This window comes from Ruegeria arenilitoris (genome assembly GCF_013030265.1).
Taxonomy (GTDB): domain Bacteria; phylum Pseudomonadota; class Alphaproteobacteria; order Rhodobacterales; family Rhodobacteraceae; genus Ruegeria; species Ruegeria arenilitoris_E.
Genome location: NZ_WPZQ01000008.1, coordinates 167,269 through 222,804, shown reverse-complemented (window position 1 = coordinate 222,804; position 55,536 = coordinate 167,269). Strand labels below are relative to the sequence as shown.

55 protein-coding genes, 1 tRNA gene, 1 pseudogene and 2 riboswitches (2 of these 59 cut by a window edge) are annotated in these 55,536 nt (G+C 57.0%); of the genes and pseudogenes, 17 read left to right on the top strand and 40 right to left on the bottom strand.

The window, feature by feature from the left end:
- The 7 genes from mdoH to GOX61_RS15900 form a co-directional block, all read right to left on the bottom strand.
- Positions 1–1,542 carry the 5' portion of a glucans biosynthesis glucosyltransferase MdoH gene (mdoH, locus tag GOX61_RS15930; RefSeq protein WP_170335287.1) on the bottom strand. The gene continues 330 nt to the left of window position 1, outside the view, so only the first 1,542 of its 1,872 coding nucleotides appear in the window; its start codon is at positions 1,540–1,542; its stop codon lies beyond the left edge, outside the window.
- Positions 1,539–3,038, bottom strand: a complete 1,500-nt coding sequence (locus GOX61_RS15925) for a glucan biosynthesis protein (protein ID WP_170335286.1) — start codon at positions 3,036–3,038, stop codon at positions 1,539–1,541. Before GOX61_RS15925 ends, mdoH begins: the two co-directional genes overlap by 4 nt.
- Positions 3,035–4,252, bottom strand: coding sequence for an OpgC family protein (locus GOX61_RS15920; protein WP_170335285.1), 1,218 nt, complete (start codon positions 4,250–4,252; stop codon positions 3,035–3,037). Before GOX61_RS15920 ends, GOX61_RS15925 begins: the two co-directional genes overlap by 4 nt.
- A 36-nt stretch (positions 4,253–4,288) precedes the next feature.
- Entirely contained in the window at positions 4,289–5,659 is a 1,371-nt protein-coding gene (locus GOX61_RS15915; protein WP_170335284.1) for a tetratricopeptide repeat protein, read from the bottom strand.
- Between the two features lie 180 nt (positions 5,660–5,839).
- Positions 5,840–7,024, bottom strand: a complete 1,185-nt coding sequence (locus tag GOX61_RS15910; RefSeq protein WP_170335283.1) for a CaiB/BaiF CoA transferase family protein — start codon at positions 7,022–7,024, stop codon at positions 5,840–5,842.
- Positions 7,011–8,630, bottom strand: a complete 1,620-nt coding sequence (locus GOX61_RS15905) for a thiamine pyrophosphate-binding protein (RefSeq protein ID WP_170335282.1) — start codon at positions 8,628–8,630, stop codon at positions 7,011–7,013. The genes GOX61_RS15910 and GOX61_RS15905 overlap by 14 nt, the downstream gene beginning before the upstream one ends.
- A 79-nt stretch (positions 8,631–8,709) precedes the next feature.
- On the bottom strand, positions 8,710–9,174 hold the full coding sequence (locus GOX61_RS15900) for a DUF302 domain-containing protein (protein WP_170335280.1): 465 nt from the start codon (positions 9,172–9,174) through the stop codon (positions 8,710–8,712).
- A gap of 152 nt (positions 9,175–9,326) precedes the next feature.
- Between GOX61_RS15900 and GOX61_RS15895 the strand changes: the two genes are divergently transcribed.
- On the top strand, positions 9,327–9,671 hold the full coding sequence (locus GOX61_RS15895) for a DUF1636 family protein (protein WP_170335278.1): 345 nt from the start codon (positions 9,327–9,329) through the stop codon (positions 9,669–9,671).
- Here GOX61_RS15895 and GOX61_RS15890 read toward each other — a convergent pair.
- The 9 genes from GOX61_RS15890 to cbiE form a co-directional block, all read right to left on the bottom strand.
- On the bottom strand, positions 9,668–10,162 hold the full coding sequence (locus GOX61_RS15890) for a hypothetical protein (RefSeq protein WP_170335277.1): 495 nt from the start codon (positions 10,160–10,162) through the stop codon (positions 9,668–9,670). The two genes, GOX61_RS15895 and GOX61_RS15890, sit on opposite strands and share 4 nt — an antisense overlap.
- A gap of 64 nt (positions 10,163–10,226) precedes the next feature.
- Positions 10,227–10,925, bottom strand: a complete 699-nt coding sequence (locus GOX61_RS15885) for a CbtA family protein (RefSeq protein ID WP_170335275.1) — start codon at positions 10,923–10,925, stop codon at positions 10,227–10,229.
- A gap of 4 nt (positions 10,926–10,929) precedes the next feature.
- Positions 10,930–11,100, bottom strand: a complete 171-nt coding sequence (locus tag GOX61_RS15880) for a CbtB domain-containing protein (protein ID WP_155151693.1) — start codon at positions 11,098–11,100, stop codon at positions 10,930–10,932.
- Between the two features lie 36 nt (positions 11,101–11,136).
- Positions 11,137–11,343: riboswitch (cobalamin riboswitch) on the bottom strand.
- 43 nt (positions 11,344–11,386) lie between these two features.
- Positions 11,387–12,130, bottom strand: a complete 744-nt coding sequence (gene cobF / locus GOX61_RS15875; RefSeq protein WP_170335273.1) for a precorrin-6A synthase (deacetylating) — start codon at positions 12,128–12,130, stop codon at positions 11,387–11,389.
- Positions 12,123–12,851, bottom strand: coding sequence for a uroporphyrinogen-III C-methyltransferase (gene cobA / locus GOX61_RS15870; protein WP_170335271.1), 729 nt, complete (start codon positions 12,849–12,851; stop codon positions 12,123–12,125). The genes cobF and cobA overlap by 8 nt, the downstream gene beginning before the upstream one ends.
- Positions 12,848–14,170: a cobyrinate a,c-diamide synthase gene (locus tag GOX61_RS15865; protein WP_437436576.1), complete on the bottom strand. Its 1,323-nt coding sequence runs from the start codon at positions 14,168–14,170 to the stop codon at positions 12,848–12,850. Before GOX61_RS15865 ends, cobA begins: the two co-directional genes overlap by 4 nt.
- Positions 14,157–14,951, bottom strand: a complete 795-nt coding sequence (gene cobM, locus GOX61_RS15860) for a precorrin-4 C(11)-methyltransferase (protein WP_170335267.1) — start codon at positions 14,949–14,951, stop codon at positions 14,157–14,159. The genes GOX61_RS15865 and cobM overlap by 14 nt, the downstream gene beginning before the upstream one ends.
- Positions 14,948–15,316 carry a cobalamin biosynthesis protein gene (locus GOX61_RS15855; RefSeq protein ID WP_170335348.1) on the bottom strand — a complete coding sequence of 123 codons (369 nt, stop codon included), beginning with the start codon at positions 15,314–15,316 and terminating at the stop codon, positions 14,948–14,950. Before GOX61_RS15855 ends, cobM begins: the two co-directional genes overlap by 4 nt.
- Complete coding sequence (cbiE, locus tag GOX61_RS15850; RefSeq protein WP_170335265.1) at positions 15,313–16,512, bottom strand: precorrin-6y C5,15-methyltransferase (decarboxylating) subunit CbiE; 1,200 nt, start codon at positions 16,510–16,512, stop codon at positions 15,313–15,315. The genes GOX61_RS15855 and cbiE overlap by 4 nt, the downstream gene beginning before the upstream one ends.
- Here cbiE and GOX61_RS15845 point away from each other — a divergent pair.
- Positions 16,511–17,260, top strand: a complete 750-nt coding sequence (locus tag GOX61_RS15845) for a cobalt-precorrin-6A reductase (protein WP_170335263.1) — start codon at positions 16,511–16,513, stop codon at positions 17,258–17,260. The genes cbiE and GOX61_RS15845 overlap by 2 nt on opposite strands.
- Here the strand turns inward: GOX61_RS15845 and cobJ are convergent.
- The 8 genes from cobJ to GOX61_RS15805 all read right to left on the bottom strand — a co-directional run bounded on the left by cobJ (position 17,233) and on the right by GOX61_RS15805 (position 26,447).
- Positions 17,233–17,985 carry a precorrin-3B C(17)-methyltransferase gene (gene cobJ, locus GOX61_RS15840; protein WP_170335261.1) on the bottom strand — a complete coding sequence of 251 codons (753 nt, stop codon included), beginning with the start codon at positions 17,983–17,985 and terminating at the stop codon, positions 17,233–17,235. The genes GOX61_RS15845 and cobJ overlap by 28 nt on opposite strands.
- The gene (locus tag GOX61_RS15835; RefSeq protein WP_170335259.1) at positions 17,982–18,710 is read right to left on the bottom strand and encodes a precorrin-2 C(20)-methyltransferase; all 729 of its coding nucleotides are present in this window, start codon (positions 18,708–18,710) and stop codon (positions 17,982–17,984) included. The genes cobJ and GOX61_RS15835 overlap by 4 nt, the downstream gene beginning before the upstream one ends.
- Positions 18,707–19,336 (bottom strand): precorrin-8X methylmutase, encoded by a 630-nt coding sequence (locus tag GOX61_RS15830; RefSeq protein WP_170335258.1) that lies wholly within the window; start codon positions 19,334–19,336, stop codon positions 18,707–18,709. Before GOX61_RS15830 ends, GOX61_RS15835 begins: the two co-directional genes overlap by 4 nt.
- Positions 19,336–20,475, bottom strand: a complete 1,140-nt coding sequence (cobG, locus tag GOX61_RS15825) for a precorrin-3B synthase (protein WP_170335256.1) — start codon at positions 20,473–20,475, stop codon at positions 19,336–19,338. The genes GOX61_RS15830 and cobG overlap by 1 nt, the downstream gene beginning before the upstream one ends.
- Entirely contained in the window at positions 20,472–23,765 is a 3,294-nt protein-coding gene (gene cobN / locus GOX61_RS15820) for a cobaltochelatase subunit CobN (RefSeq protein ID WP_170335254.1), read from the bottom strand. Before cobN ends, cobG begins: the two co-directional genes overlap by 4 nt.
- A gap of 3 nt (positions 23,766–23,768) precedes the next feature.
- Entirely contained in the window at positions 23,769–24,824 is a 1,056-nt protein-coding gene (cobW, locus tag GOX61_RS15815; RefSeq protein ID WP_170335252.1) for a cobalamin biosynthesis protein CobW, read from the bottom strand.
- Positions 24,821–25,210, bottom strand: a complete 390-nt coding sequence (locus tag GOX61_RS15810; RefSeq protein WP_170335250.1) for a DUF1636 family protein — start codon at positions 25,208–25,210, stop codon at positions 24,821–24,823. Before GOX61_RS15810 ends, cobW begins: the two co-directional genes overlap by 4 nt.
- Before the next feature lie 70 nt (positions 25,211–25,280).
- Positions 25,281–25,490: riboswitch (cobalamin riboswitch) on the bottom strand.
- A gap of 72 nt (positions 25,491–25,562) precedes the next feature.
- A complete protein-coding gene (locus GOX61_RS15805) occupies positions 25,563–26,447 on the bottom strand; it encodes a LysR substrate-binding domain-containing protein (protein WP_170335248.1) in 885 nt (294 codons plus the stop codon).
- 116 nt (positions 26,448–26,563) lie between these two features.
- Here GOX61_RS15805 and GOX61_RS15800 point away from each other — a divergent pair, with 116 nt between their 5' ends.
- Positions 26,564–27,511 (top strand): NAD(P)-dependent oxidoreductase, encoded by a 948-nt coding sequence (locus tag GOX61_RS15800; protein ID WP_170335246.1) that lies wholly within the window; start codon positions 26,564–26,566, stop codon positions 27,509–27,511.
- 72 nt (positions 27,512–27,583) lie between these two features.
- Here the strand turns inward: GOX61_RS15800 and GOX61_RS15795 are convergent, their stop codons facing one another.
- Positions 27,584–28,123: a GNAT family N-acetyltransferase gene (locus GOX61_RS15795; RefSeq protein WP_170335244.1), complete on the bottom strand. Its 540-nt coding sequence runs from the start codon at positions 28,121–28,123 to the stop codon at positions 27,584–27,586.
- 134 nt (positions 28,124–28,257) lie between these two features.
- Between GOX61_RS15795 and GOX61_RS15790 the strand changes: the two genes are divergently transcribed.
- Both GOX61_RS15790 and GOX61_RS15785 read left to right on the top strand, forming a co-directional pair.
- Positions 28,258–29,736 (top strand): Y-family DNA polymerase, encoded by a 1,479-nt coding sequence (locus GOX61_RS15790; protein WP_170335243.1) that lies wholly within the window; start codon positions 28,258–28,260, stop codon positions 29,734–29,736.
- Positions 29,733–33,116, top strand: a complete 3,384-nt coding sequence (locus GOX61_RS15785; protein ID WP_170335241.1) for an error-prone DNA polymerase — start codon at positions 29,733–29,735, stop codon at positions 33,114–33,116. Before GOX61_RS15790 ends, GOX61_RS15785 begins: the two co-directional genes overlap by 4 nt.
- A 230-nt stretch (positions 33,117–33,346) precedes the next feature.
- Here GOX61_RS15785 and GOX61_RS15780 read toward each other — a convergent pair.
- Positions 33,347–33,420 (bottom strand) — tRNA-Cys (locus tag GOX61_RS15780).
- Between the two features lie 228 nt (positions 33,421–33,648).
- Between GOX61_RS15780 and GOX61_RS15775 the strand changes: the two genes are divergently transcribed.
- The 3 genes from GOX61_RS15775 to GOX61_RS15765 all read left to right on the top strand — a co-directional run bounded on the left by GOX61_RS15775 (position 33,649) and on the right by GOX61_RS15765 (position 36,754).
- The gene (locus GOX61_RS15775) at positions 33,649–34,302 is read left to right on the top strand and encodes a protein-L-isoaspartate O-methyltransferase family protein (protein WP_155151950.1); all 654 of its coding nucleotides are present in this window, start codon (positions 33,649–33,651) and stop codon (positions 34,300–34,302) included.
- Positions 34,303–34,397: 95 nt separating this feature from the next.
- Positions 34,398–35,816: a TolC family outer membrane protein gene (locus tag GOX61_RS15770; RefSeq protein ID WP_155151647.1), complete on the top strand. Its 1,419-nt coding sequence runs from the start codon at positions 34,398–34,400 to the stop codon at positions 35,814–35,816.
- A 74-nt stretch (positions 35,817–35,890) separates the two neighbouring features.
- Complete coding sequence (locus GOX61_RS15765; protein WP_170335239.1) at positions 35,891–36,754, top strand: hypothetical protein; 864 nt, start codon at positions 35,891–35,893, stop codon at positions 36,752–36,754.
- Positions 36,755–36,757: 3 nt separating this feature from the next.
- On the opposite strand, the gene GOX61_RS15760 is transcribed toward GOX61_RS15765, so the two are convergent.
- Positions 36,758–38,215, bottom strand: a complete 1,458-nt coding sequence (locus GOX61_RS15760) for a cobyric acid synthase (RefSeq protein WP_170335237.1) — start codon at positions 38,213–38,215, stop codon at positions 36,758–36,760.
- A 163-nt stretch (positions 38,216–38,378) separates the two neighbouring features.
- Positions 38,379–38,699: a DUF6280 family protein gene (locus GOX61_RS15755; RefSeq protein ID WP_155151640.1), complete on the bottom strand. Its 321-nt coding sequence runs from the start codon at positions 38,697–38,699 to the stop codon at positions 38,379–38,381.
- A gap of 218 nt (positions 38,700–38,917) precedes the next feature.
- Here GOX61_RS15755 and efp point away from each other — a divergent pair, with 218 nt between their 5' ends.
- Complete coding sequence (gene efp, locus GOX61_RS15750) at positions 38,918–39,481, top strand: elongation factor P (RefSeq protein WP_155151636.1); 564 nt, start codon at positions 38,918–38,920, stop codon at positions 39,479–39,481.
- Between the two features lie 60 nt (positions 39,482–39,541).
- Here the strand turns inward: efp and GOX61_RS15745 are convergent, their stop codons facing one another.
- Both GOX61_RS15745 and ygfZ read right to left on the bottom strand, forming a co-directional pair.
- A complete protein-coding gene (locus GOX61_RS15745; RefSeq protein ID WP_170335235.1) occupies positions 39,542–40,486 on the bottom strand; it encodes an ABC transporter transmembrane domain-containing protein in 945 nt (314 codons plus the stop codon).
- A 113-nt stretch (positions 40,487–40,599) separates the two neighbouring features.
- The gene (gene ygfZ, locus GOX61_RS15740; protein ID WP_170335234.1) at positions 40,600–41,337 is read right to left on the bottom strand and encodes a CAF17-like 4Fe-4S cluster assembly/insertion protein YgfZ; all 738 of its coding nucleotides are present in this window, start codon (positions 41,335–41,337) and stop codon (positions 40,600–40,602) included.
- 73 nt (positions 41,338–41,410) lie between these two features.
- On the opposite strand from ygfZ, the gene GOX61_RS15735 reads away from it, so the two are divergent.
- On the top strand, positions 41,411–42,085 hold the full coding sequence (locus GOX61_RS15735; protein ID WP_170335231.1) for a TIGR04283 family arsenosugar biosynthesis glycosyltransferase: 675 nt from the start codon (positions 41,411–41,413) through the stop codon (positions 42,083–42,085).
- Positions 42,086–42,092: 7 nt separating this feature from the next.
- Here GOX61_RS15735 and GOX61_RS15730 read toward each other — a convergent pair.
- Positions 42,093–42,848, bottom strand: a pseudogene (locus GOX61_RS15730) (hypothetical protein); the annotation flags it as partial.
- Positions 42,849–42,950: 102 nt separating this feature from the next.
- On the opposite strand from GOX61_RS15730, the gene GOX61_RS15725 reads away from it, so the two are divergent.
- Complete coding sequence (locus GOX61_RS15725) at positions 42,951–43,721, top strand: alpha/beta hydrolase (protein ID WP_170335229.1); 771 nt, start codon at positions 42,951–42,953, stop codon at positions 43,719–43,721.
- Positions 43,722–43,742: 21 nt separating this feature from the next.
- Here GOX61_RS15725 and GOX61_RS15720 read toward each other — a convergent pair whose 3' ends face one another.
- The 3 genes from GOX61_RS15720 to parE all read right to left on the bottom strand — a co-directional run bounded on the left by GOX61_RS15720 (position 43,743) and on the right by parE (position 47,030).
- Positions 43,743–44,024, bottom strand: a complete 282-nt coding sequence (locus GOX61_RS15720; protein ID WP_155151624.1) for a hypothetical protein — start codon at positions 44,022–44,024, stop codon at positions 43,743–43,745.
- Between the two features lie 254 nt (positions 44,025–44,278).
- A complete protein-coding gene (locus tag GOX61_RS15715; RefSeq protein ID WP_170335227.1) occupies positions 44,279–45,079 on the bottom strand; it encodes a hypothetical protein in 801 nt (266 codons plus the stop codon).
- Positions 45,072–47,030 carry a DNA topoisomerase IV subunit B gene (gene parE / locus GOX61_RS15710; RefSeq protein ID WP_170335225.1) on the bottom strand — a complete coding sequence of 653 codons (1,959 nt, stop codon included), beginning with the start codon at positions 47,028–47,030 and terminating at the stop codon, positions 45,072–45,074. Before parE ends, GOX61_RS15715 begins: the two co-directional genes overlap by 8 nt.
- 160 nt (positions 47,031–47,190) lie before the next feature.
- On the opposite strand from parE, the gene GOX61_RS15705 reads away from it, so the two are divergent.
- Positions 47,191–47,799 (top strand): carboxymuconolactone decarboxylase family protein, encoded by a 609-nt coding sequence (locus tag GOX61_RS15705; RefSeq protein ID WP_155151618.1) that lies wholly within the window; start codon positions 47,191–47,193, stop codon positions 47,797–47,799.
- Between the two features lie 10 nt (positions 47,800–47,809).
- Here the strand turns inward: GOX61_RS15705 and GOX61_RS15700 are convergent, their stop codons facing one another.
- Positions 47,810–48,688, bottom strand: coding sequence for an alpha/beta fold hydrolase (locus GOX61_RS15700; RefSeq protein WP_170335223.1), 879 nt, complete (start codon positions 48,686–48,688; stop codon positions 47,810–47,812).
- A gap of 134 nt (positions 48,689–48,822) precedes the next feature.
- Between GOX61_RS15700 and ppk2 the strand changes: the two genes are divergently transcribed.
- Entirely contained in the window at positions 48,823–49,752 is a 930-nt protein-coding gene (ppk2, locus tag GOX61_RS15695; protein WP_170335221.1) for a polyphosphate kinase 2, read from the top strand.
- Between the two features lie 4 nt (positions 49,753–49,756).
- Here ppk2 and GOX61_RS15690 read toward each other — a convergent pair whose 3' ends face one another.
- Positions 49,757–50,398 (bottom strand): TIGR02453 family protein, encoded by a 642-nt coding sequence (locus tag GOX61_RS15690; RefSeq protein ID WP_170335219.1) that lies wholly within the window; start codon positions 50,396–50,398, stop codon positions 49,757–49,759.
- Between the two features lie 103 nt (positions 50,399–50,501).
- On the opposite strand from GOX61_RS15690, the gene GOX61_RS15685 reads away from it, so the two are divergent.
- Positions 50,502–51,866, top strand: a complete 1,365-nt coding sequence (locus GOX61_RS15685; protein ID WP_170335217.1) for an MATE family efflux transporter — start codon at positions 50,502–50,504, stop codon at positions 51,864–51,866.
- An 11-nt stretch (positions 51,867–51,877) separates the two neighbouring features.
- On the opposite strand, the gene GOX61_RS15680 is transcribed toward GOX61_RS15685, so the two are convergent.
- Entirely contained in the window at positions 51,878–52,279 is a 402-nt protein-coding gene (locus tag GOX61_RS15680; protein WP_170335215.1) for a hypothetical protein, read from the bottom strand.
- 14 nt (positions 52,280–52,293) lie between these two features.
- A complete protein-coding gene (locus GOX61_RS15675) occupies positions 52,294–53,496 on the bottom strand; it encodes a pyridoxal phosphate-dependent aminotransferase (protein WP_170335213.1) in 1,203 nt (400 codons plus the stop codon).
- A gap of 91 nt (positions 53,497–53,587) precedes the next feature.
- On the opposite strand from GOX61_RS15675, the gene GOX61_RS15670 reads away from it, so the two are divergent.
- The 3 genes from GOX61_RS15670 (at position 53,588) to GOX61_RS15660 (ending at position 54,809) form a co-directional block, all read left to right on the top strand.
- Positions 53,588–53,980 (top strand): helix-turn-helix domain-containing protein, encoded by a 393-nt coding sequence (locus GOX61_RS15670; protein WP_155151597.1) that lies wholly within the window; start codon positions 53,588–53,590, stop codon positions 53,978–53,980.
- Complete coding sequence (locus GOX61_RS15665) at positions 53,977–54,234, top strand: succinate dehydrogenase assembly factor 2 (protein ID WP_367646972.1); 258 nt, start codon at positions 53,977–53,979, stop codon at positions 54,232–54,234. The genes GOX61_RS15670 and GOX61_RS15665 overlap by 4 nt, the downstream gene beginning before the upstream one ends.
- A 77-nt stretch (positions 54,235–54,311) precedes the next feature.
- Complete coding sequence (locus GOX61_RS15660; protein WP_209016443.1) at positions 54,312–54,809, top strand: MarR family winged helix-turn-helix transcriptional regulator; 498 nt, start codon at positions 54,312–54,314, stop codon at positions 54,807–54,809.
- Here GOX61_RS15660 and GOX61_RS15655 read toward each other — a convergent pair whose 3' ends face one another.
- Together GOX61_RS15655 and GOX61_RS15650 are read right to left on the bottom strand one after the other, a co-directional pair.
- Positions 54,810–55,532: a DUF1194 domain-containing protein gene (locus GOX61_RS15655; RefSeq protein WP_170335211.1), complete on the bottom strand. Its 723-nt coding sequence runs from the start codon at positions 55,530–55,532 to the stop codon at positions 54,810–54,812.
- A protein-coding gene (locus tag GOX61_RS15650) for a DUF1194 domain-containing protein (RefSeq protein WP_170335346.1) crosses the window boundary here: on the bottom strand, positions 55,529–55,536 show its 3' portion. It continues 703 nt past the right edge of the window; 8 of the gene's 711 nt are visible here — the last part of the coding sequence; its start codon lies off the right edge, out of view; it ends in the stop codon at positions 55,529–55,531. Before GOX61_RS15650 ends, GOX61_RS15655 begins: the two co-directional genes overlap by 4 nt.

Sequence of the window (55,536 nt, the reverse complement as noted above, 5' to 3'; positions counted from 1 at the left end):
TTGAATGCCTAAGGCAGTACGGAATACAGCGATCATCTGCTGTACCATCAGAATTGGCGCGTAGAGGATCGACAGGACCACTTCGGCAAGGAACGAGGTAAAGAAGCGTCGCCCGCCGCCGAAATCAGCATACCTCACGCCGCTGAGGGGCAGGGCGACGACGCCCAGTACCTTTGGAGCCAGCAGCATGGCGTACATGACCAGAATGATCAGGACATGACGCGTCTCGGTCATCTCCGGCCATTGCGGGAACAACGGATTGTCGGGGCTAAAATAATGCAGAACCGAAGCTTCTTTGCCCTGACCAATCAGCGCCCACATCACCAAAAGCGCAAACCACAGCGGGGACATGAGATAGCCGACCGCTCCGTGGAACATGTGAAAGCGGGACACTGCACGGAAACCGGCAGAGCCCAGCAATTTCAAATGCTGCAGATTGCCCTGACACCAGCGACGATCTCGCATCGCATGGTCGATAAGCGTTGGTGGCGTTTCTTCGTACGAGCCGCGAATGCGCGGCAGGAACCGCACACCCCAACCGGCGCGACGCATCAATCCTGCCTCGACAAAGTCATGGCTCATGATCAGCTTTTCCTGCCCGCTGAACGAGCGCAGCTTGGGCAGCCCCGCACAGTTGGCGAATGCCTTGGTCCGAATAATGGCGTTGTGGCCCCAATAGTTGCCTTCCTGACCGCACCAGCGGGCTAGACCTTCTGCAAATGCGATGCCGTAAACACCATTGGCGAATTGCTGCATCCGCGCAAAGACTGACTGGGCACCGATCAGCTGAGGATAACTTTGGATCAGCCCGGCACCGGGGTCGCGCGCAAGTGCATCAGTCAGGCGCGCAATGGCGCGCCCGGTCATCAGGCTGTCGGCGTCCAGAACCAGCATCGCGTCCCAGTCCGCACCCCAACGGCTGACCCAATCGGCGATGTTGCCAACCTTGCGATCGGTATTCTGTTCGCGACGGCGATAATAGAGTTCCAGATCCGGTGCCAGAGACGTACGCAGTGCTTCGATACTGGCCTGTTCCTGTGCGGCAATTTCAGGGTCGCGTGTATCGGACAGGATGAACATCGCGTATTGGTGCTGGCCACCGCGGGCGCGCAGTTCCTCAAGCATCGTTCGAGCATTGCCCAGCACAAACCAGGGGACTTCGTTGTAGACCGGCATCAGCAACGCAACTTTCAAGGGTTGCGAGCGTCCCTGCCGGACGGGTTGTTCCTGTCGGGACAGGGACACCATTCCCAGCAAAACTGTGCAGACCGTGAAGGAAATCCAGAAGAAATTGAATGAGATCAACGCGAGCAGGATCGCCTCGATTACATTTATTCCCTGGGCTCCGAACCAGTCGCTCATGACCCACAATAGGGCCAGCGTTGCCACCATGGCTGGTGAAAAAGCCAGTGCACGCCAGAACCCAGCAGACGCCTTTCCATGATTGGATGGTGCCTGTGCATCCCTAAAACCTGCACTGAAATTCTGTGCAGGCATCTGCAAGGGTGCCTCAGGTGGCATGATATGCAGGTCTTGGCTCATGAGGTCCATCTGTACAGCCAGACCTCTGAAGCCGGCTGTTTCCCAAGTCTCAGTTGTGCGCGTAGTTCCACATGATCCCGATCGCCGGGCTCGAATGAGAATGCCAGCCGCAGACCTCCGGTGTCTGGATTGCGTTGCAATACGCCATCAGACGTCTCGGCGTGTGGTGAATCGACGAAGATTGTCATCGCTTTGGGGTCTTCGAACAATTCGCTGGCCTCAAAGTCGATGACGGCAAGACGACCTTCGCCAAAGGTGTTCTCGCCCATCGCCGTATTGATGACCCTAGGCATCGCAGTGCGCTGGGGTTCTTCGCCCCAGATCAGGCGATAAGACATATCGACCTGCGAGCCAGCTGCATAGGGTTCTGCCGGACGCCAATAGGCAACGATATTGTCATAGATCTCTTGGTCTGCCGGAATTTCAACCAGTGTGACACTGCCCTTACCCCAATCACCCTTGGGCTCTACCCACAGGCTTGGGCGTTTGTGATAAAGCGCCTCAAGGTCGGCATAGTCCGAGAATTCGCGCTTGCGCTGCATCAGGCCAAACCCTTGCGGATTGGTATCGACAAAGGACGAAATCTGCAATCGTGTCGGGTTTGCCAGCGGACGCCAGATCACCTCACCTGCGCCATTGCTGATCAGCAATCCGTCGCTGTCGTGAACAGCAGGGCGAAAATCATCAAATCGGCTGTGGTTGGTCTGATCGTACAGAAACATTGACGTGCCGGGGGCAATTCCCACATGAGGCAGTTCCTCACGCGGAAACAAAGTGGCTTCGATATCCATAACGCAATCAGCACCGGCGGTGACGTCGAACCGATAGGCACCGGTTACGCTTGGGCTGTCCATCAGCGCATGTACAATCATGTTACGCTGCCCCGGTTCCGGGCGTTCCAGCCAAAAGCGAATGAATTCGGGGAATTCTTCACCGTCCGGGTCGCCGGTTTTCAGGGCCAGACCGCGGGCCGACAGCCCATAGACTTCGTGCAGGCCGATAGCGCGGAAGTAACTGGCACCTTGCCAGACGCAGAATTCGTCGGTTTTGCCAGGGCGGTGCATCTCGGTGCGCAGGCGCAGACCGGAAAAGCCCAGAGTCTCGTCCACCGGTAGTTGTGGTACATCTTCGGATTTGTCGAACATGGCCAGATCGAATTCGACCGGCTTAGTCATGCCGTTTTCAACGGTCGAAACCTGAACTGTACGCGGGAAGTACAGACCCGGCGTGAAGAAATCGATGTTGAATGGCGTTTCGGTTTCATACCACAGTGCCCTGTCCAGTCTGAACCGGATCGAGCGGTATTGCTGATAAGTCAGCTCCTGCCATTCTGTCGGTACCATAGCGCGTTCTTCGAACGGCCGGCTGGCAAGATCACGGGCCAGTGCGATGACATCATTGCGGTCAAAGGGCACCTCACCACCAGTTGCAAAGGTGGCCGGGGCAAGAAAAAGCGCCGAACTCGACGCGAGAAATGCGCGACGTGTTAAATTCATTTTTTAGTCTTCCAAGGATGTGACTTAAACCAAGCGGCCACATAGGCCACGCCGATGATCATGGCAAAGCCAATCATGTTGGCTGCGAAAACACTGGCAAAATCCCGCCCAGTCTGATCCAGGGCAACGCCGATAAGTCGTGCGGCTGCCATGGAAAATACGAAGACGGCAAGAGATTGCTGCCCGACTTTAGTGATCAGTTTCAGAACCAATTGCCAGACACGTGCGCCAGCGCTGTGACCCGTCGCGATCAGGCGATGTCCATGCTCGCCTGCTGCGACCCAGCCCAGATAGGCTAGTGACAGGAAGTGCATGTACCGGAACAGACCAAAATCCGTCTTATCGCGAAGCTCTGCTGTCAGGGGCCAGATTTTGCGGATCTCGGTAGCAAGATCAGGTGCGGCCGCCTGTACCCAAAGGAACACTTTCCATGACCCGAACGGGGCTGACAGGACCAGAAACAGGGCCGCTGCCCAGATCAGTGTTTTAGAAACCGGTGGGGCCGGGATCCAGCCGCGCATAAACGCAAAGCCTGTGAAAAACAGCAGTTGCCAACCGAATGGGTTAAAGAACCATTGGCGCTGGGACCAAGGTTCGGCAGGCAATGCCAACACACCTGTCTGCGCAACCAGCCAGATTGCGACTGATGTGACAGCGACAGCCCAGAAACCAATTCTCGACAGCCCCATGAACAACGGCATCATCGCCAGCACCACCAGATACATCGGCAGAATGTCAAAGTAGTTCGGGACGTAAGTGAGTGTGAAAATGCCCACCAGTTGCGGCATCGGGTCGTTGAAAAAATGCTGCAGATTCAAAGATGAAACATAGCTTTTTTCGAACACCCCCGAGAGGTCCAGTGCAGCCATTGACATGGCAACAAAGAAGAACAGGCCAATATGGGCCCAGTAGACTTGCCAGATACGGAAGGTTACGCGCGCAGTTCCCAGCCACCAGCCCTTGCGCAGGAAGGCGCCACCAAAGGCGATGGCAGATGCCATGCCCGAGCAAAAAACGAAGATTTCTGTTGCGTCAGAGAAACCAAAACGGGCTGGAATCCACCTGGCCCAGGGATCGTTGGGGATATGGGCGATCAGGATGATGAACATCGCGATACCGCGATAGAAATCCAGACGCGGATCGCGCGTGCGGGCAGGGGCTGCGGCCTGGGCCGCAACCGGTGCAAAATCAGAAGCGGGCGATGCTGTCGCCATACGGGTCTTCAGTCCTTCTTGGTCGTCTTGTTGTTATTATTCGGCTGGGACGCTTTGTGCGTCGCCGCTGTCACGCGCCGCATCAATCAGGGCGCGGCGTGCCAGTGCATAGTTGTCCTCGCCTCCGGCACGCTTGGCACGCCGGTCATCCAGAATGCGTTCAACCGCATCCAATTGGCCTGCTCGAAGACCGGAGTCGATAGTAATACGTTCAAATACATCGCGTTGGGCATGGCTTCCACCCGCCAGTTGCATCGAGCCGCGCGCGCTTGACAAAAAGTCGAACGCGGCTCCGTATTGCCCGTCGCCAAATGCTTCAAGACCCTTGGCGGCTGCGACACCCGGATCGGACATGCGAACGGGGGTATCCCCATGGTTGCGACCAGCGTCTTTCTGAATACGCTGCAGCATTTTTCCGGTCGCATCCGAGCGATTGTCCCCGGTCAGCGCCAGCAGGTAATGCAAATCGGCAAAGATCAGGCAACCATCTTCGGTCCGAGCGGCGCTGAGGTCGGCCAGTTCTTCCCAACGATCACCGACATTTACGCCCTCCAACTCAAGTCGGGACAGCAGCGATGTGGCATTTGAAATATCGCGATAATCGTCGGTTTTGTCTTTGCGGATGCTTTGATCGTAAAGTTCGATCACCCGATCAACCTGACCAAGATCCAGATGCATCAGCGCCTTGTGCCACCAGACGTGATAGCGGAAGTTGTTGCAGTGCGCCCAGGCGGCTTCACGTCCTGCCAGCCAGTCGAGGCCGAGTTGCGCATTTCCCGTCATCTCGTGCACATGCGCGACCGCGTGAAGGCCCCACGCATCATCTGAAACCATCCAAAGAGCCTGACGCCCGGCGATTTCGGCCTTTTCGTAGGCGCCTGTCTCTTCCAGTGCGAATGAGTGGCAGCCCAGCAGATAACCACGGCCCGCGTGGTCGGGTTCGTAGGTGGGCAGCACCCGCTCGATCGAGCGACGCATACCTTGCGAATCCCCCAGAACGAAACGGGTCGCATGGCTTAGTTTCATCGCAAGCGTATCTTGCGGATGTGACCTTAGTATCTCTTCGAATTTTTGCACGGCCTGCGAGGGAAGGTCGGCAAGATAAAGTGCCAAAGCCTCAACATACAGTTTTTCGCGGGCAGAAACGGGCTGACGCTCCATTGCGGTATTGGCGGCTGTAAGTGCGTCTGCCGCGACCGGCAGCATTTCGCGCCGACCCAGCAAGACCATGAACAGCCCCTTGATCGCGTGACCTAATGCGAAATCAGGTTCCAGCTCCAAAACTTTGCCCAAATGTTGGGGTGTGATTGCCGCATGCGCCATGAACCCAAGCAGAACACCATCCCAGGCTTCGACGCTCTCGGGCTTGGTCAGAGTGTTCATTTGTCCAAAAACGTCTTGTTTCATACTTGGGTCCAATCTGCTTGCGATATTTGACACTGTTCGATTTATCAGAGTCTGCGGGCGGGTCGTAACAGTATCGACCCTGCTCTCGAATTGGTGAAAAGCTGTGTGCGTAAAAAGCGAAAAAAACCGCCGATTCAAGGGCATGTTTCAGCAACATGCCGCCTAAATGATCAGAGTGTTTCAATCCTCAAATGGGTTTTCGGCATCCAGAACGGCCCGAGTATCGGCACCAAACACAGGTGGTGCAGTGCGATATGTTACAGGCGTGCGTGAGAGTTTGAGTGGATTTCCGATCAGTTGAACCTTACCCGGATCGGCCTGCATGGCGATCTGCATCTGTCTTGCAGCAACCTGTTCGGTGCCAAAAACCTGATCCAGCGACTGCACCGGTCCAACGGGAACTTTCAATTCCTCCAGCGCATTGATTGCCGAGCTCGTATCAACCTTTTGCATCGCCGGACGCAGCACGGCGTTAAGTGCGTCCCGGTTCTCCAGTCGTGCTGGATTGGTGGCGAAGCGAGGGTCGTCGGCCAGTTCCGGAAGCCCGATGTACCCACAAAAACGCCCGAACTGGCTGTCATTTCCGACTGCCAAAATCACGTGCCCATCTGCAGTTTCGTAAACGTCGTAAGGGACTATGTTCGGATGACCGTTCCCGCGTCGCTGCGGTACGCTTCCAGATGTCAGGTAGTTGACGCCTTCGTTGATGAGCCATGCAATCTGAGCATCGACAAGGGCCAGATCGATCTGTTGCCCTTCACCGGTCAGGTCGCGGTGGCGCAAGGCTGCCAGAATCCCAACACTGGCATACATCCCGCACATCACATCCGCGATGCCAACTCCTACTTTCATAGGTGCGCCTTCGGGCTCGCCGGTCAGTGACATGATGCCGCCGTAGCCCTGCGCCATGAGATCATACCCCGGCTTGGCCGAGTTGGGGCCGGTTTGTCCGTAGCCTGAGATCGAACAGTAGACGAGCCCCGGTAGATCTTTTGACAAGGTCTCGTAGTCCAGACCGTATTTTGCCAACCCGCCGGGTTTGAAATTCTCGATCAGGATATCGGCGTGCGAGGCCAATCGACGAATTTCCGATTGTCCCTCAGAGGTCGTGATGTCAATCGCGACGGATTTCTTGTTGCGGTTGGCGGCCATGAAATAGGCACTAAGGTCCGAACGATTACCGTCGGTATCCTCGACATAAGGCGGACCCCATTGGCGAGTGTCATCGCCGCCCGTGGCCGGGTTTTCAATTTTGATCACGCTGGCACCCAGATCACCCAGCAATTGTGTGCAGGTAGGACCGGCCAGAATGCGGGACAGGTCCAGAACCTTGACGCCCTTCAGTGGCCCCTCAGATCCGGCCATCATACCCTCCACGGTCAATCTCCGCCGCGATGACGGTGAAGCGATCGGCTTTCACAGCCGCATCCAATGCCATTCGCAGTTCCTCCCGGTTTCGGACCGTATGACCGTACCCGCCGAACGCGCGTCCCATGGCGGCAAAATCGTGACGGTCAAAATCTACTCCACGGTTGCCCATTTGACGCTGTCGTTGCTTCAATTCGATCAGCGCGAGGCTGGCGTCGACGAAAACCAGGAAGATGGGGTTTCCACCCATCTCAGCGGCTGTGGATAGCTCACCGGCCACCATCAGGAATCCCGCATCCCCTGAAAAGCTGATGACCGGGCGATCCGGCTCGGCCAGTTTGAGGCCAATTGCCATCGGAACGGCACAACCCATCGTGCACAAGGCCGACGATTGGATCAGCCCGCGCGCCTCGTGGCACTGCCACATCTGGCTGAGCAGGATACGGTGCGCACCGCTATCGGCGGTGGCAAGCGTTTCCTTGGGCAGTACATCCCTTGTCTCGGCTATTACCGCGGCAGGGCCCCATTCGTCGTCGCTTGGAAAAGCCTTGCTAAGCGCTTCTTTAACCTGCTCCGGCTCTCCATCAGGCCATGTCGCCCGTGCCGGGTTGCCTTTTGCGATGGCTTCGAGTGTGGCAGCGGTGTCAGCAACCAGGTTCAGACCCGCCTGATGCATGTAGTGATCATTCACCACCGCAGAGATATCAATCACGCGTTTGTCTACGGGATCCCAAATCTCGCGCCAGCCGGGGCGCATCTCGATTGGATCGTATCCCAAGCAGAGGATCAGGTCGGCTTGTTCAACCAGAGGCACCAGATGCTTGTCGGCCAACGGAGATAACCCTGCGCCCCCTAGGCATAGCGGGTTATCCTCAGGCACGATCCCCTTGGCCTTGTAAGTGGTCACAAACGGAATCCCGAAATGTTCCAGAAACGCGCATACGACACTGCGAGAGTCATCATACAGAACATCCAGACCGATGATGGCGAGGGGTCGTTCGGCATTGGCCACCCAACGGCGGGCTTTTTCCAGACAATCACCCTCCGGCGCAACGGCAGCGGGCTTTGCCAGGCGGCGGCGTTTGCTGTTGCTGATGCGGGTGTCAGCGACCGAGATCGGCACATCAATATGCACCGGGCCGGGCCGGGGTTGATTGGCCAGTGATACGGCTTTGTCTGCGATGATGTCAGCACCTTCTGCGGTCAGCAGAAAGGTCCCCTTGGTTATGGACCGGTAGACCTGACTGTGATCCATGACCTGATGCGTGTAGGTCAGCGCTTCATCTGCATCGACACAGCCGGTCAGTACAATCATCGGCACCCGGTCCTGCAGCGCATTCGCAACCACATTGATGCCGTTCATCGCCCCGGGACCAAGTGTTGCTACCAGAATGGCGGGTGCGCCATCGCGGTGATGCACGGCCTCGGCCATGAATCCCGCAGCGTTTTCGTGCTTGGTCAGATGGAAGGTGATTCCAGCCTGTTCGAGAGCATCGACCAGTGTCAGTACCTCACCGCCGGGCATACCAAATGCGTGGCGGCAACCGGCCTCATACAGCCTTTGGGCCAAAAGATCAGCAGCGCGGGGGGACAGGTCCTGCATCAGTCATGCTCCGAAATTCGTGTTACGCAGCAGATTGCGGAGGACGCCTCGGGACGCAAGGCGCATCACGTCAGTGTGACTATTTGACTGCGCTTTCAGCAATGGCCTGAAACTTATCGTCCAATTCTTCGGCAATGTCGGCCAAGGGCTCACCACCCTCATAGACATATGGGGCAAAAACAAAGCTGGGCGTTTTGTAGGACAGGGTGGCTGTGCCGTCGTCATTCTCGGTTACATAGAACCGGATCGGGGCTTCGATCATAGCCGCTGTCGAAGTCTCGAGAACGCGAACTGCATAGTCATTGTTGAAAACACCAATCACGCGATTTCCGGGGATCGTAATCCCCCGGGCAGCGGCCGCTTTGGTCGGTCCAGCCTGCGTTACCACGATGAGACCGTTTTCTTTCACGGCGCTTTTTGTATCGTGCACGAGCTGCTGATAACTCTTGTCGGTCGGATAGACAGCCCAGCCAGAAAGTGGTTCCGTATTCTCGGCCCATGCGGGCAGAGCGAACAGACAAAGCGCAGACCAAAGCGATTTCATCAAGCAACCTCCAAGGGTTTGAGTGTGAGATTGATGCCAGATATAACTTTCCGGTGCACTCACATTCTCGTGCGCTCATTGCGACCACGGACTTGTGTCACAGCGCTGAAAGCTTCAGAAACAGCGGAACTCAAGATTAAGGTGAAACGTATTTGGCGCAGACCCGGCTATTAATTTGCACCAGTTGTTCCGGCACGCGCGATCGTGATGCCGAACGGAAAGCCGTACAAGCGGCATTGACCGGCATTGACCTTGCGGCGGAGATCGAAATCGCAGAACACGCCTGTTTCAGTGGATGCAGCGAACCAACGTCGATCGCCCTGCAGGGCGAAGGCATGGCGTCATATGTTTTTTCGGGTATCGATATCGTTGCAGATGCGGATGATATTGCTGCAACTTGTCGGGCGTATCTGGACAGCCCTGCAGGCTGGATCGAAGACGCCCGACCGTGTGGGCGGCTTCGCTTGTGTTTGCGGGCGCGTATTCCGGCGCTCTAATCCACTTGTACAGTTACCGAAGCGCTGACTGGTATGTCTTCAACCATCAGCGGGCTGTGGCTGTTGGCATTCAGCGATACCTTAATCTCAACCTCACCCTTGGGCAGATCGGAGATGTGCATCCAATTGCCGTAAAGACGCGCGAGTTTCGTACCATTCACATAGACATGCGCATGACCTTCACCGGGATTGTCCGCAGCAGAGGCGTTTTCGGGCGCAAACCGAAAGTTCCGAGGCATGACATGCAGGTTCCATCCGGCCATTGGGTCCTGCGTTACCGCAATTTCCAGACCGGGCGCATCCTGACCGGCAGGCAGGTTGATGGCGGTCGAATGATCATGCGCCATGGCTTCGGCATGAGAACCGCCATGTTGATTGGGGTCCGCATGGTCGTGGCCGTCAAATGTGACGCCATTGGCCGCGGCGAGAACGAAACCAGCGCCTCCGCCAAAGACCAGACCAATTGCAAAGAGGGCAAGTGAGCGAGCCATTTCTGTTCCTTGAGCCAAAAAAGAACCCGCCGGGCGGGGCCCGGCGGGATGACATATTGGGGTATCAGGCTGCCGCTTCGGCGCGTTTGCCTTCGCTTTGCCAGAAGTAGCCGGCAAATGCGCCAACCAGAACCCATGCGACAAGGCCGATGCCAAAGGCACGTGCGGCAAACAGAGCACCGATTTCGGTTGGGACCGGTCCGGTGAAGACATCCGGTTCAGGTGCGCCGATCAGATGTGGAGCAACGAGCAACGCTGCCGCAATCACGTAGCTGATGATGTTGCCACCAAACGCAATCAGCCACATGGCAACCGCCGCAGCCGCGACAGTGGCGAACCACCAGATTTGCCGTGCGTAAACATCTGCAGCAGCAACGCCAGGAACTTCGGGTGCCAGGCTAAAGCCGGGAGCAAAGTGAACCGCGATAAAGCCCGCCAGACCCCACAGAACACCTGTGCGACCATCGATCTTGTGACCCTGACCTTCGGCCACAGACATAAGGGCAACCAGAACCAGTGCGTAACCAGTATAGGTGAGCATGGTGAAGATGACGCTCAGCGCGTCGCGTGTCAGCTCAGAGAACATGCCCGGTAGCTCGGGATGGGCCGTGACAGCTTCTCCGCCGAAATGCACCAGTTCACCGGACTCATAGAGCTCGGCGTGTAACAGAACGGGTTGCACAAATACAAGCTGCAGCAAGGCGGCAATCAGCCCCGCTGCAGCACCAGCGAACAACGCGCTGGTCAAAATGCGACTGAACATCTGCTTAGTGGCAGGGGAAACCGGTTGCGTGGCGCACGTCATGTGCCGCGTCATGCAAGCCAGATGCCTGAACATGGCCGGTCAGGGTGATGATACCCAGGCCCAGAACCACTGCGAACATTACCGGCAGAAAGCCTGTCTTTGCAGCAGATGCTGTTTGAGTTTGTGTCGTCATTTCTTGTCCTCCAGTGCCGTCGCACCCGACGGCTGGTGTTTCTACGTTCGCCTGGCAGGTCTCCTGGCTCGCGGGTCGGTGCCTCTGTTCGCCTTCCCCCCGAAATCGGGAGTGGCTGGTTGAACAGGGGCTCACCGCTTACAGTCGCGGGGGCGGCTTTGGCTTTGACCTCAGACGAAGTCGCACCACATTCCCTCTTAGCATCCGGATTTCTCCGGCAGGACCAGACCCGATCATTTAGCCGCGATGCGCAGGTTTGCGCAATCGCCATTTGCGACGTTTTCGGTCAAATCACGCGCTTTTTCAGAACGTAGATGTCCATGATCCAGCCATGATCGGTTCGTGCCTGTGCACGAGTTGAGAGAATCTCATCACAAACTTCGGACAAAGTTCCGTTGATCAGGATTTCTTCTTCCATACCGACGTAAGCGCCCCACCAGATGTCATAATTTGCCATATCAAGGCTCTGGAACGAACATTCGCCGTCCAGCATCACTGCGACGGTTGAAGCAGCCTCAGGCCAACCCTCGTCCCGGATACGGCGACCGGTTGTAACGACATAGGGTGCGCCGATATCGTTGATCGGAATCCCATGTGCTGCGGTCAGAGCCTGCAGGGCGGTGATACCGGGAATCACCCGTTTGATCGGTTGCGGTGAGAGGCGCGCAGCGATTCGCAGCGAACTGTCATAAAGTGAGGGGTCGCCCCAGATCAGTAGGGCCACGTTTTGTGCGTCAGGATGGGATGCGATCGCTTCCTGCCAGCGCAGTGCGATTGCATCATGCCATTCATCCACCCCACGCAGATAGCCATCATCGGCCCTACGCTTGGGGATGTCGAAATAGGCGATTTGCGGAGCCGCTTCAGTGACTTGAGAAATGATCTTCTCACGTAAGCCGGCAAGATCTGCCTTGTTCTCACCCTTGCGCGGGATCAGGATCAGATCAGCTGCACGAATTGCCTCCGCACCCTGAAATGTCAGGTGATCCGGATTGCCTGTACCGATCCCTATCAGGCTCAGTTCATACATCATCGAACTCCGCCAGCGGTCCATAGAGTATCAGTGCCGGGGCTGTTCCGATTTCAGACTGCAGCCGTTCCGACAACGCTCCGATGGTCGAGCGGTGCAGCGACTGATCGGGTGTCGAGACAGATTCTGCCATCAGCGCGGGCGTGTGCAAAGGCAAACCGTGTGCATGCAGCGCCTCGACAAGCAGCGGGAAAGTGCGTTTGCCCATGAAAACAACTGTGGTCGCCCCCGAATCCGCCAACGCCGACAGGTTCAGATCTTCGGGCAGCTTGCCGCTGACATCGTGGCCGGTGACAAATTGTACACGGCGTGCTGTCAGGCGGCGGGTCAGCGGAATGCCTGCGGCTGCCGCGGCGGCGACGGCAGATGGAATTCCGGGGATGATTTCATACTCGATCCCCGCCGCCTTCAGCGCGACCAGTTCTTCTTCAAGCCGCCCGAACATACCTCCGTCACCTGATTTCAGGCGAACGACATGGGCACCGGTTTGTGCATAGTCGACCAGCAGACGGCTCACATGATCCTGCTTGGGTGAGGGGCGACCAGCACGCTTTCCTACACCCACCAAATCTGCGTCCTCACGGGCGTGGGTAAGGATAGGTCCGCTACTGAGATCGTCGAACAAAACCGCATCGGCCTTTTGCATCCGGTCAACGGCCTTGAGCGTCAGCAGTTCCGGATCTCCGGGGCCTGAGCCGATGAACGAGACGAAACCGCTCATGCTGAGGCCTCTGCAATCAGATGAAAGAATGTGCCGGTGACGTTGCCCCGAACTGATCCTGTCTGCGGTCCTTCCGCACCTTCTGCGTCAAAGACTCGCGCAAGAGGGGCATCGGGCTGTTCGACAATAGACGAATAATGGAACTCGTGCCCGCGAAGCGCTGTACCAACCGCGAAACCGGGCATCTTTGCCAACAACTCGGCTTTGCGATACCCGAGGTTGAACTTGCGCTTCTCATAAGAGGTCACAAGACCGAGTAGTCCCGCCATTTTGTGTGGCGTACCTTCCTTGTCGATCAGCACGTCCCCCAAAGCCATGTATCCACCGCATTCACCATGCACTGGACGGTTTTCCGCGTGCTTGCGTAGACCGGCAAGGAAAGTGTCAGCCGCTGCCAGAGTGCCGGCATGCAATTCAGGATAACCTCCTGGAAGCCAGACAATATCTGCATCGTCGGCAGGCGCTTCATTGGCCAACGGCGAGAATGGCAGGATTTCAGCACCCGCAGCACGCCAACCTTTGAGAAGGTGCGGATAGGTAAAGGAAAATGCTTCGTCTCTGGCCAGCGCAATCCTTTGGGCCGGGGGGCGCGGCAGCGCGGTCGGAGATGACCCATTGGGGCCTGAGGAGGCAGCCTCCTTGATCGCATCCAGATCCACATGTTCACGCAGAAAGGCCGCGTATCCGGCAATCGCGCTTTCCAGATCAGGGTGCTCGACCGCTTGTATCAATCCAAGGTGCCGCTCTGGCAAAGTTAGATCACCCCGACGCGGCAATACACCCAACACCGGCAGACCCGCACGCTCCATACCTAGACGTGTCAGGCGTTCATGCCGCGGGCTCGCGCAACGGTTTAGGATCACCCCGGCGAAGGGCAGATCCGGATTGTACATCCGAAATCCTAGCGCCGTGGCGGCAGCCGATTGTGCCTGTCCGCCTACGTCCAGCACCAAAACCACGGGCCATCCCATCCGCAGGGCTGTTTCGGCGCTGGATCCGTGGCCCAGTTCTCCGGGCTTGGCGACCCCATCAAATAGTCCCATGGAACCTTCGGCCACGACAATATCTGCGCCCTCTGACTGCGCCGAGATCGCGTTAAGCAATGGCTCACCCATCGCCCAGCTATCCAGGTTGAACGAGTCCCGGCCAGCCGCCGCCCTGTGAAAAGCGGGATCGATGTAATCCGGGCCGCTTTTGAACGGTTGTACCGTCAGTCCATCTTCGGCCAGAGCACGCAAAAGACCCAGCATCACTGTGGTTTTTCCGGTGCCTGAGGATGGTGCCGAAATCAGAATTCCGGGAGGATTAGTCATCACCATGGCTCCAGCTTGACCACGGGCTTTCCGCGCTCTGCGGACGATAGCGGCGGTCATAGGTTTTGGAGTACAGGCAGCTTTCGTCAAAGCCCTCGCCAGCCAGCGCCGGCCCCACCATGATCAATGCTGTGCGAGAGATGCTCTCGTCCAGCGCATCTTTCAGGGTTGCCAGGGTGGCGCGGATAATCTGCTCATCCGGCCAACTGGCGCGATAGACAACAGCCACCGGACAGTCAGAGCCATAGGCAGGCACCAAATCTGAAATCACCTTGTCCAGATTGCCGATCGACAGGTGAATGGCCAATGTTGCGCCAGTGCGGGCAAAGTTTTCCAGCGTTTCGCCCTCGGGCATCGACGAAGCACGCCCGGGAGTGCGGGTCAGGACGACAGATTGAGCAAGCCCGGGAAGGGTTAGCTCGGTTCCAAGTGCTGCGGCAGCGGCGGCAAAAGATGGCACGCCTGGCGTTACGCTAACCGGAATGCCTTCGGCCTTGAGCCGACGGATCTGTTCACCCATGGCCGACCAGACCGACAAGTCGCCTGAATGCAACCTCGCCACGTCCTGTCCGTCTTCGTGAGCTGCTTTGATTTCGGCTACGATCTGATCCAGATCCATTGGCGCGGTGTTCACGATCTTTGCACCTTCTGGGCAATGGCCCAGAATTTCCTCTGGCACCAATGAGCCCGCATAAAGGCATACCGGGCAGGATGCGATGATATCGCGTCCGCGCAGGGTCAGCAGGTCGGCGGCACCTGGTCCGGCGCCGATGAAATGAACGGTCATATCTGTCCTCCGATAGCGATCGCGCATGTCGCAAGGCGATCGTCCGAAATCTGTCTGGGTGAGAGTAGCCGCGCACCGGGTCCGGCTGCGGCGAGAGCGGATGCTTCGGCCACGCTGCCAGTGCCATAGGTGGCACGACTGCGGTTCGAGCAGGTGAGAGTACGCTGACCCGCCAGTTCGGCAGCAGCTATGAAATGCAGGGGCAGGGCGGACGATTCTGCAAAGGCAGTCAGTGCTTCGTGCCCCTCTTTGTCCGCGACTGTTGCGAGAGCTTCCACAGCATGATCGGCAGTAGCGAGATTGAATGCCGTCTGCAGGCTCTCTGCGGTGGCGTTTGAGGAAAACCCAAGTCCTGCGACGATCATAACGTCACGCTCCACTGCACAACCGGGTAGGCTGATTTCCAACCACGCCGGGGGCCAAGCGCTGACGCCTGCGCCAGTTCGATGCGCAGCAATTCACCGCCAAGCTTGTCTTGCCACTTGGCCAGCAACGCCTCGCTTTCCAGTGTAACCGCATTGGCGACCAGCCGCGTGCCTATAGAGAGGTTGGACTGCAACCAGACCAGCAGCTCTTCGCTGAGACCGCCGCCGATGAAAACGACATCGGGCAGTGGCAGCCCTGACAGTCCGTCCGGTGCAGTACCATGCACGACGTTGAGACGATCCTGACCCAACGTATCGGCATTTCTGCGAATGCGTTCGGCGCGGTCTTCGCGCGGTTCAATCGAAGTTGCGGTCAGGGTAGCGTCGCACATCAGCCATTCGATGCTGATTGATCCGGTTCCTCCCCCGATATCCCAAAGATGCTCGCCCCGTTGTGGAGCCAAAGCCGAAAGGGTCAGGGCGCGTATTGGACGTTTGGTGATCTGACCGTCGGTTTCGAAGATATCATCCGGCTTTCCCGAAGCCTTGGGGAATGCACGGCCGGTGCCTGCAACTTCAAGGCCAACGCAGACGGGATGCTCAAACGATCCGAGCAGAGCTTCGGTCAACGAAATGCTCTGAGAGCGTTCGCGCGGCCCGCCAAGCGCTTCCATTACGTGAAGCGAAGTATCGGCAAATCCGGTTTCGTTCAGATATGTTGCAAGCTCGGCAACAGCAGCCCCGTTGCGAAGCAAAATAATCGCACGCAGACTGGGGGCCAGATGGGGTCGTAAACGGGTCAGAGGGGCGGCATGCAATCCAAATGTCAGCGTGCCTTCCAAAGGCCAGCCAAGCCGTGCGGCTGCCAGTGAAAAGGTCGATTGACCAGGAAGTGCCGTCCATTCTCCCGGCTCGAAGTGGCGCGCAATGACTGAGCCTGCACCGAACCAGAACGGATCGCCTGATGCCAAAACAATCGTCCTGCGCCCTGTCTGTTTGCTCAGTAACGGCAGGCCGTCAGAAAACGGAACCGGCCATTCGATGCGCTCAGCATTTGATTCAGGGATCAATGATAGATGCCGGGGTGGACCCATGATGACTTCGGCGCGTTCCAGCACTTGACGGCTTGCGGGCGACAGGCCATCCAGTCCATCTTCACCCAACCCCAGAACGGTCAGCCACGGAGTATCAGTCATGTCCCACCTCCTGATCCTTGGTGGCACCACCGAGGCCAATGCGTTGTCCACGGCGGTGGCTGAAAAAGGTATCACAGCAACCTATTCTTATGCGGGCAGGGTAGACAATCCGCGTCCGCAACCCCTGCCGGTTCGCGTTGGTGGATTTGGCGGTGCCGAGGGGTTGGTGCGCTATATACGTGATCATGGGATCAGCCATGTCGTTGACGCGACGCATCCCTTCGCAGCCCAGATGAGCCACAACGCCTTTAGGGCCTGCAGTGAAGCTGGTGTGAGCCTGGCCGCCCTGACGCGTGCAGCCTGGGCTGAGCAGGAGGGGGACCAATGGCAGCGCGTTGCCAGTATTGATGCTGCAGTCGCTGCACTGAACGGAGCTGCCAAGCGCGTGTTTTTGGCTGTTGGTCGCATGCACCTTGAGGACTTTGCCACCCAACCTCAGCATCATTACCTGCTGCGGTTGGTTGATGAGCCGAATGAATTGCCGCTGCCGAATTGCGAGGTTGTGGTGTCGCGTGGACCGTTTTCGCTGGACGATGACCTTGCGCTGATGAAGCGGCACGGAACTGAGCTGGTTGTGTCCAAGAACGCAGGCGGCACCGGTGCGCGCGCCAAGCTGGATGCCGCGCGAGCGCTGGGCGTGCCGGTGCTTATGATCGACCGTCCCGCCCTGCCGCAGCGGACGGAATTGTCGAGTGTCGCACAGGTTCTGGACTGGCTGTCTCATTCCGGGGTGAACCTCGGGGTGTAGACGATCGGGGTGCCATCCCTTTCGATGACGCGGGTGCGGGAGGAACCTACAATCACAACGGTCTGCATGTCAGCCATGTCAGGTGTTGCGTCGGCCAATGTCGAGATACGGATTGCCTCATCAGCACGAGAGACGGCGCGCGCAAACAGGATCAGCCGCTCCGGCTCGCATTCTTCGCGCAGGATTTCCAGCGTCTTTACAAAACCCTCTGGGCGGGACTTCGAGCGCGGGTTGTAGAACGCCATCGAGAAATCGGCCTGCGCTGCAAGGCGCAGACGCTTTTCGATCAGTGACCACGGCTTGAGGTTATCACTCAGATTGATCGCGCAGAAATCATGGCCCATCGGAGCACCGGCCCGGGCTGAGGCCGCGAGCATCGCGGTGATGCCGGGAAGGACATCAATTTGGATTTTACGCCATTCGTCCGGACCATTCTCCAGCGCTTCGAATACCGCCGCTGCCATCGCAAAAACACCCGGATCCCCCGAGGAGACCACAACGACGCGCTTACCTTCCGCAGCCATTTGCAAAGCGTGCTGAGACCGGTCAATCTCGACCCGGTTGTCACTTGCGTGCAGGGTCAGTCCTTCGCGTTCTGCCACACGCGCAACGTAAGGAATATAACCAACCACATCCGTAGCGTCGGCGAGCGCCGCAGAAACCTCTGGCGTCACAAGTGCCTCGTCACCCGGACCAAGGCCTGCGATCTTGACCCATCCGCTCATGGCCGTCGTCCCTGCCCATGCACAATGATGATCGAGAAATAGGGCGTGAGTCCTTCACAATTCTCTGAAAGTTTACAGACCCTTTGGTTTGGCATCTGCGCATATTCAACGATCCAGGCGCGGTCGTACAATCCAGAGGCCTGCAATGAGCGTTTGACCTTGTCGATGTTGCGGCCGATCTTCATCACCACCAGCGCGTCTGTCTGCGCCATACGACTGGTCAGCTCTTCCTCGGGCAGCGTGCCAACCAGAACGGTCAGCACATCATCTCCCCAGGTGATTGGATCTCCGGTTGCAGTCCATGCACCAGACATGCCGGTGATTGCAGGAACAACCTCGACCGGAGCTTGTTCGCGCAGACGGGAATAAAGATGCATGAACGAGCCGTAGAAGAATGGGTCGCCTTCGCACAGAACAACGACATCTTCACCCTGATCAGACAGAGCTTTCAGATGCGCAGTGCACGCTTCGTAAAACTCGGCAAGCAGTTCATTATAGCGAGGATCAGACAGAGGGATCTCGGTCGTGACCGGATATTCCATAGGAAATTCAATCGCATCGCCGGGGATCATCCCGTTTACGATATTGCGTGCCTGACCGCTGCGGCCCGGTTTGCGGAAGAACGCCACATGTTTGGCATTTCGCAACAGTCGATCGGCTCGGACACTCATCAGATCCGGATCGCCGGGGCCGAGACCCACGCCGTATATCTTGCCCACGTTCATTCGGCGCGGCTCGCGATGGCGTTGACTGCTGCAACAGTGATGGCGCTGCCTCCCAACCGGCCTTTGACGATGCACGAGGGAACAGGTTGTGCTTCCCACAGGGCGTCTTTGGATTCTACTGCGCCGACAAATCCCACCGGGCAACCGATGATGGCCGCCGGGCGAGGGCAGTCAGGGTCTTCAAGCATGTTCAGAAGATGGAACAACGCGGTTGGCGCGTTACCGATCGCGACCAGCGCACCTTCCAGTTTTGGACGCCAAAGCTCCAGCGCCGCAGCCGAGCGGGTGTTGCTCATCTCAGCAGCCAGCGGACGAACACGTTCATCATGCAGAGTGCAGACAACTTCGTTGTCAGCGGGCAGTCGGAACCGTGTCACGCCTTCGCTGACCATACGGGCGTCGCACAGGATCGGCGCGCCGTTTTCCAGCGCGGTGCGGGCAGTCGAGACGAAGTCAGGCGAAAAATGCACGAACTCTTCCAACCCGACCATGCCGGCCGCGTGGATCATGCGAACGGCAACCTGCTCCTCGTCGGCGTCAAACCGGGCCAGATCGGCTTCAGACCGGATGGTTGCAAAGCTCTCTTTGTAGATCGCCGCGCCATCGGTTTCGTATTCATAGGGCATCAGGTCAGGTCCATGGTCATAAGTGTTTCGGGGGTTAGCCCGCGCTGGATGGGCTCATCCCCCGCGCGGCCCTGTTTGACAAGATCAAATCGTCCTGCGCTACCAACCAGTGTGATATCCGCAGGTCCCATACGGGCACATCCTTTCGTGCAGCCCGAGACATGCAGGTTGCCGCTGACACGCTGCGCCAGCTCGCGTGCGATACCCCTGGTCTCAACTTCCGCCTGCGGGCAGAGTGGTGCGCCGGGGCAGGCGTCGGTAGTCATCAGCGGGTCAGTGCCGTCTGTAACGAAGTCGGGTGCAGATATCGTTGCTCCACCTTCCAGCAGGAACATCCGCCAAGGTGTAACGCGCATGGCAAGCGCACCAGATTTGCCGATCAGATCAGACAGCTGTTTCGCCGGCAATTGACCGAACGGCGCGCCATAGACGGGGCCAAGTAGATATGTGCCTGGCTCTAACGGCTCACCAATTGCGCAAGGATGATCACCAAGCCACTCAGTCGGCAGCTGCCGGGATGAGATCAGGCGTGCCATGCGGCGGGTCTCGGGAGTGAAATGCGTCGAGAACCACACAGCGAGTTCGATCAATCGGTCTATTGCCTCACCCTCGGTCACGGAACGGCCCGATTCGCAACCGTCAGCGCGCAGGATCAATCCGGCCTCTCCAAGCTCCAGTCGAATATCAGCCGAATCTCCGGCCAGCTGTCGCTTGGGCCCTGTATCGATGGCAAAGCCAAACTTTGCGGGCAGGGCGGGGAGTTCTCCCAGTCTTTCGATCAATTCGTGTGCCAATCGAGTGGTCAGATCGTCGGCTTGATAGAGCGGCGAGACCAGAATGTTGCGACGAACCTCAATTCCCGGCTCGGCATCCAACAGATCCAGCGCTGCTAGTTCGGCCAACAGTGATCGATGATCCGCCTCGGTGACGCCCCGAAGTTGCAGGTTGGCGCGATTAGTCAGGTCGATGGTGCCGTTGCCGAACCGCTCTGCCAATTCACAAAGTCCCAAGGTCTGGGCTGCGCTAAGCCGCGCCAGCCGGGGACGCACCCGCACCACCAGCCCGTCACCTGACATCATCGGTCGGTGTGCGCCAGGGCACCAACCCTGGACTACAGGTTTTGAGGAGCGGGCACTCATCCCAGCCCCTCCAGATCAGCGCGGATTGAGTTCCGGCGTGTATTCCAAAGCCCGGCCTCCAGCAGCGCACGGAAACGGTCCTGCATCGCCTGATGCGCCTGAGGGTTGGCCTCTTGCAGGAAGGCATCGACCTCGGCGTCGCCAAGAGTGGCGTCGTGGTACAGGTCGAACAGATGGGGCGCGACCGTGCCAGACAGATGCGCGAACGAGGCCATGTGATCCAGAGTCGCCGCAATCTCGGCTGCACCACGAAACCCGTGCCTTTGCATCCCCGCAATCCAGCCCGGGTTGGCAGCACGGGCATGGACCACACGGCTGATTTCCTCGGGCAGAGTGCGCGCACATGGCTTTTCGGGGTTGGTATTGTCCAGATGATACAGCTGCGCGGTGCCGCCGGTGATCTTCTTGGCAGCCGCAAACCCGGCCTCATGGGTGGCATAGTCATTGGCCAACAGAAGGTCGGTTTCAGTCAGGTCCTGCAGGTGGACGAAACTGTCAGCGTTGGCGACCCGCTGGGTAATTCCGTCTTTGTCCTGTGCGATATGCTCGCCTTCCAGCGCGAACGAACTGGCGTCCAGCCAAGCCTGCCCGGCCTGTTCGCGCGCCTCATCGGTGTAGGTTTCGGATAGATGAGTCATGTTCAGGCCATAGCTGCCCGGCGCTGGGCCATAGACTCGGGCTGCCGGAACCTGCCCCGCATAGGGGTTCCAGTCGGGCGCTTCGTCACGTTCGCACAAAGCGCGAACGGCCTGACCATAAAGCGCCGAGAGGGTTGGAAACACGTCACGGAACAGGCCCGAAACACGCAGAGTGACATCCAAACGCGGGCGGCTGAGATCGGTAATCGGCAGCACCTCGATGCCGGAAACCCGCTCGGATCCCTTGTCCCAGACCGGTTTCACGCCCAGCAGGTGCAGGGCCATGGCGAATTCCTCGCCAGCTGTGCGCATCGTGGCAGAACCCCACAGGTCGACGATCAACCCTTTGGGATAATCGCCTTCTTCCTGCAGATGCCGGCGCACCAGTTCCTCGGCCAGTTTCACGCCTTGGGTGTATGCGGCACGGGTCGGAACCGAACGCGGGTCAGTTGTGTAGAGGTTTCGCCCAGTGGGCAGCACATCCGAGCGTCCGCGATAGGGTGAGCCCGACGGTCCGGCTTCGATCCGTTTCCCGGCCAGTGCATCGATCAGGGCACTGCGTTCGGCATGGGCCGAGGGGGCAGGGTCAAAATTGCCCGTCACCTCAGGCACCCGGCCAAAGATGTGCAAACCGTCGCCAAACTGGCTTTCCTTGATGTCGCAGACAAATCGGTCGATGCGGGTGATTGCCTCGGCAGTGCAGGTAGCTTGATCCAGACCAAGGTCGCTTTCCAACCCAATGGCCTGAGCCTCGTCGCGGATATCTTCCTGCAAGCGGTCTCGGCGTTTAGGGTCAAGCCCGTCTGCGTTCGAGAACTCATCCAGCAGCGATTCAAGCCGAACCATCCGATCCGGCGTGCCACTTTCCTTCATCGGTGGTGGGATATGGCCCAGCGTGACCGCCCCGATCCGGCGCTTGGCCTGCGCGGCCTCGCCAGGGTCATTGACGATGAAGGGATAGATCACCGGAAGATCGCGGATCAGAACTTCTGGCCAGCACTCGTCGGAAAGGGCGACCGACTTGCCCGGAAGCCATTCCAGTGTGCCATGTGCGCCGATATGGATCAGCGCATCGGCACCAAGGCTTTTGCGCAGCCACAGATAGAATGCGACGTAGCTGTGGCGCGGGGTGCGCGACAGGTCATGGTAATCGTCATCGCGCAATTCAGGCGTGCCGCGTTCAGGCTGAAGCGCGACCAGCGCTTTGCCCCGGCGCACGGCAGTGAAGTGAAACGCGCCATCGGTGAATACCGGGTCATCTTCAGGGTTGCCCCAGACGGTTTTCAGATCTGAACGTAATTGCTCTGGCAACTGGGCAAGTGCGGTGCGGTAATCCTGCAGCGGCCACGATATGCGGGCGTCCAGCAGAGTTTCGGCAATCGGCTCTGCGGGTGCAGTGTCATAGCCTTCACCCTGCAAATCGGACAACATCGCCTCAGCCGAGGCCAGTGCATCAAGGCCCACCGCATGGGCCATCTGCCAGTCCTTACCGGGATATGTGGACAGCACCAGAGCGGGCACCTGATCTGCTTTGGGACGGTCGTGCAGGTTCAGCCAACCGGTCACACGGTCGATGATTGCTTCGATCCGTTCAGGTTCCGCCCGGTGGGCAAAGCGGGAATACTCAAGGTGCGGGTCGCGTTTGCCGGGCTCTTTGAAAGAAGCGATACCTGCCGAGATGCGCCCATCCACTTCGGGCAAAACCACATGCATGGCGAGGTCGGCGGGCGAAAGGCCGCGTTCCGCCTCAGCCCATGCTTTGCGGCGCGAGGTCGCCAGAGCAACCTGAAACACTGGCATATTAGCAGCGTCCAAGGGGGATGTCCCCGACGTGCCTTTGCCCGAGAATGAGGTGGCATTGATGATTGCGGATGGGTTCAGGGCAACAACTTGTTCACGTAGCCAATCGGCGGCTGCGGGCGCTTTCAAAGATGGCGCGAACAGCCCAACCGCGTCCAGACCACGGTCTCGTAAGCTGCGGATCAAGGCTGCGATCGGCGCAGTGTCCGCCGAGGTCAGATAGGCCCGATAGAAGCTCACAAGGATGCGCTTCGCGCCGCCTGAGAAGGCGTTGTCTGCCGGGATAACGCCGCGATCGGGGCACCAAGCTCCGCATTCTGGCAGGGTTTTTGCACCCATCACCGGCCCGGCATAAAGCCCCGCGGCCAGAGCCATCTGAGCCAAGGCAGCTTGCGCGGCAACTTCTCCACCAGTGTCGCACAGATGAGCCAGCCGCCGCAGGGTCGAAACAGGCAGGGTCGAATAGTCATCCAGCCGCGTGTCCTCGCGCCCGTCCGCGGGCAGAACGGCCAGTGCAATGCCTTTGTCCTGCGCCAGCGAAAGAACTTGCTGCAGGCCATAGGACCAGTAGGGCACACCGCCGATCAGACGGATCAGAATGCCTTTGGCCCCCTCAAGCGTCTGCTCGACATAGGTGTCGACGGACAGCGGGTGTTTCAACGCCGTCAGATTGGCCAGCCGCATCGTTGGCATTCGCCCTTCGGCACCGCCACCGCGATGCCATCCTGCCGCAAAAGCACCCAGGTCGCTGTCCGAGAAAGACAGCACCACCAGATCCGCCGGGCTCTGGCCCAGATCGGTTGGGGTTTCAGTTTCTTCTAACCCGTGGCTTTCGCGGAAGACGACGTGCATGGCTTACTCGGCAGCCTCGGCTACACCTACTAGGATATCGCGGATCGCAGCCTCTTTGATGTCGTCATGCTCGGCAATCACGACCAGACGCGAGCGGCGGTCTTCGCCGGGTTCCCACGGGCGGTCGTACTGGTGACGGACGCGGGCGCCTACTGCCTGCACCAGAAGGCGCATCGGTTTGCCCTGAACGGCGGCATAGCCTTTGACGCGCAGGATGTTCAGCTCAGTCGCCAGACGTTCGATTTTGGCAACCAGATCGGCTGGGTCGGTCTGTTCCGGCAGCTCAACAATGATGCTTTCGAAATCGTCATGCTCGTGATCGTGGTGTCCGTCGTGATGGCTTGGGCGGGCGTCCATGTCATCCTCGGCAGCGGCTTCGAGTCCCAGAACAACGCGCACGTCTACGGCGCCTTCGGCGACTTCTACCACAGGCAGCGGGCGCGGAGCTTCGGCGGCGATGATCTCTTTGGCTTTGGCAACACCCTCGGGACCGGCCAGATCGGGCTTGGTCAGCAGGATAATGTCGGCGCAGGAGATCTGGTCCTCGAACACCTCGGACAGAGGCGTTTCGTGGTCGATCGAGTCGTCAGCCAAGCGCTGTGCATCCACGGCTTCGACATTCGGAGCAAAGCGCCCTGCGGCCACGGCCTCGGCATCGGCCAGAGCGATTACGCCGTCAACGGTGATCTTGGAACGGATATCCGGCCAGTCGAATGCCTTCAGCAGCGGCTTGGGCAGCGCGAGTCCGGAGGTTTCAATCAGTATGTGATCGGGGCGCGGTTCCAGCGCCATCAGCGCTTCGATGGTCGGAATGAAATCGTCGGCCACGGTGCAGCAGATGCAGCCATTGGCCAGTTCCATGATGTTTTCCGCCGGGCAATCGGGAATGGCGCAGGATTTCAGGATGTCACCATCGACGCCAACGTCACCGAACTCGTTGACGACAACGGCCAGACGTTTGCCCTGCGGGTTCTGCATCAGGTGCTTGACCAGTGTGGTTTTGCCCGAGCCCAGAAAGCCGGTGATTACAGTAACGGGAAGTTTTTCGAGGTTGCTCATTTCAGGGCTCCAATCGGGGGAATGCGGGCCGCACAGTTTTTGCGGAAATGTTCAGGTCGCTCGCGCCATGTCACAAGGCCGTCTTCGGTTGCGAGATACTTGGTGACGCCTTCGACGATGGTCTCGACGTGGTCGGTTTCGTTGAGGTTCTCATACACAAAGGTCCAGCGGGACGGTCCGCCACGCAGTACGATCGAACACCCCTGATCGCAGTTCGAAAGGCACTCAACGGCCTTAAGGTCAATGCCATCTGGCAGCTCGGCCTCGGTCAGCGCTTTATGCAATAATGTGCCGGGGCGCTGGTCATCTTCCTCGATAGGAAGGCCACGCCGGCAGGTTGTGCAGACCAGCAGTTCAACTGGTGTCGTTTCGGTCACGTCTCTCATCCCCCCTTCACGGTTTTCGGGGGACGGGGTATGCGCGGGCCTTGGCCCGACACCGGAACACCCCGTCCGGTCTGGTCTTCGGGCGTTGGCAGGTCTCCCGGCTTGCGGATGTCAGAGGTATCCTCTGGCAGGTGTCCTGCCTTCCCGGCCTGCAGGCCAGTGGCTTTGGGCACCTTCTCCGGTCACGGTCGCGGGGGCGGCTGCATTTGACGGCATTCCATACCGCTGATGCATTCCCTTTTCATCTGCTTGCACAGACACCAACGAAAGGGACATGCGGCAAGCAAAGGGGCGTTGTCAAGCGAATGGAGGCGCTCTCAGATCGCCGAGATGGAAAAGCGACTTGCAGTGGTCAGTCAGCGGCATCCGCTTTGATCCGTTCTTGCAACCAGGTCTCAAAGAGGCGGGCAGAGGCCGTCGGGCGGGTCGCGCCGTCTGAGCGGATCAGGTAATGGGACTGAGCAAAGGGAATCGGTGGTCCGGCGATCTGCAGGGGCGCACCCTGCGCAATCGCATTCCGGGCAAAGCGTTCAAGGATTGTGGCGTAGCCAGCCCCCGCCATCACAAGTTGCAACGCGGTGACCGTTGTATCCGCCGAATATTGAGACTGAAGTTCAGGCTGGTGAATGCCATGCGCTTCAAAGTATCGTGCCCAGTTGTCTTCATATCCAAGGATATGGATCAGAGGACTTTCACGGAATTCTGCCTTGCTAGGCGCTGTGGTGCCGGATCTGCAAACCGGAACAAGGAATTCATCCGAAAGTTTCTCTGCCCTGAGCCCCGGCCAGTCGCCATAGCCCAGACGAATATCGATATCCACATCGCTGGAACCCATGGTGTCATTCCAGATGTGAGTCACCAATCGCACAGGGATGTCGGGATGTTGGCTGGTGAATTCAGGTAGTTCGGCAGCCAACCAATAAGTCATGGTTGAAATTGCCGCACGAACGGTCAGCGTCTGCTGAGACGCTGGGCCAAACAAACTGTTGGTCGAAAGGGTTATGTCAGACAGAGCGCGCCGAACAGTCAAAGCATAGGATTGGCCAAGCTCGGTCAATTCCAGTCGTCTTGCCTGTCGAGTGAAGAGAGGTTGGCCCAACTCGGCTTCCAATGAACGGATATGCAGGGATACCGCGGTTTGTGTCAGACCCAGCTCTTGCGCGGTTGCAGTGAAATTCAGATGCCGAGCGGCAGCTTCGAAACTACGCAGCCAGGAAGGGTTTGGTAGACGATCCATTTATCACCAAAAATTTTTGCCCATAAGCTCGATTATTATTCGTTTCATTTGCGGGTTATCAAGGTGAATACTCCGCGTGAAAACGGTTCGGGCATAGCCCATAGGGAGGATTCGCAATGAAGGTTGGATTTATCGGTCTTGGGAATGTGGGGGGTAAGCTCTCGGGTTCGTTGCTGCGCAACGGGGTTGATTTGACAGTTCATGATCTGAACCCGGATCTGGTTGCTGAATTTGTTGCGCAGGGTGCCAAGGCTGCTGAAGGTCCGGCGCAACTGATGCGGGATTGTGATGCGGTTATCACCTGCTTGCCATCCCCTGCGGCATCGGATGCCGTGATGCAGGAAATGCTGCCAAAGGTTGGTCCGGGCAAGATCTGGATGGAGATGTCCACCACTGATGAGGCCGAAGTGAAACGGTTGGGTGCCATGGTGATCGAACGCGGTGGCGCCGCAGTAGATTGCCCTGTTTCCGGGGGATGCCATCGCGCAGCTACGGGCAATATTTCGATTTTTGCCGGATGTGAACGCGCAACATTTGAACGGATTTTGCCCTTTCTGACAACCATGGGGCGCCGCATTCTGCATACCGGTGAACTGGGATCTGCTTCGGTTCTGAAGGTGCTGACCAACTATCTGGCCACCGCCAACCTGATCACCTGTGCCGAAGCCCTGGTCACTGCCAAGGCTGCAGGGATGGATCTGAATACGACCTATGAGGCGATCAAGATCTCATCAGGAACCTCATTTGTGCATGAAACCGAAAGTCAGGTCATCCTGAATGGATCACGTGATATCTCGTTTACAATGGATCTTGTGAAAAAGGATATCGGGCTGTTTCAGGAAGTCGCAGATCGTGCCGGGGTGCCGTTGGAGATGAACCCGGTGATGATCAAGATTTTCGAGGACGGAATTGCCCGGTATGGTGACCGCGAGCTGTCGCCCAATATCATCAGACGACTGGAAGATGCCACCGGACTGGATATTCGCGCATCGGGTTTCCCGACCGAAATGCTGGATGATGAGCCGGAAGAACCGGGGTACGAGGTGATCCCTCAGGGGCGCTAGAGCGCATAGATCAACATAGGTCTGAGCGCTTCGGCCTTACGATTTAGTGATCGGATGATAGTCGAGAGGGTTCTACCAATAAGCCGGGTTTTTGAACGCTTCGGCGCATTGTGATGGCCCTTTCAAAGGCGCAAGGTCCTGATCCGAAAGAGACTGTGCCAGCCACCCGTGGGGATATTGAAGCTTCATGGGTGGCTGGGCTTGCTGCTCGGTAATCTGTTCAAAACCAACTTTGGAATAGTAGTTCGGATCGCCATAGGTGATCACCACATCAACGCCGCGCCCGCGCAGATCGCTCAGCCCGAACGTCAGGAGCTTTTGTCCAACGCCTTTCCCTTGCTGGTCTGTTGCAACGGCCACAGGGGACAACATGAATACGGTGCGGTCATCCTGCTCATACTTGAGGCGGGTAAATATTATGCACCCGGTAAGAGTGCCACCATTTGTGGCAGTGAAGACATACATGTCACCAGGGTTGGTCTTTGCCAGAATGTCTTTCACCAGCCCTGCGATCAGTTGACCTTCCTCATCACCTTCGAAGGCTGCGAAAACAGCTCCGAAAAACTCGATAATTTCGTCGTGTCTGCCACTGGTATGGCGGGAGTAGTCCATGTCGCACCTCAATTCTGACGGTCAGTGGTTCAGCCGGAACCCTTGGTCATTTAGCTGGGTATTTCACCCATATGACTCGACATGGTAAAGGTGAAAGATTATTTAGAACAAATATAGAACATTTGGTGTCAGGTATGCTCAGAGGGGTGCAAAAACGCGTTGCTTCGCTATGGTTCTTCCGGTTGTCCAGCGACCGGGTTCTCAGGGCGAATCCGGTTCAGGGGCCGTTCGCCCTGACCCTCAAGCAGAACAATGCCAACCGCATATATTGTCTGAATGGCGAAGCCGAGCGTCAGGGCCTGCACAGCGGCATGCCTTATGCGGATGCCCGTGCGTTTTGTCCTGACCTGCAAAGCCAGCCTGCCGATCTGCAGGGCGATCTGCAGTTCCTGCATATCCTGCGGCGCTGGGCGACGCGCTATTGCCCTTGGGTGGGGCTGGAGGGTCGGGATGGGCTGGTTCTGGATGTGACCGGTTCCGCGCATCTGTTTGGCGGGGAACCCATGATGCTGGCGGATATGCGCAGGCGACTGGCACGGGTCGGGCTGTCGGTGCGGATCGGACTGGCCGATACGCGTGGCGCGGCTTGGGCATTGGCACATTACCAAGAGGGCGTGGCAGCCCGGGGTGATACCCTGAATGCGATAGGGACGTTGCCCGTGGCGGCATTGCGGCTGCAGGAGGATACGTCGGTTGCTTTGCAACGGCTGGGACTGCGCAGGATTTCGGATCTTGCAGCAACCTCACGTGCGCCGCTGGCCCGGCGTTTGGGGCCGGAACTGCTGATGCGTCTGGATCAGGCGCTTGGGGCGCAGCCTGAAGAGATTTCGCCATTGGCCGATCCACCACGGTATGGCGTGCGTCTGACCTTGCCGGAACCGATTGGACTGGTGTCGGATGTCAGGGCGGGTGTCGAGCGGTTGTTGGAACAGCTCTGTGCGAAACTTAAGGCACAGGAGGTCGGCGCGCGTCGGCTTTGCCTGACACTTGATCGTGTGGATCACGACAGCCAGACAGTCGAATTGCGTCTGGCCCGACCGTTGCGTGATCCGAACCGGATACTCCCACTTTTTGAACGCGGGATTGGAGAGGTCGATGCCGGTTTTGGTATCGACCGGATGCGGATTGAGGCCACGCAGGTCGAGGCGCAGCCGGTACAGCAGATCAGCCACGTCTCAGCGGGGCGTGTGGATCAGGTGTATGATCTGATTACCCGGATCGGAAACCGCATCGGGCTGGAGAATGTTCACCGGTACCTGCCTGCGGACAGTCATATACCCGAACGCAGCTCCATTCTGGCCCCGGCAGCCTATTCCGAGCCGGGCGGCGCATGGGTGGCTTTGCGCCCACGGCCTTTGCGTCTTTTCCCGCCCGAGCCGATTTCCGGAGCGGGATCACGTCCGCCGCAGAGGTTTCGCTGGCGGCGTATGGCGCTTTCAATCGAGCGTGCCACGGGACCGGAACGCATCGCCCCTGAATGGTGGCTGGAGGATGAGAACTGGCGTTCGGGAGTTCGTGATTACTGGCGGGTTCAGACACGGCAGGGATGGCGGCTCTGGCTGTTTTATACCCCGCAAAATCCGGGCTGGTTTGTGCAGGGAGAGTTCGCATGACCGAGGTGAACCGCACACATCGCCCGGTTGAGGCGTTTCATCAGGACATGCTCAGTCCTCACACGGATCGTTTGGGATATGCCGAACTTTGCGTGACGACCAACTTCACCTTTTTGACCGGTGCTTCGCACCCCGAAGAACTGGTTACGCGCGCTGCGACGCTGGGTTTGGCTGCACTCGCTATCACCGACCGGAATTCTCTGGCTGGCGTAGTGCGGGCCTGGACTGCTCTGAAAGAACTGAAGCGTGAGGCGGAAGAAGCGATCAAAATCCGGTCCCAACACCGGGTCGATTCCTGTTCAAGACAGGAGGTCGGCAATCCGCAGCCCATTGCCAATCCCGGGACGGTTCATGTCCCGCGACTGATCATCGGTTGCCGTCTGGTTCTGCAGGACAGTTCGGTCGATTGGATTGCGCTGCCGCGTGATCGGGCAGCGTATCAGCGACTGACCCGTCTGCTGACATTGGGTAAACGGCGCGCCCAAAAAGGGGAGTGTCATCTGGATCTCAGGGATATGCTTGAGGCCTGCAAAGGCATGATCCTGATTGCTTTGCCGCAAGGTGAGTTAATGGATGCCACCCGGGACATCCAAAAAGTACGACGACGGTTTCCCAACCACGTCTTTCTGGGGGCCGCACCACGTTATGACGGCAGTGATCAGGCCTATATTGCTGCCTGTGCGCGGCTGGCTCAGCGGACCTCGGCCCCCATGGTCGCGGTGGGCGACGTGCTTATGCACAATGCCAGCCGCAAGCAACTGGCAGATGTTCTGACCTGTATGCGCGAAGGCATCACCATTGACGATATAGGCACACGTGCCCTGCCTAACGCCGAACGGCGGCTGAAAGGGGCAGCTGATATGGCGCGCCTTTTTCGCGACCATCCCGGTACCCTGCGTCGCACGCTGGAGATCGCCGACAAGTGCAGTTTTGATCTGGGTGAATTGTCCTATGAATATCCCGACGAGATCGGTCTGGGTGAGGAACCGCAGGAGCGGCTGGAACGGCTGGCTCATGATGGGTTGAAACGGCGCTATCCCGGTGGCGCGCCGGATAAGGCCCTGAACCTCATGAAAAAGGAGTTGGAACTGGTCCGCGATCTGGGCTTTCCGGCTTACTTCCTGACCGTGCATGACATTGTACAGTTCGCCCGATCAGAGGGCATCCTGTGTCAGGGGAGAGGTTCCGCCGCCAACTCGATCCTCTGTTACCTCCTGGGTATCACTGATGTCAGCCCCGATCAGATCACCATGGTGTTTGAACGCTTTGTGTCAAAATACCGGGGAGAGCCGCCGGATATCGACGTGGATTTTGAACATGAACGGCGCGAAGAGGTGATCCAGTGGATATATGAAAAATATGGCCGCCACCGGGCGGGTTTGTGTGCCACGGTCATCCATTTCCGTTCCCGGGCGGCCATTCGCGAAGTGGGTAAAGTGATGGGGTTGTCTCAGGACGTGACGGCTGGTTTGTCTGGTCAGATCTGGGGCATGACCAATGGAGGGGTCGATCCCGAACGGATACGCGAACTGGGCCTTGATCCCGGTGACCGGCGCCTGATGCAAACCATTCGCCTGATCGGTGAAGTCATCGGGTTCCCCCGTCACCTGTCACAGCATGTCGGCGGTTTTGTTATCACCAAGGGACGGTTGGACGAGATGTGCCCCATCGAGAACGCGGCGATGGAGGACCGTACGGTCATCGAATGGGACAAGGATGACATCGACGCGCTTGGCATCCTCAAGGTCGATGTGCTCGGCTTGGGAATGCTCAGTTGCGTGAGGAAGGCATTCGGTCTGCTGCAGCAGCACGAGGGGCAATCATTTACCATCGCTTCGGTTCCACAAGGGGATGAAGCCACCTATGACATGCTTTGTCGGGCTGATGCCATCGGTGTGTTTCAGGTGGAAAGTCGGGCGCAGATGAATTTTCTGCCCCGAATGCGCCCACGTATCTTTTACGATCTGGTGATTGAAGTCGCTATCGTTCGACCCGGCCCGATTCAGGGGGGGATGGTGCAGCCCTACATCAAGCGTCGCCAGGGATTGGAAGAGGTCAGCTATCCCTCGGAAGAACTGCGGGAAGTTATGGCCAAAACTCTTGGCGTGCCGTTGTTTCAGGAACAGGCGATGCAGATCGCAGTGGTCGCCGCAGGATTTACGCCAGAGGAAGCAGACCGTCTGCGCCGGTCTCTCGCCTCTTTTCGCAGAATGGGAACCATAGGTACGTTTCGGGATAAGTTCATCGCAGGAATGCTTGCTAACGGCTACGATATGGATTTTGCCGGGCGCTGTTTTTCACAGATTGAAGGCTTTGCCGATTATGGTTTTCCGGAAAGCCATGCCGCTGCCTTTGCAATGCTGGCCTATGTTTCGGCCTGGCTGAAATGTCACCATCCGGCGGTATTTGCCTGTGCTCTGCTGAACTCCCAACCGATGGGGTTTTATGCGCCGGCCCAGATTGTGCGCGATGCGCGCGAACATGGGGTCGAAGTGCGTCCGATCTGCGTCAACAGCAGTCAGTGGGACAACATTTTGGAGCGCCGTGCGGATGGAGGGTTGGCGTTGCGCTTGGGGTTCCGCCAGATCAAAGGGTTCAAAGAAGAGGAGGCCGGCTGGATCGTGGCAGCCCGGGGCAACGGATACCACGACCCGCAAAGCCTCTGGCTGCGGGCAGGGCTGATCCCTGCGACTCTGGCGCGCTTGGCCGAAGCCGATACGTTCGCTGATATGGGGCTGACCCGGCGCGAGGCGCTCTGGCATGTCAAATCCATCCGGAGCCAGCAACCACTGCCGCTGTTTAACGACCCGATTGACGGAGAAAGTATCTCAGAAGCTGATGTGAATTTACCGATGATGCATTTGGGGGAAGAGGTCGTCGAAGATTACGTCTCGACTCGCCTGACCCTGCGTGCGCATCCAATGGAACTTCTGCGTCCATCCATGCCGGGGCTTATCGCCCACAACTCTCTGCACAAGATACCGCTCGGGCGTTATAGCGTGTGCGGACTGGTCATCACCCGCCAGCGACCCGGTACGGCCTCGGGCGTGATCTTTCTGACACTTGAGGATGAAACCGGCGTCAGCAATGTGGTGGTCTGGCCCAAGGTGTATGAGCAGTTTCGCCGCATCGTTATGGGGGGACGGCTTTTGCAGGTGACCGGATATCTGCAGCGTGAAGGCATTGTTGTACACCTGATCGCGCAGGATATCAGGGACATGTCGCACAAGCTGTCAGAACTGGGGCATCCGATGGACGATGCGATTGGTATAACTCAACCTCATGCCGATGATGCACCGCGTGCCAATCGTGCGCCACCACGGGCACGTCACCCCCGTGAACAGGCCAAGCGTCTCTTCCCAAGTCGGGATTTCCATTAGGGCGAGCGCTTAAATTACTGCAGGCGCCAAGAATTCTGGCTTACCATATCTAAAGCGCACGATTTCCTCTAACGCATTCAAGTTCGAACATAGAGTGCTTGCCGAAGACAAAATGAAAGCGATGCGGCCTGAATCAATCTGGAACCACCTGCAGCTCGCAACCAAAAAGGGAAGCTCAAATCAAGTAGCCGAAACACCCATGCTAATGCGTTGAGTTTCTTGAGGTTAAGTGGAGGCGAGTACCGGAATCGAACCGGTGTACACGGATTTGCAATCCGCTGCGTCACCACTCCGCCAACTCGCCTTTTCAAGTAAAATCAAATACTTGCCGTGGTGTGACAGGCGTTCTAACAGCTTTCGATACAGACGTCCAGTGGGTCGGCGCAAAATAGACGGACGTTTGGCAAATTCGGGGCCGGGAGCAGCGTCGGCCGTTGAAAGTTGCTTTTGAAATTTCAGTACTTGAGACGTTGCCGGAGGGTGACGAATGTGGCACAAGCCGATCAATCAGGGAAAAAGAATGAGCGATCACATGACAGATTTCGCAGCCCGACGTCTTACAATGGTTGATACACAGATTCGACCTTCGGATGTTACAAAGTTTCCCATTATCGATGCGATGCTGGCCGTTGAGCGTGAGAAGTTCGTTCCGGGCTCACATCGGGAAGCAGCTTATGTCGGCGATTTGATTGAACTGGGCGATGGGAGTTGTCTGCTGGAACCGCGTACCCTGGCCAAAATGCTGGACGCGCTGAACATTTCCAACGATGAGGTGGTGTTGGATATCGCCCCTGCGCTTGGATATTCAACTGCCGTCGCGGCCCGGATGGCTCAACTGGTTGTCGGTGTCGAAGAGGATGAGACCCGCGCCACGGAAGCGCAAAGCAACCTGATGGAAGCTGAAGCTGACAATGCGATTATTCATACCGGTCCGCTCGAGCAGGGAGCTGCAGAACACGGGCCATATGATGTCATTATCATTCAGGGCGGTGTCGAGCGCTTGCCGGATGCGCTGCTTGATCAGCTGAAGGATAATGGCCGCATCGCATGCGTGTTCATGGAAGGCCAGTTAGGTACCGTGAGGATTGGTCGGAAGACAGCTGACCGGGTAACCTGGCGAGACGCCTTCAATGCAAGTGCGCCGGTATTACCGGCATTTTCCGCCGAGAGTGCATTTTCGCTATAGTCATTCAGCAGATTTTTCTGCTGCCTTGATTAGTTGAAAACAAAGGCGCAAACTACCTGCGAGGCAGGGTTATTTTGATTTGAGAGGAATTGGGTATGCGTGGAATGGCTAGAGGTAAGCTGGTCAAGGCTCTCGCATTGACAGCTGGTCTTGCTCTGAGCGCAATGCCGGTGCGATCGGTTTGGGCCGACAATCTGACAGATGCGTTCATTGGGGCTTACAACACTAGTGGCCTGCTGGAGCAAAACCGTGCTTTGCTGCGTGCAGCGGATGAAGATGTCGCAATCGCATTGTCGGCATTGCGTCCGATCATCAACTGGACGGTTCGTGTCAGCCGGGATTACACGAAACGTCGTGTTGGTACCGTGGTAACCACAACTGAGCCATCAAACTTCTTTTCCGGATTGACGCTTAGCCAGCTGATCTATGATGGCGGCGCATCCGTTTTGGGCAAACAGTCGGCACAGGAAACGGTTCTGTCGACCCGCCAGTCTCTGATCGATATTGAGCAGCAGGTTCTTTTCCGCGCTGCGACCGCTTACTTGCGGGTTTTGCTTGAAGAAGAAACTGTCCAGATCCGTCAAAACAACGTCGATCTGTCCAGCGAAGAATTGCGCGCCACTCAGGATCGTTTTGAGGTTGGTGAGGTTACGCGTACTGACGTTGCACTGTCAGAATCGCAGCTGGCCAGTTCGCGTGCCGATCTGGCTGATGCCAAGGGTGCGCTCAGTACCGCACAGGCAGAGTATGTGAACGCGGTTGGCAAACTTCCTGGTCGCACGGCTGGTCAGCCCAGCCTGCCAAACCTGCCGCGCTCAGCGGCCGAGGCTCAGAATCTGGCGCAGCGCAACCATCCTTCCATTCTGTCCGCCCAACATCAGGTCCGTGCGCTGGATTTGATCGTTCAGCAACAGCGCGCAGGGTTGGGGCCGAATGTCAGCCTGAACGCTGATGCGGGTATTACCGAAACCTATGACAGTGACGATTACATCAATGACGCAACTGTCTCCCTGACCTTCAACCAGCCTATCTACGCTGGTGGTCGTTTGGCTGCCGCTGTTCGGCGTGCCATGGCTACGCGTGATGCATCACGGGCCAATCTGTTGAATGTTCAGAAAAACATCACACAGGGCGTGACGGATGCCTATGTGCGCTTTGAAACGGCGACTGCAAGCCTGACTGCTTCGAACGAACGAGTGCGCGCCTCGCAGGTCGCTTTTGACGGAATTCGGGAAGAAGCAACCTTGGGTGCACGGACCACGCTGGACGTACTGACTGCGCAGCAGGATTTGCTGGACGCTCAGCTCGCACAGGTTGCGTCCCGTACCGAGCGTTCGCTGGCTGCTTATCAGCTGTTGCAGGCGCAGGGGCTTCTGACTGCAGAGCGTCTGGGGCTGGCAGTTCAAATCTATGATCCGACCCTCTACTATAATCTGGTCAAGAAAGCTCCAGCTCAGGTCAGCAAGCAAAGCCGTGATCTGGATCGTGTCCTCAAAGCGTTGCGTCGCGAATAAGCGGCGTTACTACCTGTTGTGAGGTCAGAATTGTTTAGCTACACTTGGTCCAAGGGCTAGAGCGGTAGAGAACAATGTCAGATAACACGATAAAAGCAGGGGTCGAGGACGTCCTGTCCTCGGTCAAACGTCTGGTCAGCGAAGAGGGCCGTAAGGTTCCCGATCTGGTTAAGGCCTCGGCTCCACGCAAACCCGGGCGTTTGGTTTTGACCGACGCCCTGCGAGTTGGCGATCATCCAAAGGTTGCAAGCGCAGAGGCTCCGCTGAAGCTCGAGGCTGAATATTCGGCCGATGCGATAATGCAAACGGATGAGGCTAAGCTTCAGCCTGCAAATGATCTTTCACAACCGATGAGACTACGGCCCTGTGACATCGTTCAGCCGGGCGAGGGCGCCGAAGTTTCCGAGAGCCTTGAGAATGCTCAGCCTGCTCCGGATCAATCGACCGAAGCTAATGGAGAAACTGCTGATCTTGCAGACAGCCTGAGTGCTAAGATCGAAGCGTTGGAAGCTGCGATTGCCCGCACCGAAGATCAGTGGGAGCCGGATGGTGAAAGCGATGACGCCTATTCCGGAACACGTACGACATCCATGAATTGGAGCGAAGAGGTCGAATCTTCTGAGACATTTGAAGACGAAGATGATGCCGCCGAAGAGCTGGACGCAGCTGAAGACCCAGAATTTGTGACGGAAGAAGTTGATGTACCGGTCACATTTATCCGAGATCCAAGCTGGAATGTTCAGCCGGTTGCAGAAGAAGTGGATGAAGTTTCAGAGATTGATGCTCGGCTTATAGACGAGGCAGCTCTGCAGGATTTAGTCGCGCAAGTCGTCCGGCAGGAATTGCAGGGCGCATTGGGTGAACGTATCACGCGTAACGTTCGCAAAATGGTAAGGCGCGAAATCAACCGTGCTCTGGCCGAGCAGGATCTGGAGTAACTGCTAGCTACGCTGAGGTGTCTCGGCCAAAGAAAGCAACAAATCCAAGTCCATATGCGTCTCGAGGTGGTCAGCAAGGTCATCAAGCGTTTGATCAACCCCGTCTTCATAGGCGATGTTTGAACTCACTCCCAGTTGCTTCAGATAGCTGGCGCGGAAAGAATCCGATGAGAATATTCCGTGCAGGTAGCTGCCGCGAATGCGTCCATTCGCGCTGGCTGCACCTTCGGGCCTGCCATCAATCTCCAACCATGCGCGTGTGCAATCCGGGCCCTCGGTCCGGCCCATATGAATTTCGTAGCCACTTACCGGCGCTCCGCCTTCCAGTGCTTTGGCCTTGGTTAGTGTTACGCGTTTCTGCCCGGCCATGACGGTGCTGACATCCAGTAAACCAAGACCATCAACGGTACCTGGGCGTCCATCTACGCCATCCGGGTCCGAGATCGTCTTCCCCAGCATCTGATAACCGCCGCACAGGCCTAACACGTGGCCACCGCGGCGCACATGCGCATACAGGTCGATGTCCCAACCCTGTTTTCGGAAGTAAGCCAAATCCCCAATCGTGGATTTACTGCCGGGTAGCAGCACCAGATTGGCGTCACCGGGCAGTGCACGGCCTGCGGGCACAATTTCAACACTAATGTCTGGCTCGGCTGACAGAGGATCAAGATCATCAAAATTGGCCATGCGCTCCAGTTGAGGAACGACTACCTTGCATTTTCCTCCTGTGTGAGAACGGATGTCCATCATGTCTTCTGCGGGCAGTTTCCAGGCGTCATGGAACCACGGAACAACGCCCAGGCACGCCCAACCGGTTCGTGTCGCGATATCATCCCGGCCTTCGTCAAAAAGGCTTACATCACCTTTGAACCGATTGACGGCAAAGCCGCGGATCATCGAAAGGTCATTCTGGTCCAGAACTGCCTGAGTACCCACGATCTGGGCGATGACGCCGCCTCGGTGAATATCTCCAACCAGAACAACAGGCACTCCGGCCGCGCAAGCGAACCCCATATTGGCGATGTCCCCGTTGCGCAGATTGGTCTCTGCAGGACTGCCGGCCCCTTCGATCAGAACAAGGTCAGCATCACTGCAAAGCCTGTCAAAGCTCTGCAGTGCAGCGCCAAGTAGTTTGGATTTGTCTTTCCGATAGTCTCCGGCCTTCATCGTACCGGCACGTTGCCCTTGTACAATGATCTGGGCACCTGTGTCAGTCTCGGGCTTCAACAGGATCGGATTCATGTCGGTGTGCGTAGGGCGGTTGGCAGCGCGGGCCTGTAACGCTTGCGCCCGTCCAATCTCGCCGCCGTTTTCTGTAACCGCTGCATTGTTGGACATGTTCTGCGGTTTGAATGGGGCAACGCGTAGGCCACGACGCGAATAAGCACGGGCTAGTCCGGCTACCAGAACCGATTTCCCGACATTGCTGCCGGTGCCCTGAATCATGATTGCGCGTACCATTGGGTGCCTCCTGTGGATGGCAGCACATGACCTGAAATCAGTGATGGAGAAAAGTCCGGAATGGCACGCAGGCATTCCAAAACCGACAATGCTGCAATCATCCGGGCATCAAAAAAGCGCGCCGCAACAGCGGGCGCGCCTTTTTGAAAAACAGAAACAGGCTTTAGGCTGCTTCTGCCTGCTGAGCGGCGTTGCGCCGTTCGCTTTCTTCGCGCGACAGGGCAACCGAAGTACGAACACCGCGACCAACGAATTCCATCAGACCACCCACAACACGTTCGTTGGGGTCGATGCCGGCACAGGTCAGTACCTCGCGGCCATCGCGCGAGCGAGCCCAGCGAGCAATTTGTTCAGGTCCATTGCCATACTTTTTGTCGTCGGCGATGGCATCGTCGAGCGCGGCCAGTACGACAGCCGCAAAAAGTTTCCGGGCACGGTTGCCTTGTTCATTGTTAAAGGCGGTGCCGTCAACGAAATCTCTCATCTCGTTTTCCTTGTTGTTCTTGCTCTTGCATTTTCGGCGTGACGGTTCTTATGACCTATTAGATGCGATTCGGATACACTTAAAATGCATAGTTGCGTTGCGTCATTTGCATGGCTTGCTGCATGTGCAGCACTAGGTGTCGTCGTCTTGTCAGGTGTGGTCCCGCCAGATATAGGGACGTCAACTGACGCATCAACCGTTTGTGAAGGAATTATGTAATGCCCAAGATCAATGGGAACGAAATTCGCCCCGGCAATGTGCTTGAGCATAACGATGGGCTGTGGGCTGCGGTCAAGGTCGATCATGTGAAACCCGGCAAGGGTGGGGCCTTTGCTCAGGTCGAGCTGCGCAACCTGCGCAATGGCTCGAAACTGAACGAACGCTTCCGTTCTGCCGATAAGGTCGAGCGCGTGCGCCTTGAGCAGAAGGATCAGCAATTCCTTTATGAAAACGACGGAATGCTGGTCTTTATGGATGCCGAAACTTACGAACAGATTGAATTGCCAGCAGATTTGCTGGGCGAGCGTCGCCCGTTCCTTCAGGATGGCATGACCATTGTGGTCGAGTTTTATGAAAGCGAAGCGCTGAACGCGACCCTGCCACAGAAGGTGACCTGCAAGATCGTCGAGACTGAACCAGTCGTGAAAGGCCAGACTGCTGCGAACTCGTTCAAACCCGCTCTGCTCGACAATGGCGTAAAGGTTATGGTTCCTCCGTTCATTGGTCAGGACGAGATGATCATCGTGAACACCGAAACCATGGAATATTCTGAGCGCGCGTAACGTCGCGTTAAATACTATTGAGGAATTGGCCGTATAAGCAGTTGCTGAGCGGCCTTTTTCTTATCGGTTCGGAGTTGCGTAGCGATACCGTTCTCGGTCTGGCCCGAATAACTCCAGCAACAACTCATATTTTATGCGGTTCGCGCTGACTTGCCTGTAAAAGGCAATCAGGAAAGAGGTCGGACCCTGAATGCGTGTTAAGCCGCTGGTTGCTGCTACAACGGTGCCCACATCTGTTTCGCCCTTCAACACCAGCCAACCGCCCAGCATCAGGACGCCCACGGTTCCGGCGCCGTTAATCACGCTGAGCAGGAACTTTGCTGACAGCTTCCAGATGAACATCCGTCGCCGTGTTTCAAATATCTTATCAAACTGGTCGTAGACCTCTTTGGTGATCGCGTTGATCTGTTCTGTTGTCAGATGATCAGTGGCGCTGCGAAGAATGCGAACCCGCTCTGCCACAAAGATGTTCACTTTGCGTTGTGAGACCAGAACGATGATGATCTGAGGCACGATCATCGACAGGGCAATCAGCCCAAGCCCGGGTTGTGTGGATGATATGTAACCTATCACGCTGATCAGCGTACCGACCTGAACAACAGGGTCCGCGAAAGCTCCGCCAGCAAATTTCCCAAGCTCTTCCGCCTCAGCCGAGATTGCAGTTGTCATGGTGCCTTTGCGCAGGTTCTCACCGGCTTTGTCGACATCAACCGTTCGAGCCAGCAACCGTTGCCGGATAAGGCGTATAATATCTTCACCCAGCGTACCTGCGCGATAGCCCAGCACCCATTTCAGGGCGAGGCTCAACATTATGACCGCCATCATCCCTGCACCAAGCAAAAGCAAGTAGTCAGGTTTGGGATCTTTGGCAGTCAGGTGATTGACGATGTCGCGCTGAAACTCGAGCGGAGCAGCAGCGAGCGCCGCAACCGCGAGTGAGAGAATTATCAGTACAATTTGCCGCCCCGCGCTAACGCGCCAGATGGCCGAATATAGCTGCAACATGTATTTGCCCGGTCATACACCTGGTAGCAGTGTTAACCTGCTGGCAAGGATGGGCAATTGCACAATCGATTGGCGCGACAAAGACGTGCCGCAGCTGCAACAGGACTTAAACGTCAATCGTTTAGTCTGACGACCGCGTCTCCGGCTCGCATGTCGCCACTGGCGCGTCCGAACCTGAGATAGGCAATCGCTTTGCCAGCGGATTGTGTGTACAGAACGCCGGCTGCTTTTCCATCGGATAGAATTTCAGTACCAACCGGGGCGCTACCTTCGATGGAAACCACACACAGGCCTTTGCGCAGCTCGGTCTTGTGCTTCATTCGGGCAGTCACCTCCTGTCCGACGTAACAGCCCTTTTTGAAGTCGACGCCATTGAGTGCCTCAAATCCAGCTTCAAGGATATACGTGTCTGGTGTCAGTTCCACGCCTGTTTCAGGAATACAGTGCGCCACCCGGATCGAGTTCCAGTCTGTACCGTCGTCGCCCTCGGTCTGTGTTGTGTAGTTCCGCCAGCCAAGGTCCGGGTGGCGTGGGTCGGGCAGGGCGCCATCCGGTGCTGACCCGGTTCCTCGTTGTACATGGAGGTCTGTGTTCTCGATCGCTACATCTGCGCGCAGCTTGTACATAGTCAACCGTTTGGCCAGGCCATCGGCCAGATCGTCAGCAACATCCAGAAGCACCGAACTGCCGTCACGCTTTAGAAAGAAGTCAGCAAGATACTTGCCCTGAGGCGTCAGTATCGCGGCATAGACCAGCCCGTTCTGTAGCTGGTCGATGTTGTTGGTGACCAGCCCTTGCAGAAAGCTGTCAACATCCTTGCCGGTCAGGCGCAAAATGCGGCGGGTGGGCATGGGCAGGTCCTCGTCAATTCCATCAGCCCCGTGATATAGGAGATCACGCCGCCATGACCAGAGGTTACAAGCCGTGTCCGCCCCGATCAGTATCGTAATTCCAACTCTGAACGCCGGAGAGACTCTTGTGCCCACGTTAGAGGCTTTGATGGAAGGGCTGCATGCCGGCCTGATCCGTGAGCTGGTTGTCACGGATGGTGGGTCGACAGACCAGACGCTGCAAATCGCTGAGGAGGCGGGCGCCAGAATTGTCTCGGGCGCACCTTCTCGTGGTGGGCAGTTACGCCGTGGGTGTGAGCAGGCGCAGGGCGACTGGCTGTTGGTTCTGCACGCAGACACGGTATTGGAAACCGGGTGGAGCACCGAGGTTGAAACTCAGTTGCAAACAGGGCGACCAGCTACCTTTCGGTTGTTGTTTCGTGCAAAAGGACTTGGCGCTCGTTGGGTGGCCGGATGGGCCAATACCCGCACGCGCCTGTTTGGGCTACCTTATGGCGATCAGGGGCTTCTGGTCCCACGTCAGACATATATCTCAGCGGGTGGGTTTCCGGATCAGCCATTGATGGAGGACGTCGCACTGATACGCGCACTACCGCGTGTCACGCTGCTATCCTCGCGTGCCTTCACGAGCGCGGAACGCTATATTCGTCAGGGCTGGGTTCGGCGAGGGGCTCGGAATCTGTGGACATTGACCCGGTATTTTCTGGGGGCGGATCCTGAACAGTTGGCTCAGGCGTATCGGCGATAAGGCTCGCGCGCAGCTCGACAACCGATTTGCCGAGACGGAATGGCGCAGCAAAGCTGACAAGACATAGCGCCACGATCTGCAATACCAGAATGTGCGCGTTATCCTGCAGATATTCCCATTCATCCTTCAGCTTACCGACCTGCTCGACCAGATCATCATAGCTTTGTGCGAGGATAAGGTAGTCCCCGGCAATCGCGGGCACCTTGCGTCGCATATTGTCGATGGCTGCCTGTGTGGCCTCATCCAAGGATGTAAAAACCAGAAATTGTTCGATATCGAACGCATCCGCTGTGGCGGCCATGTCCCGCATGTCGTCCATTTCATCTTTGGCCTGACGTCCGAACAGGAAATGCAGCCCCTGCAGCGGAGCGACTTCGTTGGTTACGGCGATGAACAAAGGCAGATCAGCATTGCTTGCGGTTGAGGCTGACAGGAATTCGACCTTTTCACACAAGACCGCCGTATCAGGATCAAAGGCGGGATCGCAAAACCGCAACCTGAACCGCGCCGCATCGCGATCAAACGCCAGCGTCGCCGCATAGGCCACGTCGATCTGCCGGTCCAGACGCGAACTGTCCGAGGTATAAAGCCCCGCCAGAACCGCCACCAGTGCACCAATACCGCCCAGCACGACCCAGACCAGATCGGCCAGCTTCCACGCTCTGTGGCCCGCTGGCTTGCGAAACAGGAAAGCGGTTCCGATCAGCCCCAGCAGAAAGAACAGGATCAGCAGCGGCAGTTGGTTATCGGTCACAAAACTCATGGGCCTGAGTTTAAGTGGTCCCAACCATCACGCAACAGCGATCACGCGCAGTTGTAACGTCTTACGGGATGTTCATACTGCATGAAGGAGAGGGAGATTTTGATGACGAAAGAGATTGTACTGATCCACGGCGCCTTCGCAGGACCCTGGTGTATGAGGGATTATGCGGCCTTCTTCCGCGATCGGGGCTGGACGGTGCATACGCCTGCTCTGCGCTATCACGGCGGGGCTCCCAAGGCCGAACCTGATCCGGGCCTCACCGATACCAGCGTGATGGATTATGCCAATGACATTGCTGATTTTGTGAAAGGTCTGGACAGCAAACCGGTCATTCTGGGCCACGCCATCGCAGGCGTTGTAGCGCAGCAAGTCGCCTCGCGCGGGTTGGCCAGCGCAATTGTTCTGATCAATCCCAACGCGCCGTGGGGCACATTACCGGAAACCGACGACGAACGTGCCATCCCTCGTGCGCTGATGGAGGGTGGGGCGTTCTGGAAACAGCCGATGCGGGTTGAATTCGACCTGATGGCCCCCTTCGCGCTGAACAAGATGCCTGAGGCGCAGCAGCATGCGGTGTTTGACCAGTTGGGGGCCGAAAGCGGGCGCGTGATGTTTGAGATGTTCTTCTGGATGTTCGACGACCACCACGCGATGAAGGTGGACATCGATAAGGTCGACTGCCCGGTGTTGATCGTCTCAGGCAACGAGGACCGGGCCGTGAACCCTGATACCTGCCGGGCTTTGGCGAAGCTGTATGGCGACCGCGCGACCTTCATGCCCGTTGAAGACCACGCGCATTTCCTGTTCATGGAGCCCGGCTGGGAAAAACCCGCCGCGCAGATCGTGGATTGGCTGGAGGAAAAGGTGGGCTAGACCGCCCACCGACGCGCCGCGTTACTTGCTGACCTGAAAGGTGCTCTGAGGCTTCCAGTGCATGCCGCCATCATCACCGCGTACACAGCGCAGCAGGCGTTCCTCGCGTGTGGTGATGGTCGATGTGACGGTATTGTCACCGGTCACGAGGATGAAGGAGTCCAGTGAATAGGCCATGCCCTCGTAATAGCAGAACCGGGTCTCGGCACCGTCCGGAATAGGGGATGCTGTGCTGAGTGTCTGCTGCGCCAGCACAGGCGATGCCAGGGCTGATAGAGCCAGACCGAACCAAAGTTTCTTCATTTCTGTCCTCCCGTTGGAAATCTGAAGTCGTTCAAATGGTTTTGACGCTCACGCCTCATGCATCGTTCTTGGATGACGGATTGAGGGTAAGTGTGAACGAGATCAACGGGTTAGGCAAGGGGAGTGTTTGTGGGATGCTTATGGTGCGTCCCGCGCGCTCCACCTAATGCTCGATGCAAAGTATCAAGCACGCGCTCGACCCGCTCCCATGAGCGAGCGTTCGGCACCCTCCCTCGGGCCAGTAGCGAGGGTTTCTAACCTGTCCCTGATTGCCATACTGAAAAAGCTTGGGCAGCCGTAGCTAATGCTATTGCTACAGTGATCCAAAATAGCATTTGATTTTGCCGTACATTGTCTTTGTGACGACGCTCTTCTTGGGCATAGTCTGAAATAGTAACTAGCGCTTTAGCAGATAGCTTGAAATCGTGACGCCCAACTTTCTCAAGGTCACCGGAGCTTGCAAGAGATTCGATCAACAGACGAAACCGTGCTGAAATTTGGTCATGTTTGGGATGACCGTAAATCCTTTGACCAAAGTGGTCAGTTTCCAATTGAATTATGGACCTTTTTTTAGCTTCATACAAAATTGGCACCCCATCCAGAGCTCGAATGTAGTGCATCTCCACAATCTTTTTGAGCACTGCAATTCGATCATCGCGGTGCCTCAGTGTCGCATTGTATAAAGATTGAAAGAATTTTTCGTTTATCCACGCGCGTTCAGTAGATAGCGTTAATTCTCCAGCGATAAACTTCGATGTGGTTTCAAAGTCTTTGCGAACATAACCAAAAAAACGTGTAACCTTTAGTTCCCATTCAGATAGCTCGTTGATTTGAATTTTAAAGTGTTCAGAAAACTCATTATCTGACCAAAGTCGACCAACTATCGAACATCCAGTAATCTCGTCAACTAAAACAGATTGCTTAGTATCCTCCCGCCAAAGCGTAGGTACGTAATAGTTGTTCGTTGAACTGTAAGCAAATTGAGGTGGGGCTCGTTTTCTAAGGCTTCGCCTCAAAGCCAAAAGACGCGCCTCGCGCCTAAAGAAATCAAACATCCAACTCCTCCACAAACCGCGCGTTCTCCTGAATGTACTGGAACCGCAGTTCGGGTTTTTTGCCCATCAGGCGCTCGACCAGATCCCCGGTTTCGCCGGGTTCGTCCTCGTCGATAGTGACCCGGATCAATTTCCGGGATTTCGGGTCCATTGTGGTCTCTTTCAGGTCCTTGGCGTCCATCTCGCCCAGACCCTTGAAGCGGGATACGTCGATCTTGCCTTTTCCGCCCAGACCCTTCTCAAGCCACTCGTCGCGTTCGGCTTCGTCAAGGCAATAGACGCGTTTCGCCCCTTGGGTCAGGCGGTACAAAGGCGGGCAGGCGAGGTACAGGTGGCCCGCGTCGATCATTGGGCGCATCTGGGTGAAGAAGAACGTCATCAGCAGCGAGGCGATATGCGCACCGTCCACATCCGCGTCGGTCATGATGATGACCTTGTCATAGCGCAGATCGTCGACGTTGAACTTGGTGCCAAGGCCAACGCCCAGCGCTTGGGTCAGGTCGTTGATCTCAGCATTGGTGCCCAGTTTCGAACTGGCCGCGCCCAGTACGTTCAGAATCTTACCACGCAGGGGCAGCAGGGCCTGTGTCTTGCGGTCCCGACCCATTTTGGCGGAACCACCCGCCGAGTCGCCCTCGACGATGAATAATTCCGTGCCGTCGCGTGTTGAACTAGAACAGTCCACCAGCTTGCCGGGGAGACGAAGTTTTTTAGTGGCGGACTTGCGTTGTGTTTCCTTCTCGGCCCGTCGGCGCAGGCGTTCCTCAGCCCGCAGGATGAGGAAGTCCAGAATGGCGCCGGCGGATTTCGTGTCCGCGGCCAGCCAGTTATCGAAGTGGTCGCGGACCGAATTCTCAACCAGCCGCTGTGCCTCGACCGTGGCCAGACGGTCTTTGGTCTGGCCTACGAACTCCGGTTCACTGATGAAACACGAGACCAGAGCACAGCCGCCGGTCATCAGGTCATCGCGGGTGATCTGTGTGGCCTTCTTGTTGTTGATCAACTCGCCATAGGCTTTGATCCCTTTGAGAACCGCAGCCCAGAAGCCCGCGACATGCGTGCCGCCTTCGGGGGTGGGGACGGTGTTACAGTAGGATTGGATGAATCCGTCGCGCGAGGGCGTCCAGTTGATCGCCCATTCGACCTTGCCGGGAGTGCCGAATTTTTCCTGAAAATCCACGGTGCCGGCAAAAGGCTGCTCGGCATAGGTGGAGGAGCCGTTCATCGTCTCCTTCAGGTAATCCGACAGGCCGCCGGGGAAGTGGAACGTCGCCTCGGTCGGCGTTTCGCCATCGTCGATGTGGGATTTCCAGCGGATTTCGACGCCTGAGAACAGGTAGGCCTTGGAACGGATGGATTTAAACAGCCGTGCCGGTTTGAAGCGGTGATGGCCAAAGATTTCCTCATCCGCGTGGAAAGTCACCATGGTGCCGCGCCGGTTTGGGGCAGCGCCCACCTTTTCGACAGGACCCAGAGGGATACCGCGCGAGAACCGTTGTTCGAACAGTTGCTTGTCGCGAGCCACCTGAACGACCATCGAATCTGACAGGGCGTTGACAACGGACGCACCCACGCCGTGCAGACCACCCGAGGTTTGATACGCTTTGCCTGAGAATTTGCCCCCTGCGTGTAGGGTACAAAGGATCACCTCAAGCGCCGATTTGTCCGGGAACTTTGGGTGTGGATCGATCGGAATACCGCGCCCGTTGTCGCGCACGGTCAGGGCGTAGTCGGCATGCAGCTCAACCTCGATCCGGTTGGCATGGCCAGCGACCGCTTCGTCCATCGAGTTGTCGAGGATCTCGGCGACCATGTGATGCAGCGCACGCTCGTCCGTACCGCCGATATACATACCGGGGCGTTTGCGGACCGGTTCCAGGCCTTCAAGCACCTCAATCGAAGAGGCGTCATATGTAGCGGTGGCGCTGGGCGTCAACAGGTCGTCGGGCATGGGTGCTGCTCTTGTTTTTAGGTTTCCCCCATTATGGCAGGTGATGTGTGTCGGGGGAAGGGGGACGCGAGGTGTTGTGGAAAAACTATACCGACAGCTCGGGTTGCATATTGCCCCGGGTTGCGCTCATCTGACCGCCGGAGAGGGAAGGACAGGAAAAATGAGCTGGATCAGGACTGTACCGTTCGAAGAGGCGACCGGTAAACTGAAGAAACTGTACGAACGGGTGACCGGCCCTGACAACAATGTAGACAACATCATGATGGCGCACTCGCTGCGGCCGCATTCGATGGAAGGTCACATGGCGCTGTATAAGAACGTGCTTCATCATTCAGGCAACAAGGTTCCCAAGTGGTTTCTGGAAACGCTTGGGGTCTGGGTCAGTTCGCTGAATAGCTGCGCTTACTGCGTAGAACATCATTTTCAGGGGTTGCAGCGCTTGTTGGGCGATGAAGCCAGGGGCAATGCAATCCGTGCGGCGATTGAGGCGCGGAACCCGGACGCTGCTCCGCTGGATGGGGCGCAGATCGCAGCGATGAAGTATGCCCGGAAGCTGACGGAAACTCCTGCCGGAATTGTCGAGGAGGACATTGTAGCACTTCGGAATGCAGGTTGGGATGATGGTGAGATTCTGGAGATTAACCAGGTCTGCGCCTATTTTTCCTATGCAAACCGAACGGTTCTGGGTCTGGGCTGCTCGACCGAAGGAGACGTGCTGGGCTTGTCACCAAATAATTCAGAGAATCCAAATGACTGGGGGCATAGCTGATCTACTGCAATCAGCGTGCATTAAGCCAATCCAGTATGGTTTTTGCAACAATTTCGGGTTTTTGGTGGAGAAGCCAATGATCCGCATTCGGAAGTGAAACACGCGTCAGATTGGCTGCAAATTCTTCGAGCCCTTCAGTCGACTCTGGCAGCAGGGCCTTGTCGTCTTCACCCCAAATCAGAAGATGAGGGCAGGTGACCTTGAGCCGATCAACCGGTAGTTCGGGCAAATCCGTGAGCGGGATTTCCGGCTCTGCCACCAGAAGGGGTGAGGCGCGGTACCAGTTCAGCATCGCCTCCAGACGTCCGGGACGTGCCCATTCAACCCGATACTCATCCATTCGTTCGTCGGATAGCCAATCAAGGCCCATCCCATAACGAAAGAACCGTTCCAATTTGGCGAAGTTGTCGGCCGACAAATGCTCAGCGGCATCGGGTGCCCTGAGTTGGTTGATGTATTGCGATGCACTCGACTGTGCGCCTCCTGCTGCCATCGCGCGCTGGAACGGCACAGGATGGACTCCATTCGCAATGATCAGGTGACTGACCAGATCTGGCCGGAACATCGCTAGCCCGTAAGCGACTGAGGCCCCCCAATCGTGTCCCATCACGATGATCGGAGCATCGATAGTCTCGATCAGAGCGATCATGTCTGACACAAGCCGTGAAAGTGCATAGTTTTCGACACCTTCGGGTGCCCAGCTTTGCCCATAGCCGCGCTGATCCGGTGCTATGCAGTGAAAATGCGAAGCAAGATATGAGGCAAGATCACCCCAGGCACCGCCAAACTCGGGAAATCCGTGGAGCATGAGTAAGGCAGGATTGTCTGCCTGTCCCCAGCTTCTGATGTAAAAAGACTGATCGTTCAGTTTTATCGTGCTGGTTTCCATCCCGAGGCCCTTTCAGGTGAGATCTCAGAGGCATTGGTTACACTTAAAGCCATCTATTTGACCCCAATCAAAGCGCGAATGGATCGAAACTGCTAGCCCCTTGCTCAGAACAATGAAACCGAGGAGACAAGTGAATGGAAGTAGTGGCCCAGACCAACCAAGAACCAACCCCGATCAAAGTTGTACCGAGCGCTCAAACCGATGTTGCCGTACCCAGCCCGGAGAAAATCCGTCAGGCGTTTGAGAGTGGTAAGTACCCTTATGGTAAGAAAATGGCGCGCTCGGTCTATGAAGAACAGAAGGCGCAGCTGCAGGCAGAGCTTCTAAAAGTTCAGCTATGGGCGCAGGAGACGGGTCAGCGGTTCGTTCTGTTGTTTGAGGGGCGCGATGCTGCAGGTAAGGGTGGAACGATCAAACGTTTCATGGAGCACTTGAACCCACGTCAGGCGAGGGTTGTAGCGCTGAACAAGCCGACCTGGGAAGAAAAAGGTCAGTGGTACTATCAGCGGTATATTCAGGAACTGCCCACAGTTGGGGAAATGGTGTTCTACGACCGCTCCTGGTACAACCGCGCCGGTGTCGAGCGGGTGATGGGGTTCTGTTCGCCCAACGAGTATCTTGAGTTCATGCGTCAGACGCCCGAGTTGGAGCGGATGCTCGTTCGGTCAGGCATTCAGCTTTACAAATATTGGTTCTCGGTCACACAAACTGAGCAGCAGCGACGCTTTAAGAGCCGCGAGACTGATCCGCTGAAGCAATGGAAGCTTTCACCGATCGACAAAGCCAGCCTGAACAAATGGGACGATTACACTGAGGCAAAAGAGGCGATGTTCTTTTATACGGACACGGCCGATGCGCCCTGGACCATCGTGAAATCGAATGACAAGAAACGCGCGCGCCTGAATTGTATGCGCCACTTCCTTTCTACATTGGACTACCCTGATAAGGATCACAGGATTGTCGGAGAACCAGATCCATTGATTGTCGGGCAAGCGCACCATGTGATTCAGCGTTCCGAGCACATTCTGGGCACAACGCTTCATCCTGAAACACACGGCAACTGAGCCGTCAGATATCCGTCCGCAACATCTCCAAAAACCCTTCGAGGGACTGATAGGTGTTCGTCAATGCGGTGAGCGGTTTCGTAATGTCACCCTCAGGCAGGTCTCGCCAAAGGGTGACTGATTTGCACCGCAACAAATCACCATGTGGATGATCCTTCTCAAACGGGGCCGGAACGCGTTTAAGTTCCGGCTCAGACCGTTCAAATCCTTGATTGGCAAGGTCGGTTAGCATAGTTGCCAGCGTGTCGCCGGTTGTGCCGCCGACTGCATCTCGCCAAGCTGTGAGACCAGATTTATCAAACCCCATCGCACCGCTGCCGATTCGTGTGTAGCTGGGAGAGATCCCGAAAAAGAAACCGAGTTGCAGTGACGATTTAACAGGGAGCCACCAAGCCATGTGCAGATGTGTGTGGTAAGGCGTCTTATCCTTGGAAAACCGCACATCTCTTTGTGGGCGGAACAATTTGGTGCCGGTGCATCCACTGATCTGTTGTGAAAACGCATCCAGCAAACCCAGCGCAGGACCTTTCAGATCAGCTTCATAGCGGGATTTGTGATCGACAAACCAATCCCGGTTATTGTTTGCCGACAGTTCACTGAGAAAGACGCGGGTGTCTGAAATAAGGTTGGCAAACGGTTCGGACATGGATGGCTCCTGCAACTCGTTCCAGTCTATCACCGGTGTCTCACTTTGAAATTTCTTTATTCCGCTCTTGCCCCAAAACCGGGCCGGGCATAAGGCTGGCGGGATGAGCAAAGTGATGACATATCCCGACCACTTCAAGGCTATCGCGATCCTCGGCTTGCCGCTGATAGGCGGGCACCTGGCGCAGTTTGCTATCGGCCTAACCGATACGGTCATGCTCGGCTGGTACGGGGTCGAGGCGTTGGCTTCGGTCACTCTGGCAAGCAGCTACTACTTTGTTCTGTTCCTCTTTGGCGCCGGCTTCGGCTGGGCAGTGATGCCGATGGTGGCCACTGCGGCTGCGGAAGAGGATGAGACCAGCATTCGTCGTTCGACCCGCATGGGCCTGTGGCTGTCTTTGATCTATGCGACACTCATGATGCCGATGTTGTGGTGGTCGTACCCGATCTTGATTGCCCTGAAGCAAGAGCCGCAGGTCGCTGAAACAGCTTCACAATATTTACGCGTTGCTGGCTGGGGTTTGTTTCCGGCGTTGATTGTGATGGTGCTGAAATCCTATCTGGCTGCGCTGGAGCGAACGCAGATCGTACTGTGGATTACCGTGGTTGCCGCGGTAGTGAACGGCGTCACGAACTATGCGCTGATTTTCGGCAATTGGGGCGCGCCTGAGATGGGTGTGATCGGTGCAGCGATTGCCTCAGTCGTGACGCAGCTCGTATCACTGATCGCGGTTGTGATTTATGCCGTTCGCGTTCTGCCCGAGCACAGCCTTTTCCAACGTTTCTGGCGCCCGGATTGGGAAATGTTCTGGAGCGTGCTTAAGTTGGGCGTTCCGATCGGTCTGACCACTCTGGCCGAGGTGACCTTGTTTGCAACTTCTGCGATCATGATGGGTTGGCTGGGTCAGGTACCACTTGCGGCGCATGGTATCGCACTCAATCTGGCCTCTGCCACATTCATGGTTCATCTGGGGCTATCAAACGTGGCTACCATCCGTGCGGGTAACGCATTGGGCCGCCGCGACCGGGCGCATCTTGAGAAAGGTGCAATTGCGGTGACAGGCATGTCCCTTGTGATGTCAGCGATCACAATCCTTTTGTTCCTCACCTGTGCCGAGCAGTTAATTTCGCTGTTCATGGAGGCGGATGATCCGCAAAGGCCTCAGATACTGGCAATCGGCACCGGGCTGTTGGCGATGGCGGCTTTGTTTCAGCTTGTCGATGGGGCGCAGGTCATCGCGCTGGGTCTGCTGCGCGGTTTGCAGGACGCAAAGATTCCCATGGTCATCGCGGCGCTCAGCTACTGGGTGGTTGGTATACCGGCCTCGTACTATTTTGGCTTTATGCAGGGTATGGATGGGATTGGCGTTTGGCTGGGCCTCGTGCTGGGCCTTGCCTGTGCCGCTGTACTTTTGATGGCGCGTTTCTGGCTGCGCTCTGTTCGGGAAGTGGGCGTGCCAGCTGAATAATGAAGACCGGCTTAGTCCTTGCTAAGCCGGTCTGCCTTTTTCCGTACTAAAACCGATCGCAGATCGTGCATTGCCATCAATAGACGGTCGGTAACGTCTTCCAATTGTTCTTCGGTCGCCTTTGACTGTGCCCATTGGGTGGTCAGGTTCAGGTAATCCACCGCCCTGTGGATATCATCGATTTCCCGCTGCTCCAGCAGGGCTTTGCGGTTTTCCATCCATCTTGCGATCTCGGCTTTGTCCGCCTCGGACAGTGTACGCTGTCCGTGCGGTTTGACTTCGCCATTGCGGATGTTGATGACTGCGATCTGATCCATCTCGATGCGGCGCTGGCGGTTTTCGGTGTCGATACGAAAAACCACTGCGCCGTTTTCGCGTACTCGAAAATAGTATTCAGGCAGCTCTGTCGACATGGGTTCGCCTCCGATCAGGTCAGTGCAGCACAGAAACGTTGGATGCGCGTGCAGGCTTCTTTGAGTGCTTCGTCCGAGGTCGCGTAGCTAACCCGGAAATTCGGCGACAGGCCGAAAGCTGCGCCGAAGACAACGGCGACATCTGCCTCCTCCAGCAGGGCTGTAGCAAACACTTCGTCATTCTCGATAACTGTACCTGCGGGTGTCGTCTTGCCAATCAGCCCGGCAATAGACGGATAAACATAGAATGCACCTTCAGGAGTAGGGCAGGATATGCCGTCAATTTCATTCAGCATACTCACGACAAGATCGCGGCGCCGTTTGAACATTTCGTTGTTCGGCGCCAGAAATTCCTGAGTGCCATTCAGCGCTTCAACCGCTGCCCACTGGCTGACCGAACAGGGGTTCGACGTGGACTGCGACTGTATCTTGCGCATGGCCGCGATGATCTCTACCGGACCTGCCGCGTAGCCGATCCGCCAGCCGGTCATGGCATAGGCTTTCGAGACGCCATTGCAAGTAAGCGTGCGGTCATACAAAGCCGGTTCAATTTCGGCAGGGGTGCAGAACTCGAACCCGTCATAGGCGAGGTGTTCATACATGTCGTCGGACATGATCCAGACATGAGGGTGACGCATCAGAACGTCGGTCAGTTCCTTCAATTCCTCCCGGCTGTAGCCCGCACCGGTCGGGTTCGACGGTGAGTTGAAGATAAACCACTTTGTTTTGGGCGTGATCGCTGCTTCAAGCTGATCAGCGGTCAGTTTGAAATTGGTCTGCAAAGAGGTCTCGGCGATCACGGGCGTGCCACCTGCAAGCAGAACCATGTCCGGATAGCTGACCCAGTAAGGCGCAGGGATGACTACCTCATCCCCTTCATTCATTGTCGCCATCAACGCATTATAGAGTGTCTGCTTGCCGCCGGTACCGACCGAAATCTGTGCGGGTGTGTAATCCAGGCCGTGGTCACGCTTCATCTTGGCGCAAGCAGCCTGCTTCAGCTCAGGAATTCCGTCTGGTGCGGTGTATTTGGTTTTCCCCGCCGCGATCGCCGCGACCGCCGCCTCCTTAATGTTCTGAGGCGTATCAAAATCGGGCTCACCTGCGCTCAGGCCAATGACGTCGCGGCCAGCTGCCTTTAACTCAGCTGCTTTTGCTGTCATTGCGATGGTGGGCGAGGGTTTGACGCGCGACAGTGTCGCAGACAGGAAACTCATGGGCGGCCTCGGTTTGTATGTTCAACCCGTCTGTCATAGGGTGCGCCCGAATGACGATCAAGCGATATGAAAAAGAGAATTGGAGACCCCGATGAGTGACGAAAACGACTGGTTCGGACCGGACGCGGCAACCTTCGGGGATCGGCTGGCAGGCGCACGTGAGGCGGCGGGTATGACACAAGCCGATCTGGCGCGTCGTATCGGGGTTAAAAAGACCACGATTGCAGCGTGGGAAAACGATCTGTCCGAGCCACGTGCAAACCGGCTGTCTATGATGGCGGGTATGGTGAATGTTTCGATCATGTGGCTTTTGACCGGTGAGGGTGAGGGAATGGATGCCCCCGGTGAGCCTGATCAGGGAAATCTGGAATTGTCCGGTATCGTTGCTGAACTGCGCGCCATTCGCGGGGAAATGCGAGCCAGTGCAGAACGCGCTGCTCGACTGGAGAAGAAGGTTCGCCTGATGTTGGAGCAAGGTCAGTGACCGAGCCTCGAGATGTAAGAATAAAGCGCATGAAGATGCGCTCGATGCGGCGCGGGATCAAGGAAATGGATCTGATCCTGTCCGCCTATGCTGACCGCAATCTGCCCTCAATGGATCAGGCGGGTCTGGATAACTATGACGCGTTACTGCATGAGAACGATCAGGATCTGTACCAGTGGGTTACGGGCCAAGTTGAGCCGCCAGAAGCATTTTCTGTGTTGATCGCAGATATCGCCCAGACCTTTCAAAAATAAAGAAAAACTGGCTTAACCGATTTTTCGGAAATTGGCGCCATCCTACCCCGAACAGCGCGAGTGAATCGGAGGATCGGATGAGTATGGAAGTGCAGGTCTCCGCGCCGGGGGCCAAAGTGTTCATGACCAGCTATCTTGAAGCGTTGGCGCTGGTCGAGCGCCTGCATCGATTGCTGCTGGACGTCATCAAGGATGAATTCGAGCGCGTTGGTGTGTTGGAAATCAATGCAGTGCAGGCACTCTTGTTATTCAATATCGGGGACCACGAGGTTACTGCCGGCGAACTGAAAAGCCGTGGCTACTATCAGGGCAGCAACGTGAGCTACAATCTGAAGAAGCTGGTCGAAATGGGCTACATGCACCATCAGCGGTGTGAAATTGACCGCCGCTCGGTCCGGGTCCGGCTCACGCCGCGTGGACGAGAGATCCGGGATATCGTTTCAGAGTTGTTTGCCCGACATGCAGAGGGCCTGCAAAGTCGCGGCGTCATTGGCGTCGAAGGCATCGAAGATATCACGAGTTCGCTTCGCCGTGTCGAACGCTATTGGACGGATCAGATCCGCTACATCTATTAGTCAAGGCGAATTGGGCGGTGTTGCCATGGATAAGGTCAGCCCTTCCAATTCACGGATCAGTTTGCGGGTCATAGCGTCTTCGTAAGCTTCAAAGCCTAACGCGACCTCGACGAAAGCGTCCGGCCCAAGAATGACCCAGGCGTTATAGTATGCGGACAGCTCTCCGATCTGAACATAGCGTTTGTCGCCACTGCTGGGGTCGTCGGCACCGATGACCAAGCCGTTGATGGTGATGCCCGAGCTGCTCAGCATGCCTTTGACTTCGCGTGGATGCGGGCCGAGATTGTGTTTGCCGTCTCCGGACAAATCCAGGGTTCGTTTCCAGCAGGCTGACTGATTGTTCAGTTGCTGAGCCCCAAAAAGCATCGCCGATCCAACCGCGGTGCCTTGCGGGGCCGAGGATCGGTCGGTGTTTGCCAGACGTTGACTAATGCTCTGTAAGTCTGAGGCTGCGCGAATTTCCGTCCAATCCACCAATACCCTTTGGTGCACTGTTTCACTCCATTCGTAGATGAACAGACGAACAGGCGCCGAAGGATTAGACAATATGAGCTGCTCAACCTCGGATTGGCGGAGCGCTGCGGCCAGCCCGTCAAGCTGCAACCGGTATTCCCTGCTATCAACCGAACCCGAAACGTCTACTCCCAGTGCCAACGCTTGTCTGCACTGGGCGGTCAACGGGCTCGCAAGCAAGCATAGCAGGATGGGCAGTAAACGGATCACTCGT

What these genes read in the sequence shown, in the direction of transcription:
- GOX61_RS15925 (WP_170335286.1), bottom strand. Translation starts at nt 3,038, where the DNA reads ATGAATTTAACACGTCGCGCATTTCTCGCGTCGAGTTCGGCGCTTTTT.
- GOX61_RS15920 (WP_170335285.1), bottom strand. Translation starts at nt 4,252, where the DNA reads ATGGCGACAGCATCGCCCGCTTCTGATTTTGCACCGGTTGCGGCCCAG.
- GOX61_RS15915 (WP_170335284.1), bottom strand. Translation starts at nt 5,659, where the DNA reads ATGAAACAAGACGTTTTTGGACAAATGAACACTCTGACCAAGCCCGAG.
- GOX61_RS15910 (WP_170335283.1), bottom strand. Translation starts at nt 7,024, where the DNA reads ATGGCCGGATCTGAGGGGCCACTGAAGGGCGTCAAGGTTCTGGACCTG.
- GOX61_RS15905 (WP_170335282.1), bottom strand. Translation starts at nt 8,630, where the DNA reads ATGCAGGACCTGTCCCCCCGCGCTGCTGATCTTTTGGCCCAAAGGCTG.
- GOX61_RS15900 (WP_170335280.1), bottom strand. Translation starts at nt 9,174, where the DNA reads ATGAAATCGCTTTGGTCTGCGCTTTGTCTGTTCGCTCTGCCCGCATGG.
- GOX61_RS15890 (WP_170335277.1), bottom strand. Translation starts at nt 10,162, where the DNA reads ATGGCTCGCTCACTTGCCCTCTTTGCAATTGGTCTGGTCTTTGGCGGA.
- GOX61_RS15885 (WP_170335275.1), bottom strand. Translation starts at nt 10,925, where the DNA reads ATGTTCAGTCGCATTTTGACCAGCGCGTTGTTCGCTGGTGCTGCAGCG.
- GOX61_RS15880 (WP_155151693.1), bottom strand. Translation starts at nt 11,100, where the DNA reads ATGACGACACAAACTCAAACAGCATCTGCTGCAAAGACAGGCTTTCTG.
- cobF (WP_170335273.1), bottom strand. Translation starts at nt 12,130, where the DNA reads ATGTATGAACTGAGCCTGATAGGGATCGGTACAGGCAATCCGGATCAC.
- cobA (WP_170335271.1), bottom strand. Translation starts at nt 12,851, where the DNA reads ATGAGCGGTTTCGTCTCGTTCATCGGCTCAGGCCCCGGAGATCCGGAA.
- GOX61_RS15865 (WP_437436576.1), bottom strand. Translation starts at nt 14,170, where the DNA reads ATGGTGATGACTAATCCTCCCGGAATTCTGATTTCGGCACCATCCTCA.
- cobM (WP_170335267.1), bottom strand. Translation starts at nt 14,951, where the DNA reads ATGACCGTTCATTTCATCGGCGCCGGACCAGGTGCCGCCGACCTGCTG.
- GOX61_RS15855 (WP_170335348.1), bottom strand. Translation starts at nt 15,316, where the DNA reads ATGATCGTCGCAGGACTTGGGTTTTCCTCAAACGCCACCGCAGAGAGC.
- GOX61_RS15845 (WP_170335263.1), top strand. Translation starts at nt 16,511, where the DNA reads ATGTCCCACCTCCTGATCCTTGGTGGCACCACCGAGGCCAATGCGTTG.
- cbiE (WP_170335265.1), bottom strand. Translation starts at nt 16,512, where the DNA reads ATGACTGATACTCCGTGGCTGACCGTTCTGGGGTTGGGTGAAGATGGA.
- cobJ (WP_170335261.1), bottom strand. Translation starts at nt 17,985, where the DNA reads ATGAGCGGATGGGTCAAGATCGCAGGCCTTGGTCCGGGTGACGAGGCA.
- GOX61_RS15835 (WP_170335259.1), bottom strand. Translation starts at nt 18,710, where the DNA reads ATGAACGTGGGCAAGATATACGGCGTGGGTCTCGGCCCCGGCGATCCG.
- GOX61_RS15830 (WP_170335258.1), bottom strand. Translation starts at nt 19,336, where the DNA reads ATGCCCTATGAATACGAAACCGATGGCGCGGCGATCTACAAAGAGAGC.
- cobG (WP_170335256.1), bottom strand. Translation starts at nt 20,475, where the DNA reads ATGAGTGCCCGCTCCTCAAAACCTGTAGTCCAGGGTTGGTGCCCTGGC.
- cobN (WP_170335254.1), bottom strand. Translation starts at nt 23,765, where the DNA reads ATGCACGTCGTCTTCCGCGAAAGCCACGGGTTAGAAGAAACTGAAACC.
- cobW (WP_170335252.1), bottom strand. Translation starts at nt 24,824, where the DNA reads ATGAGCAACCTCGAAAAACTTCCCGTTACTGTAATCACCGGCTTTCTG.
- GOX61_RS15810 (WP_170335250.1), bottom strand. Translation starts at nt 25,210, where the DNA reads ATGAGAGACGTGACCGAAACGACACCAGTTGAACTGCTGGTCTGCACA.
- GOX61_RS15805 (WP_170335248.1), bottom strand. Translation starts at nt 26,447, where the DNA reads ATGGATCGTCTACCAAACCCTTCCTGGCTGCGTAGTTTCGAAGCTGCC.
- GOX61_RS15800 (WP_170335246.1), top strand. Translation starts at nt 26,564, where the DNA reads ATGAAGGTTGGATTTATCGGTCTTGGGAATGTGGGGGGTAAGCTCTCG.
- GOX61_RS15795 (WP_170335244.1), bottom strand. Translation starts at nt 28,123, where the DNA reads ATGGACTACTCCCGCCATACCAGTGGCAGACACGACGAAATTATCGAG.
- GOX61_RS15790 (WP_170335243.1), top strand. Translation starts at nt 28,258, where the DNA reads ATGCTCAGAGGGGTGCAAAAACGCGTTGCTTCGCTATGGTTCTTCCGG.
- GOX61_RS15785 (WP_170335241.1), top strand. Translation starts at nt 29,733, where the DNA reads ATGACCGAGGTGAACCGCACACATCGCCCGGTTGAGGCGTTTCATCAG.
- GOX61_RS15775 (WP_155151950.1), top strand. Translation starts at nt 33,649, where the DNA reads ATGACAGATTTCGCAGCCCGACGTCTTACAATGGTTGATACACAGATT.
- GOX61_RS15770 (WP_155151647.1), top strand. Translation starts at nt 34,398, where the DNA reads ATGCGTGGAATGGCTAGAGGTAAGCTGGTCAAGGCTCTCGCATTGACA.
- GOX61_RS15765 (WP_170335239.1), top strand. Translation starts at nt 35,891, where the DNA reads ATGTCAGATAACACGATAAAAGCAGGGGTCGAGGACGTCCTGTCCTCG.
- GOX61_RS15760 (WP_170335237.1), bottom strand. Translation starts at nt 38,215, where the DNA reads ATGGTACGCGCAATCATGATTCAGGGCACCGGCAGCAATGTCGGGAAA.
- GOX61_RS15755 (WP_155151640.1), bottom strand. Translation starts at nt 38,699, where the DNA reads ATGAGAGATTTCGTTGACGGCACCGCCTTTAACAATGAACAAGGCAAC.
- efp (WP_155151636.1), top strand. Translation starts at nt 38,918, where the DNA reads ATGCCCAAGATCAATGGGAACGAAATTCGCCCCGGCAATGTGCTTGAG.
- GOX61_RS15745 (WP_170335235.1), bottom strand. Translation starts at nt 40,486, where the DNA reads ATGTTGCAGCTATATTCGGCCATCTGGCGCGTTAGCGCGGGGCGGCAA.
- ygfZ (WP_170335234.1), bottom strand. Translation starts at nt 41,337, where the DNA reads ATGCCCACCCGCCGCATTTTGCGCCTGACCGGCAAGGATGTTGACAGC.
- GOX61_RS15725 (WP_170335229.1), top strand. Translation starts at nt 42,951, where the DNA reads ATGACGAAAGAGATTGTACTGATCCACGGCGCCTTCGCAGGACCCTGG.
- GOX61_RS15720 (WP_155151624.1), bottom strand. Translation starts at nt 44,024, where the DNA reads ATGAAGAAACTTTGGTTCGGTCTGGCTCTATCAGCCCTGGCATCGCCT.
- GOX61_RS15715 (WP_170335227.1), bottom strand. Translation starts at nt 45,079, where the DNA reads ATGTTTGATTTCTTTAGGCGCGAGGCGCGTCTTTTGGCTTTGAGGCGA.
- parE (WP_170335225.1), bottom strand. Translation starts at nt 47,030, where the DNA reads ATGCCCGACGACCTGTTGACGCCCAGCGCCACCGCTACATATGACGCC.
- GOX61_RS15705 (WP_155151618.1), top strand. Translation starts at nt 47,191, where the DNA reads ATGAGCTGGATCAGGACTGTACCGTTCGAAGAGGCGACCGGTAAACTG.
- GOX61_RS15700 (WP_170335223.1), bottom strand. Translation starts at nt 48,688, where the DNA reads ATGGAAACCAGCACGATAAAACTGAACGATCAGTCTTTTTACATCAGA.
- ppk2 (WP_170335221.1), top strand. Translation starts at nt 48,823, where the DNA reads ATGGAAGTAGTGGCCCAGACCAACCAAGAACCAACCCCGATCAAAGTT.
- GOX61_RS15690 (WP_170335219.1), bottom strand. Translation starts at nt 50,398, where the DNA reads ATGTCCGAACCGTTTGCCAACCTTATTTCAGACACCCGCGTCTTTCTC.
- GOX61_RS15685 (WP_170335217.1), top strand. Translation starts at nt 50,502, where the DNA reads ATGAGCAAAGTGATGACATATCCCGACCACTTCAAGGCTATCGCGATC.
- GOX61_RS15680 (WP_170335215.1), bottom strand. Translation starts at nt 52,279, where the DNA reads ATGTCGACAGAGCTGCCTGAATACTATTTTCGAGTACGCGAAAACGGC.
- GOX61_RS15675 (WP_170335213.1), bottom strand. Translation starts at nt 53,496, where the DNA reads ATGAGTTTCCTGTCTGCGACACTGTCGCGCGTCAAACCCTCGCCCACC.
- GOX61_RS15670 (WP_155151597.1), top strand. Translation starts at nt 53,588, where the DNA reads ATGAGTGACGAAAACGACTGGTTCGGACCGGACGCGGCAACCTTCGGG.
- GOX61_RS15660 (WP_209016443.1), top strand. Translation starts at nt 54,312, where the DNA reads ATGAGTATGGAAGTGCAGGTCTCCGCGCCGGGGGCCAAAGTGTTCATG.